The sequence below is a fragment of the Mucilaginibacter aquatilis genome (assembly GCF_009755275.1).
Lineage (GTDB): Bacteria > Bacteroidota > Bacteroidia > Sphingobacteriales > Sphingobacteriaceae > Mucilaginibacter > Mucilaginibacter aquatilis.
Window position 1 is genome coordinate 288,357 of record NZ_WQLA01000004.1, and the last position, 57,671, is coordinate 346,027.

Here is a 57,671-nt window from a genome sequence, read left to right on the forward strand (position 1 = left end):
CCACTTGATGTTGCAAAACCAGCGTCGGCATTTTCAAGTGCACACATTTTAGCAATAAACTCATCAACGGTTGGGTTGCTGAAACGGCTGTAAATGTTGGCCTCAGTTTCATCGGCGAAGGCTGCGCGCATGGCTTCGGCTTCGTCAAACGTAAAACTGCTGGTTAAATATAACGGGGTCGAGTGTTCCTGTTGTAGTGTTTTGGCAGCCCGTATGCGTATTGCTTTGCTTAAGGGATGCAAATGATCTGTTGACATCTGTGTGTTTTTTAATAATTAAACGGCAGGGTGAATAAACACCTTCCATGATATTTCGGCACCGGCTTTTTCAAGCGTAGCAGCAACCGAGCAGTACTTATGTAAAGATAATTCAACGGCACGTTTGGCCTTATCTTCATCAATATTACCTTTTAAATGAAATTCAATAGTAATGTTTTGCCATAAAGAAGGTTCAACACCGGCCTCACGATCGCCATTGATTTTCATGCTGTAATCAAGCACCTCCTGGCGTTGCTTTTTGAGTATGCTTATCACATCAATAGCCGAGCAACCTCCCAAACCCATCAGCAACATTTGCATAGGCCGCACACCATAATTTTGGCCGCCGCTTTCGGGGCTGCTATCCATTTTTACGCTATGGCCGTATTCGTCTTTGGCTTCAAAGCCATAATCGCCGCTTACGCGTACCAATTCTATCTGAGGCATAATTTTCTTGCTTTGTAAAAAGGCTAAATTATTATTTTGAGTTGAAAGTTTTGTTTACAGTCTATAAAAATGATAGATTTATCTCCACGTTTTTTCCATGAAAAGTTTGCTTTTGTTGTTGGGGCTGTGTTTATCATCAATTTTATGCAAGGCTCAGCAAAATTTGCTGTCTTATGATGACCTTGTGTATCTTATAAATAACAACTTACAAAAAGCTGATGATTTTATGCAAAGCAAGGGGTACACTCTTTTAAAATCAAAAAAAGCTACCAACCTGAAGTACCATATGGCTTTACCCGGTAATTCATCTACCGATGTTGAATTACGTGCCGATGGCAGACGCTTATATATTTACATTGCAACCGACGAATTACAGCAGCTTAACCTCGTTAATAACTCCATTGCTCCATACTTACTTGGAGCCGAAGAAACATCGGGCGTAGTTAACTACAAAGTGAAAGACTTGGGTAACATTTATATAATGGTTACTGATAAGGTGCCTTTCAATCCTATAAAAAAAGATTACGACATACGCATCGTATCAGACAGAAATATTACTGCTTATAACTAATCATCCTTTATTCATAAAATGGCCCTAAACTATATTTGGATTGCCTTATTTATTATTGCATTTTTTGTAGCTCTTGCTAAACTTATTTTTTTGGGCGATGTAAACGCCTTTCAGCATTTAGTTGAAGGGCTGTTTGATTCAACCCAAACAGCGGTAATGAGTATTGCCTTGCCTTTAATTGGCACTATGGCGTTTTGGCTGGGCGTAATGAATATCGGAGAGAAAGCAGGTGCAATCAGATTTCTGTCGCGTATTGTTGGCCCTTTTTTTAACCGGCTTTTTCCTGAAGTACCCAAAGATCATCCTGCTACAGGGCAAATGATGATGAACTTTTCGGCAAACCTGCTTGGGTTAGACAATGCCGCAACACCACTTGGTTTAAAAGCAATGGGCAGCCTGCAAGAACTTAACCCAAGTAAAGACACAGCGTCAAATGCACAAATTATGTTTTTGGTGCTTCATACATCGGGCCTTACCCTGTTGCCGGTAAGTATTATTGCACAAAGGGCTATATTTAAAGCTACCGACCCAACCGATATATTTATACCATGCATTATAGCCACATACGTAGCCACCATTGTAGGTATGCTTGCCGTTGCTATCAAACAACGTATTAATTTGATTGATAAAGTTGTACTGGCATGGCTAGGCGGCTTTACAGCCTTTATCAGTTTGCTGGTATGGTACTTTTCGGCGTACTTATCAAAGGATGAGATAAGCACTGTATCAAAAGTTGCCAGTAACCTTTTATTATTTTTAATACCTGTTGTTTTTATACTCGGCGCCTTATATAAAAAAGTGAACGTGTTTGAAACCTTTATTGAAGGCGCTAAAGGCGGCCTGGAAACCTCCTTTAAGATAATACCTTACCTGGTTGCTATGTTGGCAGCTATAAGTGTATTCAGGAGTTCGGGCGCGTTGAACTACATTATTGACGGATTGAAAGCAGGCTTTGCCCTATTTCAAATTGATACACGCTTTACCGATGCATTGCCGGTTGCCTTAATGAAACCGCTAAGCGGTTCGGGCGCTAAAGCTATGATGATGGACGTAATGAAAACATTTAACCCCGACAGCTTTGCCGGGCGTTTGGCTTGTGTATTCAATGGTTCGGCCGATACTACATTCTATATAGTGGCACTTTATTTTGGATCGGTAGGAATTAAAAAAACACGTTACGCAATACCTGCAGGACTTATTGCCGATTTAGCCGGTGTTATTGCTGCCATCCTGGTCTCCTATTTATTTTTTGGTTAATATTTTTAATATATTATTTCTTAAAAACATACTTACACCTTTACTGTTTAAAATGCTTAAAGGAGCTGTGTAAAGCAGGTTTTTAACACTGTTTTGCATAAATTAATTGTCGGTTAAAGACAACCTTTGACTTCACTTACCGTAAAAGGCATACTGCTTGCCAGTGGCAGTAAACGTCGTTCATATACTGTTTAAATAACAAATGGGGAAAGTATCTATCAAAGGTGTTATTAAGGTTTTGTTTTTGTGTTTGGGGTTGTTGATGGGTTGGCGTGACGTATTTGCACAAACCGTGACAGTACGTTTGGTAGATCCGGGACCATATGCCCCCGGCTCAAGTATTGCCGCTGCAATAAGAATTGCAGATCCGGATGGTAAGATTGCCGTTACCGGTAACCTGTTTCAATTATATTTATCAGATGCCAACGGCAACTTTACTTCTGAAAGAAAGATAGGTGAATTCAGCGGTTACTACACCGGCTTTGTAAATGGACTTATACCTTCAAACGCAGTTCCGGGCACAGGATACAAAGTACGTATCAAAACTACCAGTCCGGCTACGGTAAGTGCTGCGTCAAATGCGTTTACAATTAGTGCTGGTACTGCAGTTATAGCAAAAGTCAGCTCAAATGCCGTAAATCCGGCCTATCCTGAAGTTTACGGAACATGCTTTGCAACCGATGGATTTCCTTTTTTGTTTGTGAATGAATCAACTGCCGGTGCAACAGTAACGGCTAACTTTTATGATGATTTAAATCAAACCGACGAGCAAACTATTCCTATTAACGGTACAGGTACATTCAATGCAAAAACTAACGACTATACCATTTTTGTAAAAGCGGTCAACAACGGCATTGTAGGCACCAAAGGCTATTTATTGTTAAATAATTTTGTACGTAATAGCTTTCAAACCCAAAACTCATCAAGCGTTTGTTTGCCTGATAATAGTAAGGCAACTGTTTCATACAGTGTAAATATCACTGGTGGTGGCGGTATACAAAACAACTACCCTGGCACACTGTACACTATTAGATGGGGAGACGGTCTTTCAACTAATTTAACCTATTATCAAATAGCTTCAACCGGTGGTATATTAACTCATGATTACGCTGTATCATCATGCGGGGCTAAAAACGCTGAAGGTACTGTTACTAATAAATTTGAAGTGTCTTTCCGGGTATCAAATGTTTACTGTCCCGATCAGAGTAAAAACCTGAGTGGAGATCAGGCCGTATTGTCACCCCCAAAAACAGTTATTGGCGGCCCGTCGGTTGGTTGTACAGGTAAACAATTAACATTTACCAATACATCATACGCTGGCCAGGTGGTTAGTAGCGTTTCAGGCGGTACCAATTGCGAAAACCCAAATGCAACTTTTCAATGGTTTGTAAACGGCGTGGCTGTGCCTCCGTACAATACCAAAAAGAATGTTCCGCTCAAGTATACTTTCCCTGCAGCGGGCACCTATACAGTTACCCTTCGTTTAACCAGTTCAACGCCATGTGTTGCTCCTGATGCTAAATTAGATGTATGTATCCAAGATCCGCCTCAGCCATCGTTTACCTTACCACAAACGGCATGTATAGGCTCGGGAAGTGTATCTCCTGTGAATACATCAGTAGTTACCAATCCGTGTAATACGCCTATAACATACAACTGGACCGTAACGCCCGCAACCGGATTTAGTTATACCGAAGGCACAACAAAGGCAAGCCAAACTCCTAAAATTTTGTTCACTACCCCCGGTACATACACTGTGCAACTGGGCGTAAATAACGGCGTTTGTGATGCTGTATTAAGCGAAGTACAAACCATTACGGTTGGCAATGTGCCTACGGCAACCTTGTCGCCCTCGTTTTCGTTATGCGGCAGAGGGCAAACGCTTACGTTTGACAATACTGCTGGCAGTGCTACCCGCACTACCTTTACCGGTACACCTCAACCCCAGCCCGATACTTACCAATGGACCGTTACCCCATTGAACGGTATCGCCCCTGCTGTTTTTGCGAATGGCACCACCGCAAACAGTCAGTACCCACAAATTACTTTCCCTGATTTTGGCACATACGAGGTTGTAGTTAAGCATACTAACTTTTGCGGTTCGGTAACATCGCAGGTACAGCAAATTACTTTTAAGGAAGCTCCAACGGTAAACGCCGGAGTTGACCAGGTTATTTGTTCAGATGCCATCGCTACGCTAGATGGGTCGGTTTCGGGAACATACAATACTTTGCAGTGGAGCACATCAGGAACCGGAACATTCAGTAACAAGAACACTGAAAAACCGGTTTATACTCCAAGCGCCGCAGACCGTGCGGCGGGCGAGGTAAAACTTACCCTTAAAATAACTACTTCACTACCGGGCGATTGCGCCAACATTAGTGATGAAGTTATTATAAAAATAAACCCATCAAACACTGTTAACAGCGCAAACGCCAAAACCATTTGCACAGGCAGTGCAGTTGCCTATAGTCCAACATCAACCGTGGCGGGTAGTGTATATAATTGGACGGTAACATTAAGTTCGCCCAATGCCGCTGGCTTCAGCACATCAGGCAGTGGAGACATTAATGATATATTGACAAATACATCGGCCACCTCCAACGCAACCGTTATATACCGCATTACCCCGCAAGCAAATGGCTGTGATGGCACACCTTTTACGCTTACAATTACCGTTGCGCCAAAACCGGTGCTTACTTTAACTGGCCCATCAGGAAATTATGTTTGCAGCGGCACGCAATCAGGTATTCAGCTTAGCTCAAACGTAAGCGGCACGCAATACACCTGGACTGTTGTAGCAAACGGCGGCATCACCGGGGCAACAGATCAAACCACTCCAATTGCTGTTACTGCAATTAACCAAACATTGGTTAACACCAGCAATGTTGCTGCAACCGTTACTTACACTATAACACCTGTTAACACCAATTCGGCAGATGAATGCCAGGGTGCTGCAAAAACTATTACGCTCACTGTGTTACCTCAGGTTCCTGCTGCCAATGCCGGTACCGACATTGTGCTATGTAACCAAACCACGGTGCAATTACAGGGTAACGATGCCGGAACATTTACCGGAGTTTGGACGCTGACATCGGGCCAAAGCGGAATTACCTTTGCCAACGCCAATCAATACAATACAACGGTAAACGGTTTAAAAGCAGGCCAAACTTATACTTTCAGATGGACGCTAAGTGGTGCAGGGCAATGCGCCACCCAATCAGACGATGTTCAGGTAACCAACAACCCGCCTATCAGTGGCAATACCGTAACGCTGAACACGCCTACGGTATGTTCCGGACAGGTTATTTCTGTAACCGGCAGCACTCCTCAGGGCGGTAACGGAACTTATACTTATTTGTGGGAAAGCAGTGCCGATGGCATTAACTGGACGGTATTAACCAGTCAAACTGATATCAATCTTTTATACCCGGTTTCAGAAACAACATTCTTCCGTCGCTCCGTAGCATCAGGAGCTTGTAGCGATGATAAAAGCAATAGTGTTAAAGTATCCGTACAACCCCCAATTGCCAACAATACAATCAGTGCCACTACTACAACGGTATGTGCTAACAAGTCTGCCGGGCTGTTAACGGGCAGTTTGCCAACCGGTGCCGATGGAAATTACAATTACCAATGGCAAAGCAGTATTGATGGCGGTCTTAATTGGGCTAATATCAACGGCGCTACCGATGTTAGCTATACTACGCCTGTTTTAGTACGCAATATACAATACCGTAGGGTTGTCAGCTCGCTTATATGTACCGGGGTGCAAAGCAACAACAGTAACGTGATAAGCATAACTGTTAACCCTGATGCTAAATCAGAATTTACCTGGACTAATGATGCAGGTTGTGTTCCATTTAACATAACAGCGCAGAATGTAAAGGCAATTCCGTACCCCGACCGTAATGATGTTTATACCTGGTACGCAAACAACGTGGTAATTGGCACAGGCATTACCTTTCCGGGCTATACAATTAATACCGATGGCGAAACAGTCGATATACGACTTATTGTAACCAGCAAATTTGGTTGCGAATCAGAAGTATTTAGTCACACCTTCACAACCACTAAAAATGTTAAAGCGAGTTACACGCAATCGGTAACACAAAGTTGCGGTACAGTAACGGTAACGTTTACCAATACCTCGAGTCCTATTGGCGGCGGTACTTACAAATGGAACTTTGGCAATGGCCAAACCTCAACTGAAGTTCAGCCAGGCCCGGTAACTTTCCAGGCAGCAGCTAACGGCACCGATGTAGTGTATAACGTTTCATTAGTTGCCGAAACCGGTTGCAGTACCGACCAGATGGAAACTACTATTACAGTTAAACCTGCTGTTCCGGTTGCGCGCATTGCCCCACAATCTACCACCGGTTGCGCACCTTTTGCCTTAGTGGTCGACAACATATCGCCGGGTACCAATGATAAATACATTTACCATGTTGTGGATGCCAATGGCAACGACGTAATAACGCCGGTAGTAAGTACCAACAAGTCTCAGCAAACATTAAGTATACCTAACCAGGGCAATTACTCGCTTTACATGGAAGCCCAAACAGTTTGCGGCACAGGTAAAAGTGCATCAGTACCTATCCAGGTTACAGCACGTACTGTGTTTGCAGGTTTAACCACTGCTGCTAGTTCAGATCGATTTGGTTGCGCACCACATACGGTAAGGTTTATCAATACCAGCCAGGGCGGCATAACCTATAAAATTGATTGGAAAGATGGCTCACCTGTAACAGTAACCAATAATACTAACTCGCTAGATCATACATTTACAAAGGCTGGCGAGTATGATGTTGTACTTTATGCAAGTAATGATTGCGCGCAGGATGCACCGTCACAACCAATAAAAATTATAGTTACAGACAGGCCGGCTGCTGCATTCAATATAGATAACCCTAATGGATGTAATGAGGTCAAAGTAAACTTTACCAATACAACGCAACCGCCGGCAAATGGCCAGTTGGCCGACCTCACTTATCGCTGGGATTTTGGTGACCCATATGCAAATGCCAACAACCCTAACGTATCGGAATTACGTACACCGCCGGCACATACATACAGCTATAAAGGTTCGCCTTATACTGTAAGGTTAACGGTAACAAACCGTACTACAGGCTGTACAAACGACATTATACAGGTTATTACCGTAAATGCACCGTCAATAAGTGAATTCCGCGCCCGGCCAGACAGTGTACAGGTATATCCAAACTACCAGTTTTCATTTGAAGATCAGAGTCAGAATGCACCAAAATCATGGCAATGGAACTTTGGCGACGGCAGCACTTCAACTCAACAAAACCCTACGCACACCTATGCCGATACAGGTTTATATAAAGTTACTTTAACAACTACAAACCAGTATTGTGGCACAACCAAATCACATTATGTACGTATAACAGGCACACCGGGACAGTTGTATATGCCTAATGCCTTTACACCTAACAGCACCAATGAAGAGCTCAACCGCTTTAGGGCTAAAGGCTCAGGGCTTAAAGATTGGCACTTGCGTATATTTAACAACTACGGCCAGCTGGTATGGGAAACCACACAGCTATCAGCCCGGGGTGAACCAGTAGAAGCTTGGGATGGCACATTTAAAGGTGCGCCACTGCCGCAGGGTGTTTACATATGGCAGGCCGAAGCGAGGTTTATCAATGGTTCTGAATGGAAAGGTAATTCATACAATAACTCGTCGCCGCGGCGTACGGGAGCTATACACCTCATCAGATAAAAAGAGAGATAAAGAATGAATAAGATCAAATGTGTTGTTTTGAGTGTGGTGTTGATGATGATTGCGGTTGCATGCTATGCTCAGGACCATCAATATTCTCAGTTCTTTAACTCGCCGGTTTACCTTAACCCGGCGCTAAACGGCCAATTTGAAGGCGATTTGAGGGTAAATATGATTTACCGTAATCAATGGAGCAGTTTGCCGGGCGCCTTATCATACATGACGGCATCAGTTGATTACAACGTACCTAAGTTTGGCGGCGGTGTTGGTATGATGTTTACCCGCAGTAATGAAGGTACCGCCTACTACGTACGTAACAATGTATCGGGCATATATTCATACAGTGTAGGTTCAGACAGGTTTGTGCTTTCGTTTGGTTTACAAGCCGGTATTGGCAACCGCACCATTGACCAAAGCAAGCTGGTTTTCGGCGACCAGATTGATCCTCGCTACGGTTATATACCTGGCTCAACCTCAGCTGCCGATCTGGGACAAATAAGTAACCGTTTTTATTTTGATACTGGTGCAGGCATCAATTTGGTTGTAGGCGACTTTATGGCCGGCGGTGCTTTGCAGCACATAAACAGGCCCGATCAATCATTTACCGGCACCTCGGCCAGGTTGCCCATGCGCGGCACTGGCCACATCAGCTACCGCCTTGATTTAAATAAATATGATAATTATGACGAAGATGAGAAATCGTTCGTTATCCCTTCGGTTGTATACTACAAACAATCATCGTCATCGTCATATAGTGCGGGTGTGCAATACAAACGCCGGAGTGTAAATGCAGGTTTATGGTACCGTAGCGGCGGTGTAGCCGGTCCAAGCTCATTTGTTGTTTCGTTTATATTTGATTTGTTCATCAATAAAGATGGCGGCGAGAAAGTGCGCTTTGGGTTAAGCCATGATGCACCATCATCCAAACTTAATTACAGCAACACCAGCGGCACTACCGAGGGCAGCTTAAGCTATGAAACCACATTGCCATCGCGCACAAATACTTCAAAGTTTATAGGCGCACGCCGCTGTTATGATTTTTATTAATCCCTTACCACAGCTAATATTCCATTACAACCGGCCGTACGTTTTTATAACGTGCGGCCTTATTTTTTGCGAACAAGTAATTTCTATCCAACAAAATGATTATCAAATAGTCAGGTAAAATAATATCTCACTGCAATCTCAATTTTAAAATACGTCCGTCCCAACCCGAAAAAATTCCTATTTTTGTATCCCGTACACAAACAACTGATAGCGGCATTATTAAGCTTTCAGGATTCATCAAAATCATGACTAAATACATATTTGTTACGGGCGGCGTTTCCTCTTCGTTAGGAAAAGGTATTATTTCGGCCTCTTTGGCTAAACTTCTTCAGGCTCGCGGCTACCGCGTAACCATTCAAAAATTCGATCCTTACATTAACATCGACCCGGGAACACTTAACCCCTACGAGCATGGCGAATGTTACGTAACCGAAGATGGTGCCGAAACAGATTTGGATTTAGGACATTATGAGCGTTTTTTAAACACGCCAACCACCCAGGCAAATAACATCACCACCGGCCGCATTTATCAAAACGTAATTAGCCGCGAACGTGAAGGTGCCTTTTTAGGAAAAACGGTACAGGTAGTACCGCATATTACCGATGAGATTAAAAGAAACTTCAGGATTTTAGGTGAGAGCGGAGAATACGATATTGTGATAACAGAAATTGGTGGCACCGTTGGCGACATTGAATCGTTGCCGTTTGTGGAAGCTGTGCGCCAGTTTAGGTGGGAAGCCGGATCGAGCAATTCTTTGGTAATTCACTTAACGCTTGTACCGTTCCTTGCTGCCGCAGGTGAGTTGAAAACTAAGCCAACGCAACACTCTGTAAAAATGCTTTTGGAATATGGTATTCAGCCTGATATTTTAGTTTGCCGCACCGAACATCACCTTACTGCCGATTTGCGTAAAAAAATAGCTTTGTTCTGTAACGTAAATATTAATGCAGTTATTGAGTCGATTGATGCACCTTCAATATATGACGTACCGTTGCTGATGCTTAAAGAGCAATTAGATAAAACGGTATTAACAAAGCTAAAGCTTCCTAACAAAAACGAACCTGATTTAGATAGCTGGAAAGATTTTTTAGGCCGTTTGAAAAATCCAACTGCTGAAGTGCGCATTGGTGTAGTTGGCAAGTATGTAGAGTTGCCTGATGCATATAAATCAATTACCGAAGCCTTTGTACACGCAGGTGCCAAAAATGAGTGTAAAGTTAGGGTTGAGTACATACACTCAGAGCAATTAACTCCTGAAAATGCGATTGATAAACTTAAAGGGTTGCATGGCGTATTAGTTGCACCAGGATTTGGACAGCGCGGGTTTGAAGGTAAAATTGAAGCCATACGCTACGTTCGCGAGAATAATATTCCATTTTTTGGCATATGCCTAGGCATGCAGTGTTCAGTAGTTGAGTTTGGCAGAAACGTATTACACCTAGATGCTGCCAACAGTGTTGAAATGGATGGGCACACCACCTACCCGGTAATCAGCATGATGGAAGACCAAAAAAACATCACCCACAAAGGCGGCACCATGCGCCTGGGTGCTTACCCTTGCGATTTGAAAAAAGGCAGCAAAGCTGCAGCCATATATGGCAAACAGCATATTACTGAACGTCACCGTCATCGTTATGAGTTTAATAACGAGTTTTTAAAACAGTATGAAGAGGCTGGTATGATTCCTTCGGGTATCAACCCACAAAACGGTTTGGTAGAGATAGTTGAACTAAAAAATCATCCTTTTTTCGTAGGCGCACAGTTTCACCCCGAATTAAAATCAACGGTTGCTAATCCTCACCCACTTTTTGTTAACTTTGTGGCCGCTTCGCTGGCTTATGCCCGCAAGAACTAAATTAATTTGTACGATACGATAGATAATGGATAAAAATACGTTCACAGGGCTTTTCCTGATTATGATCATTCTGGCAGGCTCATTCTTTTTAATGAAACCTTCAGAAGAGGAAATAAAAAAAGAACAGCAAAAGCAACACATTGATTCCCTGAAAAAAGCGGGCGCCCTTAAACCTGCAGTTGCAAAAGCCGATACTTCTAGAAAAGCAGTTGCTGTTGACTCTGCCGCATTAAAAGCACCATTTGGTGCATCAAGCGTTGGTAGCGAGCAGTTGATCACTCTAGAGAATAAAGATATCCGGGTTAAAGTAAGCAACCGTGGCGGTCGTATTTACAGTGTTGAGCTTAAAAACTTTAAAACTTACGATAAAAAACCACTTGTTTTATTTGACGGCACCAATAATCAGTTTGGTTTAAGCTTCAATGCAGGCGGCACAAAAGTAAACACCAACGAACGCTATTTTACTCCAACCTCAACAGATGTTAAAGTTGCCGGTACTGATAGTAGTGCAATTACACTGCGTTTGGCCTATAGCCCAACCCAGTACCTTGATTACACTTACACTTTAGGTGCAACAGGCTATAAAGTTGGTTACACTATTAAAGCAAATGGCCTTGACAATGTAATAAGCAACAGCAAGGCACTTAACTTAACCTGGACAGCCAGCCTGCTTCAGCAAGAAAAGGACATTAAGCAAGAGCGCCAGTACTCAACCGTGTACTTTAAAGACATGGAAGATAATGTGGATTACCTGAGCTTAACAAAAGATGAAAGCAAGCAGATTGCCGATCAAAAAGTTCAGTGGATATCTTTCAAGCAGCACTTTTTCTCGAATGTATTAATTGCCAAACAAGGTTTTGATAAAGTCAACATTGCTGCCAGCACTGATATTAATTCAAAAGATGTTAGGCAAATGAAGGCCGGTTTAACGCTCATAAGCAATCAAACCGACACCTATCCTATGGAGTTTTACTTTGGTCCTAACCGTTTCAGCACGTTGCAGAAACAGGGTTATGATTTAGAGAAACAGATTGACTTAGGCTGGGGACCATTAAAGTTAATTAATCGTTTTGCCGTTATACCGGTGTTTAACTTTTTACAGCACTTCAACTGGAATATTGGCTTCGTAATTTTAGCGCTTACGGTTTTACTTAAACTTGTGTTAACGCCGCTTACTTACAAATCGTACTTGAGCATGGCCAAAATGCGTGTTTTAAAGCCTGAGATGGATGAGATAAAAGCCAAGGTTGGTGAAGATAACCCTACCCTACTTCAGCAGGAGTATATGAAGCTTTATCGTAAAGCTGGTGTAAATCCTTTAGGTGGTTGTTTGCCGTTACTATTGCAAATGCCAATCATTTTTGCATTCCTGCGCTTCTTCCCAAGTTTGTTTGAGTTACGCGGCGAGAGCTTTTTATGGATGAAAGACTTGTCGACCTATGATGCGGTAATCAACTTTGGATTTAACATTCCGTTCCTGGGGGATCACTTGAGCTTGATGTGTGTGCTCATGACCATATCAACGCTTATTTACACATACTTTAACAACCAGGTATCAGGTGCAACTGGCCAAATGAAATACATAGGCTATATAAGCCCTATTATGTTCTTGGGCTTCCTTAACAGCTACCCATCAGGTTTGAATTATTATTACTTCCTGGCTAACATGTTTACTTTCCTTCAGCAGTACATCATCCGCTTCTTTGTTGATGACAAAAAGATACATGCGCAAATGGAAGAGAACAAAAAGAAACCGGAAGATCAACAAAAAAAGAAATCAGGTTTCCAGGCTAAGCTTGAAGAAATGATGCGTCAGCAGCAACAAATTCAACAGCAAGCCAAAAAGAAATAAGCGGTTTTGAGAGTAGTTATTTAATTACACTGAGATATTAGAGAGGCCATCGTTATACCGATGGCCTCTTTGTTTTATGTGGTTGGTGATAACACCGTCATGTGCCTGATAATTTTTGAATAGCGATAACTGAAGCATACTAATAGAAGAAACAAGGTGACGACAGTTGTTAGGATGCAAATAGTTGACAGCTTAAAGGTACATTTCACCATTATGCTATTCACTCCGATGTCCACACAATGCCCCTACCGATATAACCTATAAAAAAAGGCACAAAGTATTGTGCCTTTAGAAATTTTGTACTCATGGAAAGACACAACACATCGTGTCCGCCGTTTTATGAATTAGCTACTCTGCATTCGTCTGTTTCTTTTTAACCAGCATTCCCCAGGTGTCCTTTACAAGCCATGTTGTTTCCAGCCAGCCAATTTTGTATACATCCCACAATTGAAATTTCTCGTAACGTTGCAGCCATTTGTAACTAATGAACATACCTGTTAGTATGGGCATTAAAGTGCCGAAAGCAATACCGTTAACATTTCCAAATAGCCAAACCCCTACAAAGTCGCCTATAATATTTGCAGCAAGCATAAATATTAGTTTCACCGCATTAACCTGTGGCTGATTAGTGGCATCAAGCGCCAGAGCCATAAAACGCTCAATTGGATAAAGCAGTGCAAAAGCCATAAATACACGTAATATATTAGCAGCCTGAGTATTCAGATAGTCTTTTGCTACAATCCATATGGCAACATCGGCAAATAATATAGCACCAACAACTACCGGTAACAACAAAATGGTAATTAAACCTGAATACTTTTTTAACAGGTAAATTACGTGGTACTTGTTGTTTTGATTATGCGCAGCAGATAATGGCGGCATAATGGTCGCCGCAAAGCTACGTAACGGAATTTCCACCAGCTCGGTTAGGCGCAGGCCAAGGTTGTAAACAGCTACGGCAGCATCACCCAGCATAAATTTAATAATATACGTATCGGAGTTACGGAACATACTGCTGCCTAATGCAGTACCTACACTGTATTTACCAAACGAAAACAATGCCTTCACAGTAGTGGTGCTTTTTTTCCAAATAGTGTTGATGCGCGACCAGCCTAAAACAACAGTCATTAAACTTGTTGTACCACCCGCTATAAAGCCTGTGTAAATCACCGTCATCAGGTTTACATTCTTTGTAGCAATAAGTATGAGTATAAGTACAATTGATAACAACGTACTAACCGAACGTATAATGAGTAACCTGTCAAAACGTGCTTCGGCCTGGGCAATACAGCTGGCTAAAAATGAGGGCAAAGTAATAATGAACACCAAGCCAAACCACTTGGCAAATAAATCAGTACCATAATCGGCAATATGATAGGGAATAAACAGGTAAATGATATTACCCGCTACAATAATAAGCGTAATTATGGTTGATAAAAACCATGCTGAACCAGCCACCTCGGCCGAGCGTTCTTTTGAAGTACCCGCGTAAGATGTAATGAATGCCGTTGTAATTAAACCGGCTCTAAAGGTATCCACTAAGCCTATTGTTCCCTGGAAAAAAACCCATATGCCAGTTTTATCGGGCGATAGGTAATTATATAATATGGCGGCTTGCACCATATTTAAAACCGACATCACCGCATTGCCTATAAGGTTTACAATATGCGGGTTCTTGAGTTTTTGAATTATCGGTTTAATCTTATGTAACATTACAGTGTATTTCGGCTCCGGCAAAAACGATGCTTACTGCTTTAATTTATTATACTTGAGCGTGCTATTAATAACCTTACCTTTTAAGTAAAGGCTGCGCGCCATTTTTATAACTAACGAATTACTCAACTTCCACTTGCTGCGCACCATGGTGTTGGGCTCAATGGCACCGTGTTCGTGCAAAAACAAATCGGGTCCGTTAAACAAAAGTGCCTTGCCGCCTTTAATTAGGAAGTTCATGCACATGGTATACTCCGTTGGATCACCGCGCTGGCCTTCAACATAGCGGCCAAACTTTTCAAAAAAACTGCTTCGACGCAAATGCGGATGATCAGAGTATAAGCGAAACTTGAGATGATTAAGATGCCATATACCAAGCTTGAACAACATTTTTGCATACCCAAATTTGTAATCTTTCAAGTAAGGAAATGGCGCCCAGGGGAAAGTGTAAAACCTGATTAGGTCCCACTCCTCATCATCCATCAACTTTACGGCGTTTTTAAAGTTAGGAGCAAAGTCGGGTGTTGGCTCAAAATCTTCCTGAACGTAAAGCGTATACTGGGTTTTAACAGCATCCTGGCCTTTGTTTATATTGTTGCCCAAACCCTTGTTTACAGGTGTTGTAATCAACCTAAAATCATAATCGGCCCGCAAGTTCTTCACATATTCTAAATGCTCAGGGCGGCTACCGTCATCGCTAATAACCACCTCCTCAAACTCCAGGTTTTCTTCGGCGCAACGCTTTAGTAAGTGCTCAAGAGATTTACTGCGGTTGTAATGCGTAATTAAAAGTGTGACCCGGTTAAACTTATGTACAGTCATTGATACTTAACCGGTTATTTTTCTGATAAAACGTTTAACCATGCGTACACGGCGGGTGAATGCTCCAACGAGCTTAAAATTCTTCCACTCAGTTTTATTGAGGTAATCAAAAAATATATCGCGATATTCTCGGCTGTAAGTGTAATTAGTATAAATAGGTTTATTACCAATATAATGCAGCAATTTAGCGCCGGGCTTGTCGTTATCAACCAAATGATTCCATCCAGGGTCTAATTCAAGCCAGCGGTTTGCCAATACTGCGTTTAAACAATACTGATCACCGTAAACTATATGCTTTTGATATTTAACTGCGGCATCAAGTGCCTTAGTGCATACATCAAATTCGTTCCACTTTTTAAGATTGATTAGTAACAAACCTGCATTGAGATATTTATCGTCAGATTGATAGCCTAATTCCTGCCAGTTACGCACGCCTCCACCCCATGAACAGCCAAGCGTTTTTATGCCCGGATCCTGAACAGCTGCAATGATATTATCACCAAAATCAATATCCCACAGCTCGGCTATGTTACCCAATACCACCATGTCCGAATCAAGGTATAAAACTCGTTCAGTGCCTTCGGGGATGAAAGTATGTACAAACAAACGAAAGAAGGTAGTTACGGGTAATGCGGCATTGTTGAAGTACGGGATAGTGATTTTCCCTACTACGTCTTTAACCAGCAAAAACTTAAGCGTTATTTCATCAGTACCTATTGACCTGATTAACTTTTGACGATTTGCAGCACTAATGCCATCATCAATGATGTAAATATCTTTTTGTGAACCGGCTGAGTTTATCTCCAACGATTTGATAGAGGCAGCCAGCAACGGTACAAAGTTATTGTCGCAGGCATAAACTACGCTCAAACGCCTATCGGTACTTATCATATGGGGCCTGGGGTATATGTTTTGCTAAATTACGGTTATTAAATGCAATAAATATTGTTTGTGTTATACGTGATATGATGCATTTTAGTTATGCAAAATTGTTAATCAGAATCACCTATTATACCTGCCGCACTATCCCCTTACAATACTTGCTCAATGTTATAAGTTTTACCGTTTAAAACAAAGCTATCGCCCGTTTTACTGCCTTTTAATTTTACTCCAATTGGTGATGCGGGCGATACAGCAAAATAAGATTTACCTTCAACAGAAAGAGTGCCGGCACTTATTGATAAATAAAACATGCCATTGCTGGTAATTACCAAACTGCCCGGCAAAGCCGTTTCAGAGTCAAAATTTGTACTTAACTGATTTAAAATTACCATGAGTTTGTTGGCTTCATTTAGTTGAGCTAAGTTACGATTGGTTTCCTGCTGAGCCATTTCACGGCCTGTTTCATATTTGTCACCTGCGCTGCTCTTGGTATCATCATTAGAAGCTTGCTGTGCTTCATTAATGGCATGCTGCGCGGCATCCATTCGTTGTTGCACGTAATTAAGGCAAAGCTGATGTAATTGTTTTTTTATCTCACTCATAACAAAACAAAGCCCCGTTTGAAATTATTTTCAAACAGGGCTTATGCAAATGTAAAAGTATTTTAATTGAGTTCCAACGCAACTATTGACTTGGCAGGCATGTTTACTACCAGTTTGTCGCCATCCTTTTTTATATTGCTAAATAGTTTCGGGGATATTACTGAAGGCTTAACGAAAGTATTAACGTCGGACACACCTGGTGAAGTTAACACCTGTCCTTTAACAGCCTTCCAAACAATGCCTTTAAGTTCAGCACTAACGCTTATGCTGTTTTTTGCATCAAGGTTAACAAGTGTAATGTGCACTTTGCCAGCTTTGTCTTTAGATGCAGATACGTTTACCGCCGGTATTTTTTCTCCATCCACCTCGTAATCTGGCGAGTTCAATTTAAACGGCAAATACTGTGCGTCCTGATGAGCCTTGTACATATCAAATACGTGATAAGTTGGCGTTAAAATCATCTTCTCCTTATCTGTTAAAATAAGTGCCTGAAGCACATTTACGCATTGTGCCAGTTCGGCCATCTTAACCCTATCACAGTGGTTATTAAATATATTTAGCGTTGTGCCCGCAACCAATGCATCGCGTAAACTGTTTTGCTGGTATAAAAAACCAGGGTTAGTACCCGGCTCAACATCGGTCCATACTCCCCACTCATCAACCACCAGCGCCACGCGTTTTTTAGGATCATACTTGTCCATGATGGCAGAGTGCTTTTCAACAAGTTCTTCCATTTTAAGGGAGTTTTTTAAGGTTGCAAAGTATTCTTTTTCGCCAAAGCCGGTTGCAGGACCTTTTTTGCTCCAGTTGTTGGTTGGCAATGTGTAATAATGCAATGATACACCCCACATGTTACGCGCACCAATATTTTTCATTAATACCTCGGTCCAGTTGTAATCACCTGCATTAGCACCGCTGGCTATTTTCTTAAGTTTTGCATTGGGGTAGTTACGTGCATAGGTTGAATAGCGCCTGTACTCGCCGGCATAATACTCAGGTGTCATATTGCCGCCGCAGCCCCAGCTTTCATTACCTACGCCAAAAAACTCAACATTATACGGTTTAGCATGTCCATTTACTGCCCGCTCACGTGTTAGCGGACTTGCACCATCGAAGTTTAAATATTCAACCCACTTTGACATCTCCTCAACCGTACCACTGCCTACATTGGCTGACACATAAGGAGCCGTTCCCAAAAGATCACATAATTGCAAAAATTCATGAGTGCCAAAGCTATTGTCTTCAACTACGCCGCCCCAATTGGTATTTACCATTTTTGGGCGCTTATCACGCGGGCCTATGCCATCACGCCAATGATACTCATCGGCAAAGCAACCACCCGGCCAGCGCAGGTTAGGTATTTTAATTTTTTTAAGCGCATTTACAACATCAAGGCGTATGCGATCTTGCTTTTGAACGGGCAAAGATTTATCCACCCAAAATCCGCCATAAATTCCACGGCCCAAATGCTCGGCAAATTGTCCGTAAATATGTCTGCTGATGGTGTCTTTAGAGTCGTTACTTAATGTAACAGTTGCCGTTTTTTGTGCATAGCTATTGAAAGTAATGCCGGCTAATAATAGTAATAAAGATCTTTTCAAGATATTAAAGATTTATAATTGTCAGGTTTACAATTATAAATTTAATTACTGTTTAAAGCAAGCGCAATTGCACAATATTATCTTCAAATTTGCAGATGTTATCTTGATCAAGAGCGAGCAGCCATAAAATGATAATGAGTTATTACTCTTTAGTAATAACTCATTATCTGATCATATTAAAAAGGAGACTTATTCACTCCTCAAACTTTTAACCGGATTGGCTATAGCAGCCTTTACCGATTGAAAGCAAACGGTAACTAAGGCTATCATGATTGCTCCTATACCTGATATAGCAAATATCCACCATTCAATTTCAATACGGTAGGTATACTTTTGCAACCAATTTTGCATGGCATACCATGCTATAGGTGAAGCAATGATTATTGCTGCAATTACAAGCTTTAAAAAATCCTTTGATAATAGTGCAGTTATATTGAGTACCGATGCCCCAAGCACCTTTCTCACTCCTATTTCTTTGGTGCGGCTAGCGGCCATGTAAGCAGCCAAACCAAACAAACCGAGACATGAAATGATAATTGTGAGCAATGCAAAGGTACCTGCAAGCTTTGCCGTACGTTGCTGCTCACTAAATTTCACCTCATAATCTTTATCAACAAACAACGGTGTAAACGGAAACGCAGGATTATACTTTTTAAATATAGCTTCAATTTTGGGCATGGCTGCACTTAACGGCTGATTAGCTTTAAGCCTGATGTTTACTACATTGCTCCACTTTTGTGCGGGCCCCATTACCAGCATGGGTTGAATTGGGTCATAAGGCGAACCCCATATAAAATCTTTAATTACGCCTACTACATGCCATTTAATAAAGTCTTTATCAATAATTTGCCCTATGGGATTTTTTGCGTTGATAATTTTGGCTGCCGACTCGTTAAGCAAACATGCAGTTGAATCTGTTGGGTAGAGTTGTGGGTCTATATCGCGTCCTTTAACTACTTTAACATTCAGCACTTTAGCAAAATCACCCTGGGTAGCCATTTGGTCGAATACAATTTTGGCGCCTTCGGGCTTGCCAACCCAATTCAAACCCCAGGAATTAGCACTTGATGAAACAAAGCTGCCACTGGTAATGCTAACTGCCTCGGCAACGCCGCTGTTTATCAGGTCTTGCTTAATGAGGTTTTGGTTTTTATGGATTTCACCGTTAAAGTAGGTATAAATAAGGTTGTTTTTATTGTACCCGCTATCGCGGTCTTGTGCATATTGTATTTGTTTGCGTATAACAATAGTGCTCACAATCATTACCACTGCAAATGTAAATTGCGTTATAACCAATAGTTTGCGTGGTGTAACAACGGCGTTTACACTTACAAATGTGCCTTTTAATACTTGTACCGGTTTAAAGGATGACAGATACAATGCAGGGTAACATCCGGCTAACAAACCAGTTGCCAACACGAAAACAAGCCAAGCTAGGATGAAGGAGGGTTTAAGTAAGGGTAAGCTCAAATCCAAACTTACGAGCTCATTAAAGTAGGGCAAAGTTATACGAGTAAGTATTAAAGCAATTACACCCGCTATAAACGACACAATTACAGACTCGATTAAAAACTGCCCAACAAGTGACAGTTTAAGTGCTCCGATTGATTTACGGATACCTACCTCTTTTGCCCGTTTTTCGCTGCGGGCAGTACTAAGGTTCATAAAGTTTATGCAGGCAATTAATAGAATAAAGCCGGCAATAAACGTAAAAAGCTTAACTACATCGGCCCTGCCACCGCTAGGTACACCATTTTTAAAAGTATTATACAGGTAATAATCACCAAAAGGATGCAGAAAGATCTGGTTATCTTCGTTACCGTTACTATGCTTTATGGTGGTATTTATGATTTTCGCATTTACCTTTTTTAGATTAGCACCAGAATTTAGTTGCACGTATGTACGGTAACTGTTATTACCCCAGTTTTGGTCATCACCGTTGTACTGAACCCTGTAAAAGAGCCAAGGCGTTATATAATCGGTTTGGAAACGGGTATTTGATGGCAATTTTTGCAGCACGCCGCTTATAGTAAGGTTATACTGGTTATCAAACTTTATTATCTTACCAACAACGTTTTCTGTGGTACCAAACATTTTTTTTGCAAAATCTTCGGTAATTACAATTTTATATGGGCTGCTTAGCGCCGTGGCCATATTCCCTGCAATAAGCGGGAATGTAAACATTTTCAGAAAGTTTTCTTCAGCATCAAAACCCTCTGCTTCAAGTTTTTTACCGTTGTAATCAAAAAGGTGTTTATCTACATAGGTTATCCTGGCGCTGTACTTAATATCGGGATACTCCTGTTTAAGCACCGGACCTAATGCCGGGGGTGTGCTGGGCCAGCAGTGCAATTCTCCATCGAATATCGATTTGTTGTAAACGATGTACAGGTCTTTTATTTGCTTGTGAAACCTGTCGAAACTCAGCTCGTGCTGTATCCATATACCAATAAGCATGGCCGCTGTCATGCCTATAGCCAAACCAGCAATATTTATAAAGGAAAAGCCTTTACTGTTAAGTAAATTCCTCCAGGCAATTTTTAGATAATTTTTAAACATCTTCAGTAATCGATAAATGTGTTAAATATGGAACGCTGTTTATCAGCAACCTTAGGTTATAATATGGGTAAGAGAATAAATACAGCGGCACTTTCTTTACTCGCTACGTAAACTCTTTACAGGATTGGTTAGTGCCGCCTTTACCGACTGGAAGCTGATTGTTATAAATGCAAGCAGCATTGCCATGAGTGTAGCTAAAACAAATACCCACCATTGTATTGAAATGCGGTATGCAAAACTTTGCAGCCAACTGTCCATTACCCACCATGCGGCAGGCACCGCAATTATGGCGGCTATCATTACCAGCTTCAAAAAGTCACGCGATAAAAGGAACACGATACCGGCAACGTTGGCACCTAAAACTTTACGTACACCAATTTCTTTTGTACGCTGAATTACAATCATTACTGATATTGCCAGCAAACCAATGCATGATATTACAATGGCTAAAACAGCCCCGCTTACAAAGATATTTGACAAGCGCCTTTCACTTTGATACTGCCTTTCGGTATTCTCATTAAGCCATGATCCTGTGAATTCAACATTTGGATACTGGCGGTTCCAGCTCTGTTTTATCTCGTCAAAAGCGTGAAGTAAGTTACCGGGCTTAACCTTAACAAACACGTAGTTTATGGCAAACTGTTTACGCATAATCATTGAAACGGGTTCAATCTTATCATGTAACGACTTGAAGTTGTAGTCTTTTACAATGCCAATTATTTGCGATTGGTATTCAGGGAACATAAACAGGTACCGCCCAACAATATTCCTTCCGCCTATGCTACGGGCCATACTTTCATTTATCACAACAGCATTGCTATCGCCAGGAAAGTTTAAGTCAAAGTCGCGGCCGTCAACCAGTTTAATGTCAAGTGTTTTAACATAGTCAAAATCTACACGCTGCAAGTTTGTGCGTATTTCGCGGCCATTCATTCCAAAACCAATAATTGACGACCTGGTAGATCCATCGTTTCCGCGCCCCAGGTTCATGTATGAACCGCTTACTGCTTCTACCTGGCTATTGCTACGCAAATCATTACGCATAAGCTGCAATGCTTTGCTGCCGTCAATACCTTTGTTAACAGGTATACTTAAAACTTCGGTTTTATTAAAGCCCAGGGGTTTGTTGCTTAAATAGTTAATTTGCTGCCAGGTTATTATGGTACAAATAATTAAAAGCGTAGACAACGCAAATTGCACCACCAGCAACGTGTTACGTATTTTACCTGGTTTTGCAGTATCGCCCATGTTACCTTTTAAAACAGCCACGGTTTTGTAACGCATCATAATCAACGCCGGGTAAAAACCTGCAAGTGCCGTAATCAATATAAAAATACCCAAAATTGCCAGTAAATGCTGCGGCTGAAATAGCATTGCTAAATTTATGCGGCTTTTGAACATTGCTTTAAATGGCGATATAATAACTGCACATAATGCTAAACCCAGTATGGTTGATGCCAGGCAAACCATGATTGTTTCAGTCCAGAATTGTGTAAGTAATTGCCATTTGCCGGCGCCAAGTGTTTTACGTACGCCAACTTCACGGGCACGTGTAAAGCCACGCGCTACTGATAAGTTTATAAAATTGATGCAGGCAATGATTAAGATAAAACAAGCTATTGCCAAAAGACTTAAAACGTAGGTTTTGCTAACCGGGTAGCCTTCAACGCCGTTTAAATTAGTATTAAAGTGGTTTGAAGCAAATGGTGCGAGATGCAAACTCAGCAAGCTGCCTGTTTCATCGGGCCGGGCGCCGTCGCGCTTCAGCAGGTCAATGTCGGCCTTGTAATGTGCTTCTACAAATGGCTTAAGTTGCTTGGCAAAGTTTTGAGTGTTATAACCTTCTTTAAACTCAACAAAAGCCATGTGCGACCAGTTGTCCCATTTGCTTAAATCGGTTTTGTAATTTGGGAAGTGCTCAAAGCGCAGCAACAAATCAAAAGTAATACTCGAATTACGCGGAATATCTTTTACAACGCCCGATACCTGGAAAGGCTCCTCGCGTTGGCCAATGGTTATCAGTATAGTTTTGTTTAACGGCGATTGATTACCAAACATTGCCTTAGCGGCCTGCTGGGTTATTACCACATTGTTCAATTGGTTAAACACCGTATTTACATTTCCCTCAACAAGCGGGAAGGTAAACATTTTTAAAAAGTCGGCATCAACAAAATGTACGTTTTGGTCAAGCTGTTTTGCTCCTGCCTTAACCAAAGCGCCGGAGTTAGCACTGCGTGTTATATATTTAATATGGCTATATTCAGCCTTAAGAGCCGGCGCTAGTGGTATAGGCATAGCAGTACTCCGTTCAGTACCGCTGGTTCTGTTTGTAACCGTATATAACTGATGAATGCCTTTGACGTTTTGATGAAAGCTATCGTAAGAAAACTCATAGTAAACAGTCATGAATATTAACGCGCAACAAGCAATAGCAACCGATAGGCCTACAACATTCATCAGATTAAATACCCTACCCTTCCATAAATTACGCCAGGCGGTTTTTATGTAATTTTTTATCATAACTATGTTGCTTAGCGTTTATTTAGAAAGGTGTATTTTAACCTGGTTACTTATTCCCAATGAGTCGGTAATGCTTTTAATGAGGTCATTTTTTTCTTGAGCAGTTTTACCCTTCACATCAAAAATGCGCTCATATTTTACAGGCTTATCATTGTAAGTTCCATTAAATTTCAGGTACATGGTGTCACCATCATCATTAATGCTCGACTTTATGTCTCTTGTTCTTATATGAAGTGCATTCGGAGGTGTTGGAGGAGCCGGAGGTACCGGTGGTTGCGTATAATAGCCGTTGCCATTTGGGGCTATTGGCTTAACAGGCTTATGACTGCTCTTAATGCCTAATGAATCGGCTATGCGTTGTGTAAGTGCATCCTTTTCGGCCGTACTCAAACCTTTGATGTCAAACTTTTTATTGTAATTAACGGCTTTACCATTAACGTCGCCGCTAATTTCAACATGCATAATTTTACCGTCGTCATGTATGCTTTCCATTAAGTCGTGCTTACTGTTTTTCTGTGCTGCGGCGGTTAAGCAAACGCTAAGAGATAATAGGGTAAAAAGTGCTTTCATATGATTGAGAGGTTGCAGGTGAATTAAAAAATGTGATAAGGTTTGGATTTTGTTGGAGCAGGTTACATCATTATGTTTTCCATCACCGTATGGCCGTCAAGCAGTCGTACAATGCGGTGGCTGTACCTTGCATCATGCTCTGAGTGAGTAACCATGATAATTGTAGTACCCTGTTCGTTTAAATCGGTAAGTAACTCCATAACTTCGTTACCGTTGCTGCTATCCAGGTTACCGGTAGGCTCATCGGCAAGTATGAGTTTGGGTTTATTTACAACCGCCCGCGCAATAGCAACACGTTGCTGCTGGCCGCCCGAAAGTTGTTGCGGATAATGATTACGCCTGTGCATAATCTGCATTTTGGTTAGCACTTCCTCTACACGTGTTTTACGTTCAGCGGTGCTTACGCCAGTGTATATTAACGGCAGTTCAACATTTTCAAATACTGTAAGCTCATCAATTAGGTTAAAGCTTTGAAATACAAAACCAATGTTATGCTTGCGTAAATCGGCACGTTTGCGCTCATTGAAATGTGCAACTTCTGTTCCGTTAAACAGGTAACTTCCTCCATCCGGATCATCCAGCAAGCCCAATATGTTAAGCAGCGTTGATTTGCCGCAGCCTGATGGCCCCATTATGGCTACAAATTCGCCGGTATTAATTTCCAGATTAAGCTTGTTTAGTGCCACGGTCTCTACCTCTTCGGTACGGTAGAATTTTTCCAGATTGGTAATTTTAATCATAGACCTTGCCTGTTTTAATTGTGATCTTTTATATTTTAAATGTCTTTGTTCAAATTCAAGTGCAGGTGTTTCATGCTACTTTAGTACTAGTTCCTGCATATCTCCATAGTTTTCATAGCTTGAGGTAACTACCCGATCTCCTGCTTTAAGCCCCTGCATAACTTCATAATAATCGGGGTTTTGACGACCAAGCTGTACATCAACCTTGTAAGCAGTTTTTCCGTCTTCGCTTAATTTAAATATCCAGTTGCCGCCGGTTTGCGTGTAAAAGCCACCTTTGGGAACCATTACGGCCTGGGTTTCATCGCTTAATGCTAAACGAATTTGCAGGCTTTGCCCGCGGCGTATATCTTTAGGCATTGCTCCGGTAAATTGCATATCAACCTGAAAACGTCCGTTAGCAACCTGAGTATAAACCTTTTTTATTTTCAGGTTGTAAGTTTTATTCCCTAAGGTAAAATCACCGGTTTGACCATTATAAACTCGGGTAATGTAATGCTCATCCACATCAACCCTCACTTTAAAACCCGAGAGCACATCTATCTGTCCAAGACGGCCACCTTTTTGTTTGCTCTGCCCTATTTCAGCATCAAGCGAGGTTAGCTGCCCATCAACCGGTGCACGTACAATTAAATCACCCACTTTTTTACGCATAAGTTCGAGCGTTGATTTCATGTGCGCATATGACTCTTTTGACTGTTGTGTTTGCTGGTTCATTGCGGTTGAATCCTGATTGAGTATTTGAGTAGTTAACCGCTTACGACGCACGGCATAATTATAGTCATTTTCCGATTTTTGATACTCCTGCAAACCAATTGCCTTTTGATCGTAAAGCTTTTTGTTCAACTTATAAACACGCTCGGCTTCTTTCAGGCCACTCTCCACCTCGGCCATCTGGTTAAGTTTGCTAATGGTGTTTTGTCTTGCATTATCACGTGATATCTGCATTTGAGTAAGCACGTTAAATACGGCAGTCTCTTCGTTTGCCAGGCTCAACTCTAAATCGGTATTAGCTAACTTTAATATAGGCTGCCCTTTCTTCATGGTTGCGCCATCTTCTACAAACAGCTTTTCAACCCGGCCACCCTCAACCGCATCTAAATATATAGTTGTAACGGGCATAACAATGCCGTTTAGTGGTATAATTTCCTGGAACGAGCCTTTGGTAACATTGCTCACAGTAATCCGCTCGGTATCAACGTTTAGCTTACTTTTACCTGAGGTTAGCATTACACTGCCGGCTACTAAACCAACCAGTGCGGTAACACCACCTATAGTAAGCAGGCGTTTACTGTTCCATTTTTTTCTTTCAATTACTCTATCCACGTAAAATACTGTTTACAACTAATATATAAACCTTGTGCCATTGTGAAAATAACTCATTTACAACATGTTAAATCATATGCAATTTTAATCGCGTACGCTTGTGTTACACAAAGTGTGCGGATATGATACAATATGCATTTTGTGAATAAAATGAATGGCTTTGATTAACAAATAATTATATTTTTGGATACTTAATTGACAAAATTGACACGTTAAAGCATTGTAAAAGCGCATAATTGACGTGATATAACAAGCTATTTTTTAACCCGATCCTTAACGTACTACGGCAAATGATATTAAAGAAAGCAACGGTTTTAGTTGTTGATGATGATACAGATGTGCTTACGGCAGTAAAGCTTTTGCTTAAAACCGAAGTACACGAAATCATCACCGAAAAAAATCCGGAAAATATTAATTCCATACTTACACGCAACCAAATTGATTTGGTGCTGCTTGACATGAATTATAACAGCACCATGAATACCGGCAACGAAGGTATTTACTGGCTTCGGAAAATTAAGGAATGGAAACCCAATGTGTGCGTAATAATGATTACAGCATATGGCCACATTGATTTGGCGGTGCGTTCGTTAAAAGAAGGTGCTAACGATTTTGTGGTTAAACCGTGGCATAATGAACGGCTTATTGAAACCATAACCGATTTATTAGATAAACAGGAAGGCCCTAAAAAGCCTAAAACTGCTGTTAGAAGCAATGCTAATGGTACCGAAATCCTAGGCGAATCAGAAGCTATGCAGGATATTTTTCACAAGGTGAATAAAATAGCTCCTACCGATGCTAACATACTTATACTTGGTGAGAACGGAACAGGAAAGGATTTAATGGCAAAGGCAATTCACGAACGATCGTTAAGGGCGAATAAGCCATTTATTAAAGTTGATGTTGGCGCACTTACCGAAACCCTTTTTGAGAGCGAACTGTTTGGCCATAAAAAAGGTGCCTTTACTGATGCTCGTGAAGACCGCATGGGCCGTTTTGAAGAAGCCGAAGGCGGAACTTTGTTCTTGGATGAAATTGGGAACATTACCCTGCAACAGCAGGCTAAATTACTTACGGTTTTGCAAAACAGGCAGGTAACACGCTTAGGTAACAATAAACCTGTTGATATAAACATAAGGCTTATTTGCGCAACCAACTTGCCTTTGCAGGAACTTGCCAACGAACAAAAGTTTCGCAAAGACTTAATTTACCGTATTAACACCGTTGAAATTACCATGCCACCTTTACGGCGCCGGATAAGTGATGTGCCCGTACTTGCCAGGCACTTTGGCAAAATGTATGCTGCAAAATACCTTAAACCAACGGTTGATTTTAGTACGCAAGCCATAAACAAGCTTCAGGCTTACGGCTTTCCAGGTAACGTACGAGAGTTGCAATACACTATTGAACGTGCCGTTATTATGGCCGATGACACTACCTTACAACCCGATGACCTCATATTTTCGTCACTCGAAACCAGTTTACCGGCCGTTGCCGAGCCTGCAGACAATGTGCCCCTAAGTGAAATGGAAAAGAATGCAATATTGCGCGTTATAGAGAAGCATAACGGCAACATAACCCGCGCAGCCAAAGAGCTTGGTTTAACCCGTACCGCACTATACCGCCGACTTAACAAATATGATATTTAAACGTTACGAGTGGCAGCTGCTGCTGCGCATACTTATTTTGTTTTTGCTGTTATGTGCGGCTGCCTTTCTACTTGCGGCTAAGCGCTACCCGTTTGCTTTGGTAACAGTTCCGCTTATTGTATATGTAATTGCAGGTATAATGCAGCAATACACCAAAGTGCAACAAGAGGTACAAGAATTTGCCGAAGCAGCGCAGTACCGTGATTTTTCGAGGCACTATGCCATACAAAGCGCTCCGGCCAACGTACAGGTTTTGCGCAAAGGGTTTAACGAGATTAATACCACCTTTAAAACAATAAATCGCGAGCGCGAAACTCAATATCACTACCTGCAAAAAATTTTGGAACTGGTTGGTACGGGCATTCTGTCATATGAGCAGGAGACAGGCGAAATAGGCTGGATAAATGAATCATTCAAAAGCATTATTGATGTACCGTATTTAAAAAATGTTAGCTCTCTGCAAAAAAGAAATGCTGATTTGTATGATGAGATCATAAAGCTAAAATCGGGCGGTAGCAAAGTGGTATCAATCATTAAAGATCAGCAGCAAGTAAAACTACAGTTAATGGCAAGTGTACTACGAAGCGAAGATAAAATATACAAACTTGTTGCATTCCAAAATGTAAGTGACGCCATGGACGAGTCGGAATCAAACGCATGGTCGAAGCTATTAAACGTAATGACGCATGAAATTATGAATTCTGTGGCTCCTATATCATCATTGGCTGATACGTTAAAAAACAGGCTAAAACGTACTGATTTAAATGCCGCTTCTTCAGGAAATAATCTTGAAGACCTTGAGCTTGGTATAGATACTATTAAACGCCGTAGCGAAGGATTGCTTAAATTTACAGAGAGCTACCGCAGTCTTAATAAAATCACAAAGCTTGAGTTACAAACCATACCTGTATATGACCTGTTTGAAAACCTGAACACGCTAATGCTCCCAACGCTCGAAAAGAAAAACATTGAGCTGGACATCATCCTGCGTGATTTAAGCCTGAGTATAGATGCCGACATCAACCTGCTTGAACAAGTGCTTATTAACTTGCTGGTGAACGCCATTGAGGCTGTAAAAGAACAAGCAGAGCCAGCCATATCATTATCGGCCGAGGTAGTGAACAACAAATCGGTGCTTAAGGTTAGTGATAACGGCACAGGCATGTCGCCAGAGTTGATGGAGAAAATATTTATTCCGTTTTTTAGCACGCGCAAAACCGGCAGCGGCATTGGCTTAAGCTTATGTAAGCAAATAATGCTTATGCATAAAGGCAACATTCAGGTACAAAGCACCGAAGGCAAAGGAACCGTATTTTTACTGCAATTCAATTAGAGCTAATTGAAAATTAGATACCAGTTTTTGCAATTTATCGCATACTTTTGGCGCAAATTACACAACAAATGAGCGAACAGACATTTTCTACTATAGCCGAAAACATCAAAACCCGCCGTACCATTAAACCGGGTATGATGAATGGTCAAAAAATACCAAATGCACAAGTTGCTGCATTACTTGAGCTGGCCGACTGGGCTCCTACACATGCATACACCGAGCCTTGGCGCTTTGTGGTATATGAAGATCCGAAAGTATTTTGCGAGCAACACGCTGAATTATACAAGCAAGGCGCGGGTGAAAACTTCAATCCTGCTACTTACAATAATCTAGCTAACATGGGAGCTAATGTATCACACGTAGTAATTGCTTATATGCACCGCAGCGAGCTGTCGAAAATTCCGGTTGTTGAAGAAGTTGCAGCTGCATCATGCGCTATACAAAACGTTCTGCTTGGCGCAAACGCGTTAAATATCGGTTCGTTTTGGAGTACTGGCGGCGCAACATTGAAACCTGCAATGAAAGATTTTTTAGGTTTGGGTGCTGATGACCAGGTTTTAGGCTTACTGTACTTAGGTTATAGCGATGCCAACCCAGATGGTGTACGCAAAACTCCTTTGGCTGAAAAAGTTAAATGGGTGCAATAAGCACCCTTTTTTATTGCTGTTATTGATGTTAGCTCTATGTTAAAACAAATGATAGTGCAATGACGTATAAATGAATACGTTATTAATAAATTTGAGTAACACCTAAAAGTGAATTAACCCGGGCCTGTTGACCTTTAAACATAAAACAATGATTAAAACCATCAACGGACATATGAAAAGAAGATTTTGGCTGGCTGCAGCGCTTTTGTTTATATTAACATTTGCTATTATAAGTTCGCGCTCGGCTACGGTTAAGAAAGCCGCGGTTGCAACTAAGAAAGAAGCACGTGAAGAACCAAAAGCTACGTCTGCTTTCGCCAGTTATGTGGAGGATATTTTTCAAAATGCTGGTTTAAAAACAAGCGGTTTGGATTATAGCGTTTTTCAAAAAGCTATAACCGGCTACTACAACTTAAAGCAAAATAAAGCCTTGCCGCAATCAAGCAGCATAATCACTGTTATTGATTTTAATAAAGCAAGTACCGAAAAGCGGATGTGGATTGTAGACCTCGCAACAAAACAGTTATTGCTTAACACATGGGTAGCCCATGGCCAGGGCAGCGGCGAGTTAATGGCTACTGAGTTTTCAAACAAGTCAGACTCACATCAAAGCAGTTTAGGTTTTTACGTTACCGATAATGTTTATTACGGCAAACATGGCCGCTCGCTTAAACTCGACGGAATGGATGCGGGCTTTAACAGCAATGCCAGAGCAAGAGCCGTTGTATTACACGCTGCTGATTATGTTTGCGAAAACACCATCAAATCATTAGGAAGACTAGGACGTAGTTTCGGCTGTCCTGCAGTATCACCCGAAGTATCAAATAAAATAATTGATTTGATCAAAGGTAAAAATATGCTTTATGTGAATGCCAATGTTAATGGCTATACTTCAAAGTACCTTAATGAAGGTTTTATAGCCAATTTTGCCGCTCCTGCTGATAGTGCTATCAGTATAACGCAAAACTAAGTGCAATTTCTATTTAAGACATAACAGCCCTTCTATTTAAGAAGGGCTTTTTGCGTTTACGGTATTATATAAATTTACAGTATCAGTAGTTTGCACGACCCGCTCTATTAAAATTCCGTGATGATAATTGTTGAACTTCGGTAATCTTCACCTGTTGCTCATTACTTGCAGCCTTATAATCTCTTGATTAATAATATTACCGAAATCCAAAAGGCCATTTTGTTGTTTACGCTATTGCAAACCTTATAAATACTTTCTACATTCAACCATAATCTACATCTACCTCACATATGAACCTTCCTTCTCAATCATCACCATTTAACAAAAAACTGTTATTTGTTGGTCTATTAGTATTAGCCGTTATCATTTCGCTGGTTGTTTTTTTTACGCGCAAGCATAAAAACAAGGTCGATCCGGCTTTTAGCAAGTATATCGAATCGTACACGGCCGGAGTTATATCACGGCAAAGTGCAATTCGCATTAAGCTGGCCGGGCAGGTGCAAACCAGTCACGCCAAAAACGAGCCGCTTAAAGATGGCATTTTTGAATTTTCGCCATCGGTAAAGGGTAAGGCTTACTGGGTTGACGCCCAAACTATAGAGTTTAAACCTGATGAGGAAATGAAACCCGATCAGGATTATGAGGTTGAGTTTGCCTTAGATGAGGTAGCAGAAGTTGACGATAACTTAGACGAGTTTAAGTTCGGCTTTGAAACTATCAAGCCCGATTTTACAGTGAATTTTGATGGTCTGCAAACTGCCACCAACACATCGCTTAACAAAATGAAGTTTACAGGCAATGTGCAAACTGCCGATGTGGAAGAACCGGCTAAGGTAGAAAAGATTATTTCAACGCAATATCCAACAGCCACCCAAATAGTCTGGAACCATAATGAGGCTACACGTACGCATACGTTTACTATTAATAACATACAACGCCCGGCAACAGGTAAAAGTCCGGCCCAACTTGAAATTAGATACGATGGCAGCCCTATTAACATTGATAATCAAAAAGCTGTTAATGTAGATATCCCGGCAATCGGCGTATTCAAGGTACTGGATATAAAAGCCATTCAGGACCAGGAAGAATATGTCCTTATTCAAACTTCAAACCCCATTATGATTGGGCAAGAACTGAATGGACTTGCAGGTTTAAGCAACGTACCCGATCCGGCTTATACTATTGATGGCAGCACCATAAAAATTTATGCAAATAACCGCCTTGACGGTAACTACACCGCTTTTGCTAACGAGGGTATTGAAGACATTACTCATAAAAAAATAACCCGCGCATTTACTGCCAACGTATTTTTTGAAAATCGTTTACCATCAGTAACCATACCTGGCAAAGGCGTTATCCTGCCCGATTCGGGTAAGCTAATGATGCCCTTTGAGGCCATTAACCTGAGTGCCGTTGATGTAAGCATTATAAAAATTTACGAAAACAACGTACCGCAATATTTTCAAAATAATGATTTTAACGGTCAGAATCAGTTACGCCAGGTAGGCAAACCGGTGCTGCAAAAAACCATTAGGTTAGATAACGATAAAGGCCTCAACCTGAATAAAAAGAACCGCTTTATGCTGGATGTTGACCACCTGATGCGTACAGAGCCGGGCGCCATTTATCGGGTAATTATTGGTTTTAGGCAGGAGTATTCGCTATTTAACTGTAAAGCCGGAAAGGCCGCCGCCAAGGGAAACGATGAAGAAGGCGGGTACGAAGGCGAAGAGGAATACAGCGACAATGGATCGGGTATTGACGAGGATGATGAGTTCTGGACACGTTACGATAGCTATTACCCAAGTGGCTACCGTTGGGATGAGCGTGAGGATGCCTGCAGCATGTCTTACTATACTAAAGATCGCTGGGCAACACGTAATATCATCGCCTCTAACATTGGCTTAATTGCCAAACGCGGTGCTGATAACAGCATGGTAGTGGCCGTTACCAACATTATGGATGCACAGCCCATGAGTGGAGTAACGCTCGAACTGCTCGATTACCAAAAGCAGGTAATTGCAACCGGAAAATCTGACGGTGATGGTATGGCAACTATTGCCATGAAGCGCAAAGCTTACCTTTTGGTAGCCAAAAACGGAGACGAACGCGGGTATCTTAAATTGGATGATGCAAGCTCACTCCCACTTACCCGCTTTAAGGTTGGCGGCGAGCAGGTACAAAAAGGCTTGAAAGGTTTCATTTATGGGGAACGTGGCGTTTGGCGTCCGGGGGATTCCATTTTTGTATCATTCATTTTGGAAGACAAACAAAAAACTTTACCTAAAGACCATCCTGTTGAGTTTGAATTTTACAACCCTAAAGGTCAGCTTTACAGCCGCATTACCCGCACCAAGGCTATGGATGGTTTCTATAGTTTTCATACAGCAACCACAACCAGTGCCCCTACCGGTAATTGGATAGCCAAGGTGAAAGTAGGCGGCGCAGTGTTCGAAAAAAATATCAAGGTTGAAACCATTATGCCTAACAGGTTAAAGCTTAACCTGTCGTTCGGCAATCAGCAAGCCTTAACCAAAGGAAGCGCTACCGGTGGTAATTTAAATGCCCGTTGGTTATTTGGTGGTATTGCCCAAAACCTTAAAGCTAAAGTGGATGCATTTGTATCGGCACAAAAAACAAGCTTTAAAAAATTGGTAGATTATGAGTTTGACGACCCTACCCTAGCCTTTAATACCCAAACGCAAACCGTGTTTGATGGCCGTTTAGATGCTGAAGGTAATGCGCCTATTAACGCTGACATCAATGTTGAGAACCAGGCACCTGGACAATTAAGGGCAAACTTTTTGGTTAAAGTGTTTGAGCCGGGCGGCAATTTCAGCATACAACAGGTTACCATGCCTTACAATGTTTACAGTGGCTACGTGGGTATTAAAACACCTGAGGGTAGCGCTATGACCGGCATGCTCGAAACTGATAAAGATCAAACCATTGATATTGTTGACGTAAATGCCAACGGTTTGTTATTGCCAGGCACCCGTAATGTTGATGTTGAACTTTACAAAATACAATGGCGCTGGTGGTGGGATGAAACAGGCGACGAGCTAAGCAACTTCACCCAAGACCAATACAATAAGTTAGTACTGAGCGAGCCTGTTACTTTAAGCAGCGGACGGGGTAAATTTAAGTTCAAAATCAATAAAGAAAATTGGGGCCGCTACCTCATACGGGTAAAAGATAATCAAACCGGGCACTCTACCGGCAAAGTGGTGTATGTTGACTGGCCAAATTGGTCAGAACGCCTGCAGCAGGAAAACTCAACCGAGGCAGCGATGCTATCATTTACATCAGATAAGCAAAGCTACAAAGTTGGCGAAGAAGCAACACTTACCATACCAACAGGTGCAGGCGGTCGCGGACTGATCAGTATAGAAAACGGAAGCAAAGTTTTAAAAACAGCGTGGATAAATACCGAAAAAGGCCAAACCCGTTATAAATTCAAAATTGAGCCGGGCATGGCGCCAAACATTTTTGCTACGGTTACACTGTTGCAAAAGCATGCCCAAACACTTAATGATTTGCCTATACGCATGTACGGCTCCATTGGTTTGGATATTGAAGACCCGGAAACTATATTGAAACCGGTAATATCAATGCCCGATAAAATAAGACCCGAAACCAAATCATCAATGACCGTGTCAGAAACATCAGGCAAGGAAATGACTTACACCATTGCCTTGGTTGATGAAGGTTTGCTTGACTTAACCAATTTTAAAACTCCTAACCCACACAGCGCATTTTACGCCCGCGAAGGCCTGGGTGTTAAAACCTGGGATTTGTTTGACTACGTAATTGGCGCCTTTGGCGGCGGACTAGAGCGCATACTAAGCATCGGTGGTGACGGCAGCGGCGTTGGTAACGGTAAAAATGTATCGGTTAACCGATTTAAACCAGTGGTTAAATTTATGGGACCGTTCCATTTGGGTAAAGGCGAGAAGCAAACCAAGCAATTTACACTGCCGCAGTATATCGGTTCCGTTAGGGCCATGGTAATTGCCGGTCACGACGGCAGCTACGGCTTTGCTGAAAAACCGGTAGCTGTTAAAAAACCTTTGATGATTTTGGCTACGTTACCACGAGTACTAGGTCCATCAGAGCAGGTGCAATTGCCGGTTACAGTGTTTGCCATGGAGAACAACATCAAAACGGTGACCGTTAAAGTACAGTCGAACGCGTTTAGCAACCCGGCAAGCAGTTACAGCAAAACAGTGACGTTTACCAAAACCGGAGATCAGCTGGTATCGTTTGATTTGAACGTGAAGGACTTTGTGGGAGTAGGCAAAGTGCACATCACTGCGCAAAGCGGAAGTGAAAGCACCGCATTTGATGTACAATTAAACGTACGTAACCCTAACCCTCCTATCACAAATGTAATTGAAAAAGAACTGGCGCCGGGCGAAGTTTGGAACGCCTCATACGCCGCCATTGGCATGGGTGGTACCAACAAGGCAACGCTGGAGGTATCAGCCATACCGGCACTTAACTTATCAAAACGTTTAACGTACCTGATACAATATCCGCATGGCTGTGTGGAGCAAACCACCTCATCGGTATTCCCACAGTTATATTTGAGTATGCTAATGGATATGACCGCGCAGCAAAAGGCACAGGCCGAACGCAATATTAAAGCAGGCATTGCCCGGCTGAACGGCTTCCAGGTTCAAAGCGGTGGTTTGAGTTACTGGCCTGATGGTGGCGAACCTGATGATTGGGGAACGAACTACGCCGGTCACTTTATGTTGGCTGCACAGGCCAAAGGCTACGCCCTTCCGGTCGGTTTCTTAGAGCAGTGGAAAAAGTTCCAGAAACGACGTGCCCAAAACTGGGTGCCTGATACTAGGGAGGCCTATTACTATTCAGGTCTAATACAGGCTTACCGTTTATACCTGTTGGCTTTGGCTGGCGCTCCTGAGCTGGGTGCGATGAACAGGCTGAAAGAAATTAAGTATTTAAGTCCTGAAGCAAAGTGGCGTCTGGCCGCAGCTTATAAACTCGCCGGGCAGCCCGAAGTTGGCTTGCGGATGATTGCAGGCTTACCTACCCAGGTTAAACCGTATCGACAAATGGCATACACTTACGGTTCTGACGTGCGCGACGAAGCAATGATCTTAGAAACACTTACGCTGTTGGGCCAGCGTAAACAGGCAGCACAGGTGGTTTATAATGTGGCTGCAAAACTATCGCAAGATACCTGGTACAGCACTCAAACCACGGCTTACTCACTATTGGCAATTGCTCAATACTGCGGGCAAAACAAAAATGGAAACAAACTACAATTTGATGTACAGGCCGGAAGCGTGAAAAGCAATGTAAATGCCGATAATTATATGTGGCAAACCAATATTGCGGCAAACGGAGGCCGGGCTCTCATCAAAAACCGAGGCAAAGGCCGTTTGTACATTCGCCTTATACAGCAAGGTCAGCCCGCATTGGGCCAGGAGTTGCCATCGAATATCAACCCCGACATTTTGCAGATGCAGGTGAAATATTACACCCTTTCCGGGTCACCTGTAGACCCTGCTTCGCTTAATCAAGGGACCGATTTTGTGGCACAGGTGATACTTAAAAACCCTGGGCAACGCGGTAACTATGCTAATATGGCCCTGACGCAAATATTCCCGTCGGGCTGGGAAATATTGAATACCCGCATGATGAATAATGATGAAGCATTTAAATCGTCACCTTCCGATTACCGCGACATTCGTGATGACAGGGTGAACACCTACTTTAGCATTGCCCCGCATCAGGAGGTGACGTATTACGTAATGCTCAATGCATCGTATACTGGCAGGTACTACCTGCCGGCCACTTATTGCGAGGCTATGTATGATACATCAATTAATGCTTTGGAAAAAGGCATGTGGGTTGAAGTGGTGAAGTAAATTGAGAAATACTAAAACTACTAAATTAACAAAACAGAGCATGCAAGTGGTAATTCCACTTGCATGCTCTGTTTTAACATTAACTTTTACAACTCGTCATTTAAAAAGAGTGGTTGATTTTAAAGATGACGTTCAATAATGATTCAAAAGCTCGTTCAAAAGTTCAAACGCCCTAAAGTGTACATCCCAACGGCTATAATTATAGTCGCATTTGTTGCTTTTTGGTTTTGCTTGCCCAAACCGCTGTTTAAAAGCCCTACCTCTTACGTTATTGACGATGAAAACGGAACACTTTTAGGCGCGGCTATAGCGGCCGATGGGCAATGGCGTTTTCCGTACGATAATGCGGTGCCCGAAAAGTTTAAACAATGTATCATCGCTTTTGAAGACAAGCGCTTCATGAGCCATCCCGGTGTTGATGCACTGGCATTTGGACGAGCCATCAGGCAAAATATCAGGGCGGGGCGGGTAAATAGCGGCGGCAGTACCATAACTATGCAGGTAATAAGACTTGCCACCCAACATAAACGCAACGTGTGGAATAAGTTATTAGAAATGCTTATGGCTTTGCGTTTAACTCTAACCTACAGCAAAAATGAAGTATTGGCGCTTTACGCCAGCAACGCTCCTTTTGGTGGAAACGTAATAGGGCTAAATGCAGCATCGTGGCGATATTTTGGCCGGAGCCCTGATAAACTTTCTTGGGGCGAAATGGCTGCAATGGCAGTACTTCCTAACTCGCCATCTTTAGTGCACCCCGGCAAAAACCGGCAAACGTTACTTAAAAAGCGAAACCTGCTGTTAGATAAGCTTTGCTCCCAAAAAGTAATAGATAAAAGCACGGCCGAGCTATCTAAACTCGAGCCTATGCCCGATAAACCCTTACCTCTCCCGCAACAAGCTCCTCACCTGTTGGAACGTTTCAAAGCCGAACATCGGCACAAAGGTGAAACCGGCACACGTATTAAAACAACGGTAAAAGCGGAATTACAACAGCAGGTAGCGGAAATACTGGAACGGCATCACCGCGTATTAAAAGCCAATCAAATTAACAACATTGCGGCTGTGGTTTTAGACGTAGAGACCGGCGCTGCTTTGGCTTACGCAGGTAACATCTTCCACCCTGAGGATGCAGCTTTGGAGAGCAGTGTAGATGTTGTGAATGCACCACGCAGCCCGGGCAGCACGTTGAAGCCGCTGTTATATGCATCAATGCTGCATGATGGTTTTATACTACCTAATACGCTAGTACCTGATATTCCTACGCAAATTGCCGGTTATCACCCAGAAAATTTCGACCTGGGTTATGATGGAGCCGTACCGGCATCACGCGCACTGGCGCGTTCACTTAATGTACCCGCCGTAAAAATGCTGCAAAAGTATAAGTACGAACGCTTTTATGAAGTGCTCAAAAAAACGGGCATTACCACCCTCAACCAACCGCCAGATCATTACGGGTTATCGCTAATATTGGGTGGCTCAGAAAATACACTTTGGGAACTAACCGGGGCCTACGCCAGTATGGCAAGGGCGCTTAACCACTACAACCAAACCAATCATTATACGCAAGCTGATTACCACGCACCAACTTATCAAAAACCAAATGCAGTACCTAAGCCGGACGAAAAAAACGGATTGCTTGATGCAGCTTCTATTTTCTACACGTTTCAGGCTATGGAAGAAGTAATGCGCCCCGGCGAGGAAATGCTATGGCAGCAATTTACCTCAACGCAACGCGTGGCTTGGAAAACAGGAACCAGTTTTGGATTCAGAGATGGCTGGGCAATTGGTGTAACGCCTAAATATGTGGTTGGCGTTTGGGTAGGAAATACTACCGGCGAGGGCAGACCAAACCTTACCGGTATAAATACCGCGGCACCGGTACTGTTTGATATTTTTAGACTACTACCTGTTACCCACAATTGGTTCAAGGAGCCCGACCATAGCATGGTTAAAATTGCGGTTTGTAGCGAGAGCGGCTTCCGTGCCGGTGAAAACTGCAGTCACCCTCAGGACACCTGGGTACCCGCCGGAGGACTTAAAACACCAGTTTGCCCTTACCACCGTTTGGTACATTTAGATGCAACCGCCAATTGGCAGGTAACGGCTGATTGCGAATCGCCCGATCGAATGGTACATGCCAAATGGTTTGTGCTTCCACCTTCAATGGAATACTATTATAAAGCCCGCAATTACCAATATAAGCCGCTACCACCCTTCAGGGATGGTTGCGCCGTTTCAGAAAAAATCAATCCAATGGAGGTGATTTATCCTAAGGATGATGCAAAGATTTATATACCTATTGAAGCAGACGGCACCCGTGGCCGAATGGTTTGCAACGCGGCCCATAGCCGGCCGCGAGCAAAAATATTCTGGCATTTAGACGATCACTACCTTGGCCAAACACAGGACATGCACCAGATGGCTGTTCAGGCGGCTGCCGGCAAACACTTATTAACCTTAGTAGATAGTGATGGTAACACGGTGATAGTAAAATTTACGGTGTTAGATAAAGAGAAAAAAGAATAGTCAGCAGCTAGTGTAAGCCTCGTAATCGTTTCACAGTTGTAAAATGGACATGGAGTTGTTGTACAAGTTAATGGTGTTTTAATGTATTTATTTAACAGGCACCACGCCATTCAAAAAAGTCAACACGGCATAACTTGACAACTGTCCACCAGGACCATTTAAATGGTGATCAAAACCATGTGTTGCCCAAGGCAGCTTCAGCCAAAAATGACTGATGCCATTCTTTTGTAACTTATCATTCAGTCTGCGGCTATGCTCATAAGCAACCAAGGCATCGTTAGCGCCATGAATAGTAAGCGTAGGCACACTGCCTGAATCAATATATTCAATTGGCGAACTTGTTTTATAGTTTTTTGGTACTTGCGTGTATGTTCCACCCAAATAGTTTTCCATTACCCTACGCGAATCCATTACCAGCTTTGGCGCCGGTAAAGAGTAACCCCAAACCATGTCTGCAGGTCCGTAAAAGTTTACGACGCCTTTAATACCCGTATTTTTCAAAGTATAAGCGGCAAGCAAAGCAATTTGTGCCCCTGCCGACCGGCCCAATAAAACGAATTGAGAAGTGTCGATTTTTAATTCATCGGCATGACTGGTGAGATAAGTCAGCGCGGCGCGCACATCTTCAACGGGTGCAGGATTATGCCACTTTGGAGCAAGCCTATAATTAATACTTGCCACCTGGTAACCTTTTGCAGCTAAAATAGTGTTTAATTCAGGTAACTGCTTACTGTCGCCACTACTCCACGAACCACCATGCACTACGAGAATACATGGACGCTTAGCCGCTGTTTTAGCCGCATAATAGTCGAGCGTAAGATTTGTATCAGAATAGGTTACATAAGTTAAAACTTTGGGTGTTGATTGTGGATCACGCTTAAATAGCCGCAGTAACGAAAATGGTTTTTCATGGTTTAAATTTTTCAAATTCAATTCCCGCTGCATTTGATTTGGCAGCTTTTGAGCAATTGTATATGCTTCAACTATTGGCAGCATTAACAAAGCCAATGCAAGCATGCCTACACAAGTACCCAAAGCGTTATATCTTGACTTGGTAAGCCAACCACTTGCTAAAATTATAAGTGTACCACCAATAAAAAGCAAACCGTACTCGCCCACCATCACCGCAAGAAGCCATAAATAATATGCGGGCGCTGTAAAAAGCGTTAATAATGAAATTAAAAGCAGAACAGACAATAAAACTAAACGCACCATAAGCTGCTAAAATGGCTAAATTGTTTGAGAGTACTAAACAATGCTGTTACAACTGGATGTCTGTAAGTAAAATTCAGTAAATTTCGGTCTGTCAAAACCTCCTTAATGCATGAAAAAGCTTTTGTTTCCACTCTTCTTTTGTTTACCGCTTCTATCCTCCGCGCAAAAATTTTCCAAAGCCGAAATTGCCCGCTATTTGGCACAAGCCAAACAGGTAACCATTATAAGAGATAACTGGGGCGTACCTCATATTTACGGCAAAACTGATGCTAATGTGGTTTTCGGGTTAATGTACGCACAATGCGAGGAAAACTTCAAAGGCATAGAACGCAATTACTTATACCAGCTAGGTAAGCAAGCCGAAGTTGACGGCGATAGTAACTTGTATACCGATGTTCAACTGCAATTAATTGCTGATAGTGCACAGGCCATTAAAGAGTATAGAAACAGCTCACCTGATTTTAAGAAACTTTTAGACGCATTTGCCGATGGCATAAACTATTATTTATACAAACACCCTACGGTTAAACCATTGGTGCTTAAACATTTTAAGCCATGGTACGCCCTTATGTTTACTGACGGTAGCGTGGCTGCCACCGTTACCGGCGGCATTACGCTGAATGAAACCCGCAAGTTTTATGGCGATACAATTAAATCTGCCTCTATACAGCTTGAAACCTTAAGTATTGAGGACCGTGTATTTGATAAGGAGATCGGCTCAAACGGCTTTGCTATATCGCCTAAAAAATCGGCATCAGGGAATGCTATGTTGTACATCAACCCGCATGTACCGTTTTATTTCAGGTCGGAGGTGCATTTGGTAAGCCAACAAGGACTTAATGCTTATGGTGCCGTTACGTGGGGACAATTTTTTATTTACCAAGGCTTTAATGCGCATTGCGGATGGATGCACACCAGTAGTAATGCCGATGTTGCCGATGCGTATGCCGAAAAAATAGTTCAAAAAGGAAGCAAGTGGTTATATGAATATAAAGGCGCGTTAAAGCCAGTTACTACCCGTCAATTAATTATAAATTGTAAAAACGGCAATGTTGTAGAGCCTGTAAAAATCATGGGCTACTACACACACCATGGACCGGTGTTAGGTAGCCGCAACGGCAAGTGGCTGGCATTGAAAGCCAATAACCGGTCGTATAATGCACTGTTGGAATCGTGGCTTATCACTAAGGCAAACAATTATGCCCAATACCAAAAAGCTATGAATTTGCTGCAAAATGCAACTAATAATACGCTTTACGCTGACGATAAGGGCAACACCGCATTTTGGTATGGAAACTTTATACCTAAACGTAATGCTAAACTTGACTGGACGCAGCCTGTTGATGGCACCACAACTAATACTGAGTGGCAGGGTTTGCATCCGCTCGATGAAATTGTACAGGTACGCAACCCTGCAAGCGGCTGGATACAAAACTGCAATGCAACCCCATATGAATCGGCCGGCATAAGCAACCCCGATTCATTAAAATATCCTGCCTACATGGCACCCAACGGTCAAAATTACCGTGGTGTAAATGCAACAAGGCTGCTCAACAATGAAAACAAACTGACTCTTGACCAATTGATTGCTGTTGGTTACAACCGCCATTTAGCCGCCTTCGATGTGCTTTTACCGCCTTTGTTTAAGGCGTTTGAGCGGGCAAATGAAAAGCAAAAATCAACCCTGGAAACTGCTATAGAAATTTTAAAAAAATGGGACCGCCGGGCAGGTATTAACTCGGTTGGCACAACATTAGGCGTTGAATACGGTACTTTGTTATTCACTTTATTGCCCCGCCCCGAATCATCAGAAGCGGGAACGTATCAAACGGAACGGGTTAAGGCATTGATGAAGTCAATGAACGACGAACAAATTATTCAAATATTTATTGAAGCAATCGAAAATTTAAACAACCGTTACGGAACCTGGAATATTGCATGGGGTGAAGTAAACCGCTACCAGCGCCCGGCGGATGGTGTCACTTTTGACGATGCCCAACCAAGCTTACCTGCCGCCTCTGTAGCGTCGGTGTTTGGACAGTTACCATCCTTTGTGAGTAAAAGCATGAATGGCACAAAAAAGCGTTATGGTTACTCAGGCAACAGTTTTATAGCGGCGGTAGAGTTTGGACCTAAGGTGCGTGCCAAAACTGTAATAACCGGTGGACAGTCATTTGAGCCTGCTTCTAAAAACTTTATAAATCAAGCTCAAATGAACCTTGACGGAAAGTTCAAAGATGTGCTATTTTACGAAAATGATGTTTTAAAACATGCAGTTACAACCTATCATCCGGGCGAAGAAAGTAAATAAGCACGACCTTACAACACAGCAAAAGCGCTTGTTGTGATTTATATATTAACCGAATAACGTACTACTAAGGTAGCGGTCTCCCCTGTCGCAAGCTATAAAGACGATGAGACCCTTATCAAGCTGTTGAGCAAGTTGAATTGCAGCTGAGCACGCTCCCCCGCTACTCATTCCTGCAAAAACGCCTTCAACACGGGCAAGTTTGCGCGCCATTTGAGTGGCATCATCCTCTGCAATATCAACTGTACGGTCAACTCTCGAGGGATCAAATATTTTAGGCAAGTACTCTTGAGGCCACCTGCGAATACCGGGTATCGAAGACCCTTCGGTGGGCTGGCAACCAACAATTTGAACTTGCGGATTTTGCTCTTTCAAATATTTTGAGCAGCCCATGATAGTGCCCGTTGTACCCATTGAACTAACAAAATGCGTTATTTCACCGTTAGTATCTCGCCATAATTCCGGTCCGGTAGTTTTATAATGGGCCATATAGTTATCCTTGTTAGCAAACTGATTGAGGAGGTAATATCCTTCTGAGGCGCCTTTTTCTTCGGCATAATCGCGGCACACTTCTATACTTTCAAGCAGGGTAACTTTGGCTCCAAATGCTTCCATAGTAAGGGTACGTTCACGTGTGGAGTTGGCCGGCATAACAAGCTCTATTTCTACACCAAATAAACCGGCAATCATGGCCAGGGCTATACCGGTGTTTCCACTGGTAGCTTCAACCAGTCGGGTACCGGGTTTTATATCGCCACGTTCAATAGCACTGCGAATCATATTTAACGACGCCCTGTCTTTTACGCTGCCACCAGGATTGTTGCCCTCAAGCTTTGCAAAAATTTTAACGTTAGGATTAGGGTTGAGTTTTGAGATTTCAACCATTGGCGTGTTGCCTATTATATCAATTATGCCTGCCATAACTTGTTAAATGCTTTCTGTAATGTTTTGAACGTTTATTATTGGCGTGTGATAAACTGTTGAGAATGGTGCCACACTTTTTGTTAGCCACACGTTACCACCAATAACACTATCATGCCCTATTATTGTTTGCCCGCCAAGTATAGTTGCACCCGAATAAATGATTACCCTGTCCTCTACAGTGGGATGCCGTTTTGTACCCGCCATGTCTTTGTGTACACTTAAAGCTCCCAACGTAACGCCCTGATACATTTTAACATGGTTGCCTATATGGCACGACTCTCCTATTACTATACCGGTACCATGATCGATGTGAAAGTAATTGCCAATAACTGCGGCGGGGTGTATATCAATACCGGTTTCTGAATGAGCATGCTCAGTTAGTATACGTGGTATAAGCGGTATATTAAGCTCATATAACATGTGCGCTAACCGATAGAAACATATAGCATAAAAACCAGGATAAGTCCTTATTACTTCAAACTCGCTTTTAGCAGCCGGGTCGCCATTGTATATGGCTTGTATATCTGTATTTAAAACCTGGTAAAGCGCAGGTAATTCATGAAAGAACTTTACTGAAAGGTCCATGCTATCATTGCCTGCATAATTACACCCATCAATCATACGGCAGAGCTCATGCTGCAAATGCAAAGTATGTGCTTTAAGTTCTTCAACTGAGCCAAAATGGTTTTTTTGCTCGGGGTATAATAAACGCACCACTTTAAGCGCCCAAGCCGCTATATGTGAATTAGTTGGTATAGCTTTAGCATGTAACGACTTTTCAAACAGATGCCGGTAAAACTCTTGGTTCATATATAATGCAAAGTAACAGTTTGTTTTGGCTGTTTGTGCCATATTTATTCAATAAAACTACTAAGCTGATATACATTATAGAGCAAATGCCGCACAGACTCTGATCAGGTTGTTATAAGAAGATAGAAATAAAAACTCACAGGTACAGACACCACATCTGCTGCACTTTGACCCTAACAGCAAAAGTAATGGTCTGTGTCCTGTGAGTGAACAAGCCCCGGGAAGCCATTACTGGGTGAAACAGCGTACCCGGGAGTTCAATGTGAATAAGGTTTAGGTGTTAAATGCTTTTAGCAATAGTGTTAAACTAATTGCCTTCAAAGCCATGCAGGCATAGCCCTGAAACATGGTCCTAAGGTACAACATACCTAAAGGCAAAAAAACACGTGAAAACACGTGTTTTTCTTGATACGTAAAACTACGTGTGAACTTTTTAGAAGCTTATGAAAGTAGCCAGCAACGCTGCAGCAAGTGTATTCAAAAAATTGACGGCATCATTTTTAAGTAAGCCCTTTCGTTCAAACAAAGCACCTAAAAATGAATCGGATAGATTACCAAACACTCCGCATACTGCAACTATAACAGCTCCATGCAATGAATGGTAACCAATAAAGTATATAGCAGCAATAATTAAGCTTCCTATAACACCTAACAGCGTTCCTTCCAAACTCACGACGCCGTCAAGGCCTGTTTCATCAGGTTCAAAGGTTAAAATATTGAAGAACTTTTTTCCGTAAACTGTACCTAATTCAGACGATACGGTGTCGCCGCAGGCTGCAGAAAATGCCGCAGCAATTATTAAGGGCCATATTATGCTATTGGGATATAAGAAGACACTTAATAAGCCGGCTAAGGCTGCTACCCCTGCGTTGGCAATTACCTGGCTGCTTTTACGAAGGGCATCATTAGCCGCTATTGTATTTAGTTGTTGTTTAACGTTCCGTTTCCAGGTGGTAGCAATTGTTGCAATAACAAAAAAGGCGGTCATTATAGCCACACCTGTATAGCCCGCGCCGGCAAACACCGCTAAGGCACATAACAAACCGGTTAATGCTGCAAGAGGTGTAAGCTTTTTGAAGTATATGCTCAGCACTGTTCCGCTAATTAAAAATATCAGTAAAGCTGAATACTGCAATAACATAGTTTTTTTGGACTAAGAACAAAGATAGCCAATTAGCCCAACCACTTTTAATGCCAATAACTTTTAGCTTTGCCATATGAATGATGTACTTGGCCGTGCCCTACATGATTATTATCATAACAACTTAGCATCTGAATTATGGATACATAACCTTTATGGCCCAAAGGAGCTTATGCCAATTGAGGCTTATTTCAGAGATGAAGACGATATGCCAGACCTGGAATGGGTTGCATTGAATGAGTGCAAAGGAACGGTATTAGATGTAGGTGCCGGCGCTGGTAGCCATGCCCTTGAGTTGCAAAAGCGCGGCTATGAAGTTACGGCTATGGATATTTCTCCGCTGGCTGTGGAAGTAATTAAGGCGCGTGGAATTAAAGATGCGTTAACTGCGGACATATTTACCTACGATGGTAAAAAGTACGACACCCTCCTTTTACTGATGAATGGCATTGGATTGGCCGGAACAATGAAAATACTTAAGGACTTGCTATTGCATCTTAAAAGCCTGCTTAACGAGGGCGGTCAGTTGCTGTTCGACTCATCAGATGTAGCTTATCTGTACGAAGGCAAGCTTCCGGATGGTGGTTACCATGGTGAAATTAAGTACCAGTATGAGTACAAAAATCAAAAGGGCGAATGGTTTACCTGGCTGTATATTGATGAACAAAGCCTTATTAAAATTGCCGCCGAATGCGGGTTTAACATGGAAGTATTGTACGAAGATGAATACGGGCAATACTTATCGCGTTTAACAACTCAAACAAACGACTGATATTGTGTAAGCTTTTGAGCTTGATTGTAAAAAAGCTGATGCAAATTTAAGGCTTAAGTTATTTCCCAATCTTTTATCTAACTTTCATCGCTGTTAAACTTCTTGATTAAATTTTAACTTTATGAAAAAGGTATTTTTATGTGCTTTGTTGATATCAACAAGCGTTTGGGTTAAGGCCCAGGATGCTGTTGGGTATCAAAAACCACCGCAGGCCATGACAGATTTACTGCTGGCCAAACCCACCCCAAGTGTAAGCATCAATTCGAAGGCTGAATGGATGATTTTGAGCGAACGCAATGCACTTCCTTCGGTTGAAGAGCTGGCACGTCCCGAAATGCGGATTGCCGGTATGCGTATCAATCCTAACAATTTTGCACCAAGCAGGCAGGTTATATCATACAGTGGTTTTAGCCTAAAAAATATCAAAACCGGTAAAGTGTACCCGGTTACCGGTTTACCTGCCACACTTAACGCCAGCGGCCTAAGCTGGAGCCCCGATCAAAGCAAAGCTGCTTTTACACAAACCAATGCAAAAGGCGTTGATTTGTATGTTATAAACATTGCTACCCAAAAAGCAACCAAGGTTAACAAACTTCCACTTAACGCGGTGATGGGCAGCTTTGGCAGCGGTGTTACCTGGGTTGATAATAGCACCATGATGTACAAGGTTATAGTTAAACCCGCCACCATGGCCCCTGCTAAACCGCTTAGCCCAACTGGTCCGGTTGTACAGCAAAACCTGGGCAAATCAGCCCCTGCTGTTACTTACCAGGATATGATCAAATCGCCGTATGACGAAAAGTTATTTGAGTTTTACTCAACTTCACAACTGGTGATGAACAAAAACGGCGTTGAAACCCCTGTAGGCAAGCCTGCTATATATGCTTCAACCACTTTATCGCCTGATAAAAAGTACATGCTGGTGCGTACCTTGCATAAGCCATTCTCTTATTTAGTTCCAGCGCAAAGCTTTCCATCAACCGTTGTTATTACTGATTTAACCGGCAAGGCTTTAAAAACTCTAGCTAATCTGCCATCAGGCGAGGTAAGACCATCTGGATATGATAACCTTCAAAATGTGCCACGCAGTTTTGACTGGCGCGATGATGAAGCTGCAACAATCACCTGGGCTATGCCTTTAGATAGCGGCCTTATCCGTAAAAAAGTTGATTTTCATGATGCTGTTTATGCGCTTAGTGCACCTTTCACCGGTGAGGCTAAAGAGCTATTTAAAACAGAACAACGTTTTCGTAACGTTCAATGGGGTACTGCAGATTTAGCTTTGGTAAGCGAAGGTTTACGTTCAAAGCAAAGCAGTCGTGTAAGCAGGTACAACCCATCTACCGGCAAGCTTGAAAAGCTTTGGGACCGCAACCAAACTGATGTTTACGGCAACTTAGGCGATCCTGTAACCGATAAAAATAAATTTGGACGTCAGGTGATTATGCCTATCGAAAATGGCACCAAATTACTGATGAACAATGTGATTGGTTCTTCTCCAAAAGGTGACCTTCCTTTTTTAGCTACGTTTGATTTGAACAGCAAAAAAAGTGATATCATATGGCGTTGTGAACCGGGCCACTTTGAATATGTGTACGATGTTTTAGATCCGGCGAAACTTGTATTGGTTACCCGTCGCGAAGCTCAAACCGAGGTTCCAAACTATTACATCAAAAACTTGAAGCTTCGCATTGCCGACCAGCAAATTACAAACTTTACAAACCCGTACCCTCAAATGCAGGGTGTAACCAAAACCAAATTACAATACAAACGCGGTGATGGTATTGACATGACCGGCGACCTGTATTTACCTAAAGGTTACAATAAAGATAAAGACGGACCTTTACCAGTATTGATATGGGCTTACCCGGCCGAGTTTAACTCAGCCGATGATGCTGCTCAAATTAAAGGTTCAAAAGATCGTTTTATTACAATAAGCCCGGGTGGTCCTGTTTTCTTTGTTACGCAAGGTTACGCAGTATTAGATAACGCATCAATGCCAATTGTTGCTAAAGACGGCAAGCGCCCTAATGACAACTTTGTTGATCAGTTAAAACTTAATGCTGAGGCTGCAATAAATAAACTGTCAGACTTAGGTGTAGGTGACCGCAACCGTGTTGCCGTTGGCGGACACAGCTACGGTGCATTTATGACTGCTAACCTACTGGCTCATACTAAACTATTTAAAGCCGGTTTAGCTGAAAGCGGTGCGTACAATCGTACACTTACTCCATTTGGTTTCCAAAACGAGGAACGTACCTATTGGGACGATCCAAAGCTGTATTATGATATGAGCCCGTTTAGCTTTGCTAACCAAATTAAGACGCCGTTACTGCTTATACACGGCGATGCCGACGACAATACTGGTACCTACCCTATAAATAGCGAGCGCTTATTTGCCGCTATTAAAGGCTTTGGTGGCACGGTTCGTTTTGTGTTCCTGCCTTATGAAGCGCATGGTTACCGCGGACGCGAGAACCTGATGCACAAACTTTGGGAACAGCTAGAGTGGATGAACAAATATGTAAAAGACGCTAAGCCTAACCAATCGGCTCAAGCTAAGTAATTTACATTTACAATAATTAAAACGCCTCAAACAGTCAACGCTGTTTTGAGGCGTTTTTAGTTGAGCCATGTACATTCATTTGCATAGTATATACCGCTTTTGATGCCGTGATGAAGAGCACATTTCTTTTTATACCTCCAAAACAAAGATTAGCAGTCCACGACTCAGGAATGGCAATCAGGCCTATCTTTTCTCCAAGGTTACTGAATATGGTTATACCCTTACTCCCGGTAATGTAAACATTCCCTTGTTCATCAAGTGCCAAACCGTCGGATCCTTTGTCGATAAATAATTGCTGATTACTTAATGCACCTTCTTTAGTAATATCAAACCTATAGGTTTTGTTGGCTTTAATGTCAGCAACATACAGGTACTTACCATCAGCTGTACCTGCAATGCCGTTTGGCTTCTGCAAAGTTTCGGCTACTACAACAGCTTTTGATTGTCCTTTGGCAAGATAGTATACCTTTTCGCCTTGTAAGTCGGGCTTAGTCCGCGTCCAGTAATCACGCTGATAATAAGGGTCGGTAAAATAAATACCACCTTTAGCATCTATCCATAAATCATTAGGGCCGTTAAATTTGTGACCGTCTGCACTGCTTAAAAGCACCGTATCTTTAGTACCGTCGGCTTTGAACTGCCAAATTTGATTGTCTTCATCGGCACAGGTAACCAGCTTGTTATCTTTGGTGAAGTACATGCCGTTTGACCGCCCGGCTGCGTTGCTGAATAGCATCAGTTTGCCGTTGGTATCATATTTCCATATGCCATTGTTAGGCTGATCGGTAAAGTAAATATTACCTTTGTTGTCAGCTGCTGGTCCCTCAGTAAAACTGAATTGCTTGCTAACTAACACCGGACGTGTGCCGCTTTTAAACAAATTGGTGGTGCTATAAGAGCTGTCAGTCATTAGCAACTTGCTTAAAGATAATTTAGCAGGTTTGCTTACTATTGAAGTGGCACCTGCCATAATGAAAGGAAACAAGGCAGGCGCTATGAATTTAATGATTTTCATATATTGATGTTGAGTTTTAAACATCGCAATAACTTACTTATAAAACAACAGCAGCGCTTACGCACTTAACCCTATATGTATTCAAAAGAGCAGGCTTCACAGCTCCGTCAAACTTTCTGGACCACCTTTGGCCAGTACATTGCTCCGCAACCTTCGGCAGAAGGGCTAAAAATTAATTGGATAAATTATAAAACAGGAATTAAGCATCTGCATTTTCGTATGCAAGCTGAAAATCGCTGGGCAAGAATTGGTATTGAAATTTCTCACCCTGATACCGGTATACAGGAACTGTTTTTTGAGCAATTTAAAGAGTTGAAGTTAATATTGGCAGGTGCTTTAAATGAAGATTGGGAATGGCTGCTTCATGCGCATGACGATTATGGCAAAACAACCAGTATTATTTACAAGCAGCTTGATGGAGTAAGCCTTTTTAACCGAAACGACTGGCCTGCGCTTATATCTTTTTTTAAGCCGCGCATAATTGCCCTTGATGAGTTTTGGGCCGATGCCAGGTATAGCTTTGATGCCCTTAAATAACAATGCATCTTCAAAATCATTAAAATGCCTATCTTTGTGCGCTTTAAACAAAACAGTACCATATGCCGGAATTATCAGTTGTAATAACCGTAATGAACGAAGAGGAAAATATTAAACCTCTCATTGCTGAAATACGGAAAGCTTTACCGGCAATTGATTACGAAGTAATATTTGTTGATGACGGTTCAGAAGATCGCACGCGTGAAGAGATTGTTGCTAACGCCGATGAGCGTATAAAGCTGGTTGACTTGCGTAAAAATTATGGGCAAAGTACTGCTATGACTGCCGGCATTGATCATACCACCGGAGAGTATGTAGCGTTGCTTGATGGCGACTTACAGAATGACCCGAACGACATTCCGTCGATGCTTCAAAAACTGAAAGATGAAGATTGGGATGTAGTGGCAGGCAATCGTGCCAATCGTAAGGATGGTATGGTGCTACGTAAGATACCAAGCAAAATCGCTAATGCCATGATCAGGCGCATGACGGGGGTTTACATCAAAGATTATGGTTGTACCCTTAAAGTGTTCAGGCGGGAAATTGCTGAAGACCTTGGTTTGTATGGCGAGTTACACCGCTTTATACCCGTGTTGGCCAAATTACAGGGTGCGCGCATTACCCAGGTTGATGTAAGGCACCATGCCCGTATACATGGTCAATCGAAATACGGCATTAACCGAACCTTTAAAGTGATTGCCGATTTAATATTGATGGTATTTTTTCGCAAGTACATTCAAAAGCCAATGCACTTATTTGGAAGCATAGGTTTTATGGCTTTCTTTTTAGGAGCACTAATAAACTTGTACCTGCTCATTTTAAAAGTATTAGGGCATGACATATGGGGAAAGCCACTTTTAATACTTGGCCTTATACTGCTTTTGGGTGGTGTACAGTTAATTACCTTGGGCATCTTGGCCGAAGTAAACGTTCGTACCTATTTTGAATCACAGAACAAGAAAACCTACCAGGTGCGCAGGATTTTTAACGGGAGAGAATTTATTAAGCCGGAAACTAAAGGCGGCCTTGTTTAAAAAATAACATCAAAAAAAAAATGGGGAGCAACGCCAGTTGTTCCCCATTTTTATGTTTACCACTATTATTGCGGCGGATTGGTTTTGGTAGTATCCGGCATGGTGGTATCTCTTGCGGTAGAATCAGTGGTTGACATGGTACCGTTAGTTGAATCAACTGCAGTACTGTCGCTGCCACTTGCTGCACGCTCTGAGCTGCAGCCCATTGCCGTCGCTGCTACTAATGCTAATGCGCAGGCAAAACTCAAAATTTGCTTTTTCATAGGATTTAATTGTTTTGTTCTAAAATGATTAACACTATGCCATTGATATTGTTTAACTTATGTTTAAAAAAGCCATACATAATCGTTAACAACCGGGTGCTTATTAATAAATAATGACAAATCATCCACCACAAAACCTACCATATTGCGTTATATTAGCATCGTTAGGGAGAAAATAAACGATGGAAAATAGTTTAATCGCTGACGCGGAATTTGCAGGCAAAGGTTACATATTATCAACCGATAAACAACTTTTAGACTTCAACGTCATCTATAGTTTTTTAAACAATGAGTCATATTGGTCTAAAGGCATACCTGTTGAAAGATTGCAAAAAGCTATTGCTAACTCAATATGTTTTGGCGTATACCATCATCACCAGCAGTGCGGTTTTGCAAGAGTTATAACTGACACTGCTACGTTTGCTTACATATGTGATGTTTTTATAACACCGGAGTACCGTGGTCGGGGTCTATCTAAATGGCTTATCAAAAGCATCACTAATCATCAGGAACTGCAAGGCTTAAGGCGGTGGTCATTGGCTACGGCAGATGCGCACGGATTATATGGCCAGTATGGCTTTACACCAGTAAGCAAGCCCGAGCCTTGGATGGAAATTTATAACCCTTATTCATTAAACCAGTGAAACACTTAACTAAAATGAACATCAAGAGGCTTATCATGGAGGGTGAAGGTGTATCGCTGGACTTTAAAAAGACTATTACCAGTTGTGAGAAGATTGCCAAAACTATGGTATCATTTGCCAACAATAAAGGAGGCCGTTTACTTATTGGTGTGCTTGACGACGGCGGTATAAAAGGGGTAAAATCTGAAGATGAGGAACGGTATATGATTACTAAGGCTGCTCACTTTTACGCTAAACCAGCCCTTGATCCCATATTTGAAGAAGTATATGTTGACGACAAAGTAGTACTTGTAGTTGAAATAGAACCCAGTGATACCAAACCTCATTATGCCCTTGGAGATGACGGAAAATGGTGGGTTTACATACGGGTAAAAGATAAAAGTGTACTTGCAAGCAAAATTGTTGTTGATGTACTTAAGCGGTCAGACAAAGATGAGGGCGTACTTATAGAATACTCATCAAAAGAAAAAGCCTTGCTTGAGTACTTGGACCAAAACGAAAGGATAACCGTTAAACAATACTGCGAATTACTTAATATGAGCCGCCGCCGCGCACAACGCATCATGGTAAACCTTGTATTATCAGGCGTTATAAGAGTACACACAACTGAAAAAGAAGAATTTTATACAGCAGCATAAAGTTCTTACTTTTTGCTAAACACATTTGCTTCTTTAATTCTTCAATCATGTCTTTTTCTTTCCAGCCTTACAAACAACATTACCGTGATAACCTGAAACTTGCAATTCCGGTGGTTATATCACAACTGGGGCATACTTTGGTGCATTTAAGTGATAGTATTATTGTTGGGCATTTCGCTGGTACAATTTCACTGGCGGCGGTTTCGCTTGTTAACAGTGTTTTTGTTGTGGCTATGGTTATGGGACTTGGCATTGCCTACGGAATTACCCCTCTTATTGCTCAAAATAACGGTAAAGGTGAATATACCGATTGCGGGCGGTTACTCTCCAATAGTATCTTTATCAATCTGTTGTTCAGCGTTATACTCTTCCTGGTGATATACTTTGGTGCAGGCAACGTGCTGTCGTTGCTTAAACAATCTCCTGAGGTACTGAAACAAGCAAAGCCATTTTTGTTGCTTTTGTCGGTTTCTATTATTCCGCTCATGCTGTTTACAACCTTTAAGCAATTTGCCGAAGGTCTGGGCTTTACACGCCAAGCCATGATGATTTCCATTTGGGGCAATGTAATTAATATTTGCTTAGGGATAATTTTTGTTAAGGGCCTGTTTGGCATAAAGCCAATGGGTATAAGCGGCGTAGGCTACAGCACGTTAATTGACCGTACAATTATGGCTATAGTGATGGGCATATACGTATTCAGATCTAAAAACTTTAAGCCCTATCTTAAAGAGTTTTCATTAAGCTATATCAACTTAAAACGTTGCCGTCAAATTATAAACATTGGAGCGCCGGTATCATTACAGTATACATTTGAAGTAAGTGCCTTCAGCGCAGCTGCAATCATCGTTGGGCAAATAGGTGCCGTTGAGCAGGCTGCTCACCAAGTAGGAATCAACCTGGCATCGCTCACTTATATGATGGCCAGCGGGGTGTCATCAGCAGCGGCAATCAAATCAGGTAATTTCTTCGGTGGTAAAAGCTTTGGCGAACTGCGCGCATCAGCGCTGGCCAGTTACCACATCGTACTTGCTTTTATGACTGTAACTGCATTAATATTCGTACTTGCAAATCAATGGCTGCCATGGATTGTAACGTCAGATGTAAGCGTAATAAACATTGCATCAAAGCTGCTTATTATTGCCGCTTTCTTTCAGTTGTTTGACGGTGCACAAGTTGTAGGCTTAGGAATTTTGCGTGGCATGGGTGATGTAAATGTACCCACCTTAATAACGCTTTTGGCTTATTGGGTAATTGGGCTTCCGCTTGGATACCTGTTAGGAATAACACTTGATATGGGTGCCGAAGGCGTTTGGTACGGACTTGTAGCCGGACTTGGTATAGCATCTGTCCTACTTTACATGCGCTTTACTGCCACCACCAAAAAACATATTGAAGATTACATTTTTAACGATACCTTAAAAATATAAATCAAGCGCTGCCCTGTAAGTATTGCAATGGGCATCCACAATGTCTTTAATTTGCGGAGAGTACCCCCCGCCCATGCTCACCTGAACCGGTATGCCTGCGTTTTTGCATTGCTCCAATACAAAACGATCACGCTCCTTACAAGCTTCTTTACTAAGTGATAGCTTGCCCAGTTTATCAGATGACAATACATCAACTCCCGATAAGTAAAATACAAAATCAGGTTTTTGATTGTCTATAAGCTGCGGAACCGTTCGGTATACATTATCTAAAAATTCATCATCGGTAACACCGTCTGCAAGTGGAATATCCAAATCTGATTTTTCTTTGCGGAAGGGAAAATTCTTATCACCATGCATTGAAAAAGTAAATACCCTTGGCTCATTCTCAAATATTTCAGCAGTGCCATTTCCTTGGTGCACATCTAAATCAATTATTAATATAGACTTGGCTAATTGCCTGTTTAGTAAATAATTTGCTGCAATAGCCTGATCATTTAACATGCAAAAACCTTCACCCCAATTGCTTCCGGCATGGTGGGTACCGCCTGCCACATTAAAGGCTACACCGTAGTTGTAAGCATTATGGCACCCATCAATAGTACCTTTGGCAATCCGTATTTCGCGTTCCACTAAGCGCTCGGTAAGCGGAAAACCTATGCGCCGCTGTTCCTTGGGCGGAAGCGTTAAATCGCGCAATTGCTCCCAATACGCTTTATTATGGGTAAGTAAAATTGTTTTCTCGTCTAATGGTTCGGGCGAGAACAAATTCTCTTCATTAATAAGGCCTTCGTAAAGCAGTTGCTGAGGTATAAGCTCATATTTAAGCATTGGAAACCGATGGCCTTCGGGCAACGGATGAGCGTATATTGGGTCAAAGGCAATTTTCAACATAGGCTATTCAAGTATTTCCCCAACATGCTTTTTTATATTGGCCGAAATTTTATCCAGCGGCAAGTCATTTTCATCAAACCCAAACGGATCTTCAATTTCCTCGGCAATCAATTCAATACTGGCCAGTACATAGAGCACAAATGCAATAATTGGGATGATGTAGTAGCGAAGTTCAAAAGCCCAGGTAAGCGGCAAGCTCATCACAAAAAAGAAAATAAACTTTTTAATGAAAGTACCATAATTGTAAGGTATAGGCGTGTTCTTAATACGTTCGCAAGCGCCGCAAATATCTGTAAAGGACATTAACTCGGCGTTGATGCTTATCAATTGTCCGGTATCAATAGAACCTTCATTTAATTGATAAGCACGCGCTATCATAGCCGATGCTACCTGATTAGGCACATGCTGATCAGAACGAAAACCGGCGCCTATAGCATTTTCGTTATTGCGGTCGCGCAGGTGATCTCTTAACGTTTCTGCATACAAAGGTATATGCTGATTAAAAAACTGCTTGTCGGCATCATTACCCAAATGCCTTACCTTAATAGCCAGGTTACGACTGTTATTAACTAATGCACCCCAAAGTTTACGCCCTTCCCACCAACGGTCATAAGCCGAATTAATACGAAAGGCTAATAGTAACGATAAAACAAATCCCAATGTTGAATGCACAACACTGGTTTTGTGAATTACACTGCTATCAGGCAAATGAATATAATCAAGCAATAGCCAGGTAATCAAAGCAGCATACAAACCGACGCCAATCATTAGCGGAAAAAGCTTACGCAAGGTATCAGACTTATGAAAGCGAAACAGAAAGGTGAACCAATCTTTAGGGTTATACGTGATCATGCGGTTATTGCTTTGGCAGCATCGGCCAGGTGACTTGCCGCGATGTATACATCAGCAAATGTGTTATATAGCGGTACCGGACTCAACCTGATTACATCAGGTTCGCGCCAGTCGCCTATTACACCTTGCTTAACTAAATAGTCAAATATGGCTCTACCATTATGCTTGCATATTAAGGACAATTGACTGCCACGTTGACATACATCGGTTGGAGTAATAATTTTAAATAATTCATAATCAATTTTTTGATTTACTTGACTAATCAAATACTCCAGGTAACCGGTTAGTGTTTTTGCCTTACTATACAAAGCATTTACACCCCCTGCTTTTTCAAAAACATCGAGTGAGGCCTTATGTGCTGCCATCAACAAAACAGGACTTGTACTAACCTGCCAGCCTTCAGCGCCAGCTTCAGGCTCAAAGCCGGGCGCCATTTTAAAGCGGGTGTCGTTACGGTACCCCCACCAGCCGGCAAAACGATTTAATTCCTTGTTTTGGTGATGACGCTCATGCACAAATACGCCACTTACACCGCCAGGGCCAGAGTTCATGTACTTGTATGAACACCAACAAGCAAAGTCAGCCTCCCAATCATGAAGCTGCAACGGAACGTTACCCGCGGCATGAGCTAAGTCAAAGCCTACAATTGCACCGGCTTCGTGTGCTGCTTGGGCAATTGCTTTTAAGTCAAAAAACTGCCCTGTGTAGTAATTTATACCACTGAATAATACCAAGGCAACCTCATTTGCATTAGCTTGTATAACATCTAAAATATCTTGTGTACGGAGCGTGCTTTCACCGTTACGTGGAAATACTTCGATGATAGCATCAGCGGGGTCAAAGCCATGAAATCTTACCTGACTTTCTACTGCGTACTGATCAGATGGAAAGGCACCACCCTCCATCAAAATTTTATACCTACCATTTTTGGGCTGGTAAAAGCTCACCATCAGTAAGTGCAAATTAATAGTAAGTGAATTCATTACAGTCACCTCTGCAGGCTTCGCACCTACAATATCAGCCAGCGCAGGTAATAATTGTTTATGATAATCAAGCCACGGGCTATCACCCTGAAACCATCCTTCAACGGCTAAATGATGCCACTCGTTTAACTTATCGCCTATGTACTGTTGAGTAGTTTTTGGCTGCAATCCTAAGGAATTACCACACAAGTAAATAGCATCATTGCCATTGTGCTTTGGTATTAAAAATTGCTCTCGAAAACTGTTTAAAGG

41 protein-coding genes (2 of these 41 cut by a window edge) are annotated in these 57,671 nt (G+C 42.1%); 20 read left to right on the forward strand and 21 right to left on the reverse strand.

What is annotated here, in order from left to right; all coding sequences use genetic code 11:
* Together GO816_RS12010 and GO816_RS12015 are read right to left on the reverse strand one after the other, a co-directional pair.
* Nucleotides 1-257, reverse strand: the start of a protein-coding gene (locus GO816_RS12010) for a trans-sulfuration enzyme family protein (RefSeq protein WP_157542171.1). It extends 928 nt beyond the left edge of the window; 257 of the gene's 1,185 nt are visible here — the first part of the coding sequence; it begins with the start codon at nt 255-257; the stop codon falls past the left edge of the window.
* Nucleotides 258-275: 18 nt separating this feature from the next.
* Nucleotides 276-704: an OsmC family protein gene (locus GO816_RS12015; RefSeq protein WP_157542172.1), complete on the reverse strand. Its 429-nt coding sequence runs from the start codon at nt 702-704 to the stop codon at nt 276-278.
* A 97-nt stretch (nt 705-801) separates the two neighbouring features.
* On the opposite strand from GO816_RS12015, the gene GO816_RS12020 reads away from it, so the two are divergent.
* The 6 genes from GO816_RS12020 to yidC all read left to right on the forward strand — a co-directional run bounded on the left by GO816_RS12020 (nt 802) and on the right by yidC (nt 13,033).
* Nucleotides 802-1,275 carry a hypothetical protein gene (locus GO816_RS12020; RefSeq protein WP_157542173.1) on the forward strand — a complete coding sequence of 158 codons (474 nt, stop codon included), beginning with the start codon at nt 802-804 and terminating at the stop codon, nt 1,273-1,275.
* Between the two features lie 18 nt (nt 1,276-1,293).
* Nucleotides 1,294-2,532: a nucleoside recognition domain-containing protein gene (locus GO816_RS12025; protein ID WP_157542174.1), complete on the forward strand. Its 1,239-nt coding sequence runs from the start codon at nt 1,294-1,296 to the stop codon at nt 2,530-2,532.
* Between the two features lie 202 nt (nt 2,533-2,734).
* A complete protein-coding gene (locus GO816_RS12030) occupies nt 2,735-8,278 on the forward strand; it encodes a PKD domain-containing protein (protein ID WP_157542175.1) in 5,544 nt (1,847 codons plus the stop codon).
* 15 nt (nt 8,279-8,293) lie between these two features.
* Nucleotides 8,294-9,325 (forward strand): PorP/SprF family type IX secretion system membrane protein, encoded by a 1,032-nt coding sequence (locus GO816_RS12035; RefSeq protein WP_157542176.1) that lies wholly within the window; start codon nt 8,294-8,296, stop codon nt 9,323-9,325.
* Nucleotides 9,326-9,570: 245 nt separating this feature from the next.
* Nucleotides 9,571-11,181, forward strand: coding sequence for a CTP synthase (locus tag GO816_RS12040; RefSeq protein ID WP_157542177.1), 1,611 nt, complete (start codon nt 9,571-9,573; stop codon nt 11,179-11,181).
* 25 nt (nt 11,182-11,206) lie between these two features.
* On the forward strand, nt 11,207-13,033 hold the full coding sequence (gene yidC / locus GO816_RS12045) for a membrane protein insertase YidC (RefSeq protein ID WP_157542178.1): 1,827 nt from the start codon (nt 11,207-11,209) through the stop codon (nt 13,031-13,033).
* A gap of 348 nt (nt 13,034-13,381) precedes the next feature.
* On the opposite strand, the gene GO816_RS12050 is transcribed toward yidC, so the two are convergent.
* From GO816_RS12050 to GO816_RS12095, 10 genes are all read right to left on the reverse strand, one after another.
* Nucleotides 13,382-14,746, reverse strand: coding sequence for a lipopolysaccharide biosynthesis protein (locus GO816_RS12050; RefSeq protein ID WP_157542179.1), 1,365 nt, complete (start codon nt 14,744-14,746; stop codon nt 13,382-13,384).
* A 33-nt stretch (nt 14,747-14,779) separates the two neighbouring features.
* Complete coding sequence (locus GO816_RS12055; RefSeq protein ID WP_157542180.1) at nt 14,780-15,568, reverse strand: glycosyltransferase family 2 protein; 789 nt, start codon at nt 15,566-15,568, stop codon at nt 14,780-14,782.
* A 6-nt stretch (nt 15,569-15,574) separates the two neighbouring features.
* Nucleotides 15,575-16,459 carry a glycosyltransferase family 8 protein gene (locus tag GO816_RS12060; protein ID WP_157542181.1) on the reverse strand — a complete coding sequence of 295 codons (885 nt, stop codon included), beginning with the start codon at nt 16,457-16,459 and terminating at the stop codon, nt 15,575-15,577.
* 140 nt (nt 16,460-16,599) lie between these two features.
* On the reverse strand, nt 16,600-17,052 hold the full coding sequence (locus GO816_RS12065) for a 3-oxoacyl-ACP synthase (protein WP_157542182.1): 453 nt from the start codon (nt 17,050-17,052) through the stop codon (nt 16,600-16,602).
* A gap of 62 nt (nt 17,053-17,114) precedes the next feature.
* Nucleotides 17,115-18,653, reverse strand: coding sequence for an alpha-N-arabinofuranosidase (locus tag GO816_RS12070; RefSeq protein WP_157542183.1), 1,539 nt, complete (start codon nt 18,651-18,653; stop codon nt 17,115-17,117).
* Nucleotides 18,654-18,842: 189 nt separating this feature from the next.
* Entirely contained in the window at nt 18,843-21,212 is a 2,370-nt protein-coding gene (locus tag GO816_RS12075) for an ABC transporter permease (protein WP_157542184.1), read from the reverse strand.
* Nucleotides 21,213-21,308: 96 nt separating this feature from the next.
* A complete protein-coding gene (locus GO816_RS12080) occupies nt 21,309-23,732 on the reverse strand; it encodes an ABC transporter permease (RefSeq protein WP_157542185.1) in 2,424 nt (807 codons plus the stop codon).
* An 18-nt stretch (nt 23,733-23,750) separates the two neighbouring features.
* A complete protein-coding gene (locus GO816_RS12085; RefSeq protein WP_157542186.1) occupies nt 23,751-24,302 on the reverse strand; it encodes a hypothetical protein in 552 nt (183 codons plus the stop codon).
* Nucleotides 24,303-24,364: 62 nt separating this feature from the next.
* Nucleotides 24,365-25,042, reverse strand: coding sequence for an ABC transporter ATP-binding protein (locus GO816_RS12090; protein WP_157542187.1), 678 nt, complete (start codon nt 25,040-25,042; stop codon nt 24,365-24,367).
* 75 nt (nt 25,043-25,117) lie between these two features.
* On the reverse strand, nt 25,118-26,368 hold the full coding sequence (locus tag GO816_RS12095; RefSeq protein WP_317163630.1) for an efflux RND transporter periplasmic adaptor subunit: 1,251 nt from the start codon (nt 26,366-26,368) through the stop codon (nt 25,118-25,120).
* A 290-nt stretch (nt 26,369-26,658) separates the two neighbouring features.
* On the opposite strand from GO816_RS12095, the gene GO816_RS12100 reads away from it, so the two are divergent.
* From GO816_RS12100 to pbpC, 6 genes are all read left to right on the forward strand, one after another.
* On the forward strand, nt 26,659-28,017 hold the full coding sequence (locus GO816_RS12100; RefSeq protein ID WP_157542188.1) for a sigma-54-dependent transcriptional regulator: 1,359 nt from the start codon (nt 26,659-26,661) through the stop codon (nt 28,015-28,017).
* Complete coding sequence (locus GO816_RS12105) at nt 28,007-29,350, forward strand: sensor histidine kinase (protein WP_157542189.1); 1,344 nt, start codon at nt 28,007-28,009, stop codon at nt 29,348-29,350. The genes GO816_RS12100 and GO816_RS12105 overlap by 11 nt, the downstream gene beginning before the upstream one ends.
* Before the next feature lie 68 nt (nt 29,351-29,418).
* Nucleotides 29,419-29,997, forward strand: coding sequence for a nitroreductase family protein (locus GO816_RS12110; protein ID WP_157542190.1), 579 nt, complete (start codon nt 29,419-29,421; stop codon nt 29,995-29,997).
* 148 nt (nt 29,998-30,145) lie between these two features.
* Nucleotides 30,146-30,967 (forward strand): murein L,D-transpeptidase catalytic domain family protein, encoded by an 822-nt coding sequence (locus GO816_RS12115; RefSeq protein WP_157542191.1) that lies wholly within the window; start codon nt 30,146-30,148, stop codon nt 30,965-30,967.
* 290 nt (nt 30,968-31,257) lie between these two features.
* A complete protein-coding gene (locus tag GO816_RS12120; protein WP_157542192.1) occupies nt 31,258-36,867 on the forward strand; it encodes an alpha-2-macroglobulin family protein in 5,610 nt (1,869 codons plus the stop codon).
* A gap of 138 nt (nt 36,868-37,005) precedes the next feature.
* Nucleotides 37,006-39,396, forward strand: coding sequence for a penicillin-binding protein 1C (pbpC, locus tag GO816_RS12125; protein WP_157542193.1), 2,391 nt, complete (start codon nt 37,006-37,008; stop codon nt 39,394-39,396).
* An 87-nt stretch (nt 39,397-39,483) separates the two neighbouring features.
* Here pbpC and GO816_RS12130 read toward each other — a convergent pair whose 3' ends face one another.
* Nucleotides 39,484-40,611: an alpha/beta hydrolase gene (locus GO816_RS12130; RefSeq protein ID WP_157542194.1), complete on the reverse strand. Its 1,128-nt coding sequence runs from the start codon at nt 40,609-40,611 to the stop codon at nt 39,484-39,486.
* 109 nt (nt 40,612-40,720) lie between these two features.
* Here GO816_RS12130 and GO816_RS12135 point away from each other — a divergent pair, with 109 nt between their 5' ends.
* Nucleotides 40,721-42,922, forward strand: coding sequence for a penicillin acylase family protein (locus tag GO816_RS12135; RefSeq protein ID WP_157542195.1), 2,202 nt, complete (start codon nt 40,721-40,723; stop codon nt 42,920-42,922).
* 45 nt (nt 42,923-42,967) lie between these two features.
* Here the strand turns inward: GO816_RS12135 and cysM are convergent, their stop codons facing one another.
* From cysM to GO816_RS12150, 3 genes are all read right to left on the reverse strand, one after another.
* Entirely contained in the window at nt 42,968-43,840 is an 873-nt protein-coding gene (gene cysM, locus GO816_RS12140; protein WP_157542196.1) for a cysteine synthase CysM, read from the reverse strand.
* A gap of 6 nt (nt 43,841-43,846) precedes the next feature.
* Entirely contained in the window at nt 43,847-44,653 is an 807-nt protein-coding gene (locus tag GO816_RS12145) for a serine O-acetyltransferase (protein ID WP_157542197.1), read from the reverse strand.
* Nucleotides 44,654-45,086: 433 nt separating this feature from the next.
* Entirely contained in the window at nt 45,087-45,794 is a 708-nt protein-coding gene (locus tag GO816_RS12150; protein WP_157542198.1) for a DUF92 domain-containing protein, read from the reverse strand.
* Between the two features lie 76 nt (nt 45,795-45,870).
* Here GO816_RS12150 and GO816_RS12155 point away from each other — a divergent pair, with 76 nt between their 5' ends.
* Nucleotides 45,871-46,566 (forward strand): class I SAM-dependent methyltransferase, encoded by a 696-nt coding sequence (locus GO816_RS12155; protein ID WP_157542199.1) that lies wholly within the window; start codon nt 45,871-45,873, stop codon nt 46,564-46,566.
* A 121-nt stretch (nt 46,567-46,687) separates the two neighbouring features.
* A complete protein-coding gene (locus GO816_RS12160; RefSeq protein ID WP_157542200.1) occupies nt 46,688-49,132 on the forward strand; it encodes a S9 family peptidase in 2,445 nt (814 codons plus the stop codon).
* Between the two features lie 34 nt (nt 49,133-49,166).
* Here the strand turns inward: GO816_RS12160 and GO816_RS12165 are convergent, their stop codons facing one another.
* Entirely contained in the window at nt 49,167-50,147 is a 981-nt protein-coding gene (locus tag GO816_RS12165) for an SMP-30/gluconolactonase/LRE family protein (protein WP_198171506.1), read from the reverse strand.
* A gap of 75 nt (nt 50,148-50,222) precedes the next feature.
* On the opposite strand from GO816_RS12165, the gene GO816_RS12170 reads away from it, so the two are divergent.
* Complete coding sequence (locus GO816_RS12170) at nt 50,223-50,684, forward strand: DUF4268 domain-containing protein (RefSeq protein ID WP_157542201.1); 462 nt, start codon at nt 50,223-50,225, stop codon at nt 50,682-50,684.
* A 62-nt stretch (nt 50,685-50,746) separates the two neighbouring features.
* A complete protein-coding gene (locus GO816_RS12175; protein WP_157542202.1) occupies nt 50,747-51,718 on the forward strand; it encodes a glycosyltransferase family 2 protein in 972 nt (323 codons plus the stop codon).
* A 65-nt stretch (nt 51,719-51,783) separates the two neighbouring features.
* On the opposite strand, the gene GO816_RS12180 is transcribed toward GO816_RS12175, so the two are convergent.
* Nucleotides 51,784-51,981, reverse strand: a complete 198-nt coding sequence (locus tag GO816_RS12180) for a hypothetical protein (RefSeq protein ID WP_157542203.1) — start codon at nt 51,979-51,981, stop codon at nt 51,784-51,786.
* A gap of 182 nt (nt 51,982-52,163) precedes the next feature.
* On the opposite strand from GO816_RS12180, the gene GO816_RS12185 reads away from it, so the two are divergent.
* From GO816_RS12185 to GO816_RS12195, 3 genes are read left to right on the forward strand one after another with little or no spacing between them, the layout of a single operon-like run.
* Complete coding sequence (locus GO816_RS12185; RefSeq protein ID WP_157542204.1) at nt 52,164-52,625, forward strand: GNAT family N-acetyltransferase; 462 nt, start codon at nt 52,164-52,166, stop codon at nt 52,623-52,625.
* 14 nt (nt 52,626-52,639) lie between these two features.
* A complete protein-coding gene (locus GO816_RS12190; protein WP_157542205.1) occupies nt 52,640-53,263 on the forward strand; it encodes an RNA-binding domain-containing protein in 624 nt (207 codons plus the stop codon).
* Nucleotides 53,264-53,310: 47 nt separating this feature from the next.
* Nucleotides 53,311-54,693 (forward strand): MATE family efflux transporter, encoded by a 1,383-nt coding sequence (locus GO816_RS12195; RefSeq protein WP_157542206.1) that lies wholly within the window; start codon nt 53,311-53,313, stop codon nt 54,691-54,693.
* Here the strand turns inward: GO816_RS12195 and GO816_RS12200 are convergent.
* The 3 genes in view from GO816_RS12200 to kynU are tightly spaced (at most 3 nt apart) and all read right to left on the reverse strand, a layout consistent with a single transcriptional unit that may run on beyond the window.
* Nucleotides 54,682-55,584, reverse strand: a complete 903-nt coding sequence (locus GO816_RS12200; protein ID WP_157542207.1) for a histone deacetylase family protein — start codon at nt 55,582-55,584, stop codon at nt 54,682-54,684. The genes GO816_RS12195 and GO816_RS12200 overlap by 12 nt on opposite strands.
* A 3-nt stretch (nt 55,585-55,587) precedes the next feature.
* Nucleotides 55,588-56,436, reverse strand: coding sequence for a bestrophin family protein (locus GO816_RS12205; RefSeq protein WP_157542208.1), 849 nt, complete (start codon nt 56,434-56,436; stop codon nt 55,588-55,590).
* Nucleotides 56,433-57,671: the 3' portion of a kynureninase gene (gene kynU / locus GO816_RS12210; RefSeq protein WP_157542209.1), read on the reverse strand. The gene runs 51 nt beyond the window's last position; only the last 1,239 of its 1,290 coding nucleotides appear in the window; its start codon lies beyond the right edge, outside the window; its stop codon occupies nt 56,433-56,435. Before kynU ends, GO816_RS12205 begins: the two co-directional genes overlap by 4 nt.

What these genes read in the sequence shown, in the direction of transcription:
- cysM (WP_157542196.1), bottom strand. Translation starts at nt 43,840, where the DNA reads ATGGCAGGCATAATTGATATAATAGGCAACACGCCAATGGTTGAAATC.
- GO816_RS12145 (WP_157542197.1), bottom strand. Translation starts at nt 44,653, where the DNA reads ATGAACCAAGAGTTTTACCGGCATCTGTTTGAAAAGTCGTTACATGCT.
- GO816_RS12030 (WP_157542175.1), top strand. Translation starts at nt 2,735, where the DNA reads ATGGGGAAAGTATCTATCAAAGGTGTTATTAAGGTTTTGTTTTTGTGT.
- GO816_RS12110 (WP_157542190.1), top strand. Translation starts at nt 29,419, where the DNA reads ATGAGCGAACAGACATTTTCTACTATAGCCGAAAACATCAAAACCCGC.
- GO816_RS12205 (WP_157542208.1), bottom strand. Translation starts at nt 56,436, where the DNA reads ATGATCACGTATAACCCTAAAGATTGGTTCACCTTTCTGTTTCGCTTT.
- GO816_RS12135 (WP_157542195.1), top strand. Translation starts at nt 40,721, where the DNA reads ATGAAAAAGCTTTTGTTTCCACTCTTCTTTTGTTTACCGCTTCTATCC.
- GO816_RS12040 (WP_157542177.1), top strand. Translation starts at nt 9,571, where the DNA reads ATGACTAAATACATATTTGTTACGGGCGGCGTTTCCTCTTCGTTAGGA.
- GO816_RS12165 (WP_198171506.1), bottom strand. Translation starts at nt 50,147, where the DNA reads ATGAAAATCATTAAATTCATAGCGCCTGCCTTGTTTCCTTTCATTATG.
- GO816_RS12105 (WP_157542189.1), top strand. Translation starts at nt 28,007, where the DNA reads ATGATATTTAAACGTTACGAGTGGCAGCTGCTGCTGCGCATACTTATT.
- GO816_RS12025 (WP_157542174.1), top strand. Translation starts at nt 1,294, where the DNA reads ATGGCCCTAAACTATATTTGGATTGCCTTATTTATTATTGCATTTTTT.
- GO816_RS12115 (WP_157542191.1), top strand. Translation starts at nt 30,146, where the DNA reads ATGATTAAAACCATCAACGGACATATGAAAAGAAGATTTTGGCTGGCT.
- GO816_RS12190 (WP_157542205.1), top strand. Translation starts at nt 52,640, where the DNA reads ATGAACATCAAGAGGCTTATCATGGAGGGTGAAGGTGTATCGCTGGAC.
- GO816_RS12020 (WP_157542173.1), top strand. Translation starts at nt 802, where the DNA reads ATGAAAAGTTTGCTTTTGTTGTTGGGGCTGTGTTTATCATCAATTTTA.
- GO816_RS12090 (WP_157542187.1), bottom strand. Translation starts at nt 25,042, where the DNA reads ATGATTAAAATTACCAATCTGGAAAAATTCTACCGTACCGAAGAGGTA.
- GO816_RS12180 (WP_157542203.1), bottom strand. Translation starts at nt 51,981, where the DNA reads ATGAAAAAGCAAATTTTGAGTTTTGCCTGCGCATTAGCATTAGTAGCA.
- GO816_RS12075 (WP_157542184.1), bottom strand. Translation starts at nt 21,212, where the DNA reads ATGTTTAAAAATTATCTAAAAATTGCCTGGAGGAATTTACTTAACAGT.
- GO816_RS12200 (WP_157542207.1), bottom strand. Translation starts at nt 55,584, where the DNA reads ATGTTGAAAATTGCCTTTGACCCAATATACGCTCATCCGTTGCCCGAA.
- GO816_RS12155 (WP_157542199.1), top strand. Translation starts at nt 45,871, where the DNA reads ATGAATGATGTACTTGGCCGTGCCCTACATGATTATTATCATAACAAC.
- GO816_RS12050 (WP_157542179.1), bottom strand. Translation starts at nt 14,746, where the DNA reads ATGTTACATAAGATTAAACCGATAATTCAAAAACTCAAGAACCCGCAT.
- GO816_RS12035 (WP_157542176.1), top strand. Translation starts at nt 8,294, where the DNA reads ATGAATAAGATCAAATGTGTTGTTTTGAGTGTGGTGTTGATGATGATT.
- GO816_RS12100 (WP_157542188.1), top strand. Translation starts at nt 26,659, where the DNA reads ATGATATTAAAGAAAGCAACGGTTTTAGTTGTTGATGATGATACAGAT.
- GO816_RS12065 (WP_157542182.1), bottom strand. Translation starts at nt 17,052, where the DNA reads ATGAGTGAGATAAAAAAACAATTACATCAGCTTTGCCTTAATTACGTG.
- pbpC (WP_157542193.1), top strand. Translation starts at nt 37,006, where the DNA reads ATGATTCAAAAGCTCGTTCAAAAGTTCAAACGCCCTAAAGTGTACATC.
- GO816_RS12185 (WP_157542204.1), top strand. Translation starts at nt 52,164, where the DNA reads ATGGAAAATAGTTTAATCGCTGACGCGGAATTTGCAGGCAAAGGTTAC.
- GO816_RS12150 (WP_157542198.1), bottom strand. Translation starts at nt 45,794, where the DNA reads ATGTTATTGCAGTATTCAGCTTTACTGATATTTTTAATTAGCGGAACA.
- GO816_RS12085 (WP_157542186.1), bottom strand. Translation starts at nt 24,302, where the DNA reads ATGAAAGCACTTTTTACCCTATTATCTCTTAGCGTTTGCTTAACCGCC.
- GO816_RS12120 (WP_157542192.1), top strand. Translation starts at nt 31,258, where the DNA reads ATGAACCTTCCTTCTCAATCATCACCATTTAACAAAAAACTGTTATTT.
- yidC (WP_157542178.1), top strand. Translation starts at nt 11,207, where the DNA reads ATGGATAAAAATACGTTCACAGGGCTTTTCCTGATTATGATCATTCTG.
- GO816_RS12015 (WP_157542172.1), bottom strand. Translation starts at nt 704, where the DNA reads ATGCCTCAGATAGAATTGGTACGCGTAAGCGGCGATTATGGCTTTGAA.
- GO816_RS12055 (WP_157542180.1), bottom strand. Translation starts at nt 15,568, where the DNA reads ATGACTGTACATAAGTTTAACCGGGTCACACTTTTAATTACGCATTAC.
- GO816_RS12175 (WP_157542202.1), top strand. Translation starts at nt 50,747, where the DNA reads ATGCCGGAATTATCAGTTGTAATAACCGTAATGAACGAAGAGGAAAAT.
- GO816_RS12130 (WP_157542194.1), bottom strand. Translation starts at nt 40,611, where the DNA reads ATGGTGCGTTTAGTTTTATTGTCTGTTCTGCTTTTAATTTCATTATTA.
- GO816_RS12080 (WP_157542185.1), bottom strand. Translation starts at nt 23,732, where the DNA reads ATGATAAAAAATTACATAAAAACCGCCTGGCGTAATTTATGGAAGGGT.
- GO816_RS12195 (WP_157542206.1), top strand. Translation starts at nt 53,311, where the DNA reads ATGTCTTTTTCTTTCCAGCCTTACAAACAACATTACCGTGATAACCTG.
- GO816_RS12170 (WP_157542201.1), top strand. Translation starts at nt 50,223, where the DNA reads ATGTATTCAAAAGAGCAGGCTTCACAGCTCCGTCAAACTTTCTGGACC.
- GO816_RS12160 (WP_157542200.1), top strand. Translation starts at nt 46,688, where the DNA reads ATGAAAAAGGTATTTTTATGTGCTTTGTTGATATCAACAAGCGTTTGG.
- GO816_RS12060 (WP_157542181.1), bottom strand. Translation starts at nt 16,459, where the DNA reads ATGATAAGTACCGATAGGCGTTTGAGCGTAGTTTATGCCTGCGACAAT.